This is a genomic window from Amycolatopsis thailandensis, assembly GCF_002234405.1.
In the GTDB taxonomy this organism is placed as follows: domain Bacteria; phylum Actinomycetota; class Actinomycetes; order Mycobacteriales; family Pseudonocardiaceae; genus Amycolatopsis; species Amycolatopsis thailandensis.
Map to the genome: position 1 here is coordinate 56,563 of NZ_NMQT01000015.1, position 56,090 is coordinate 112,652.

Genomic DNA, 56,090 nt, shown 5'->3' on the forward strand with positions numbered 1-56,090 from the left:
TTCGTCGCGAGCCAGGCCTACCTGTTCGTCGCGGGCGGCATCGGGATCACGCCGATCCTGCCGATGGTGCGGCAGGCGGCCGCCGCGGGCGCGGACTGGCGGCTGGTCTACACCGGCCGCGACGAGGCGTCGATGCCGTTCCTGGACGAATTGTCCGGATACGGCGACCGTGTCTGGATTCGCCCGGACACGGACTACGGGATCCCGGCTTCGGGCGCGGAGTTGCTCGAAGGGGCAGAAAAGAGTGCCCCGATTTACTGCTGCGGCCCGGTTCCGATGATCGTGGGCGTCCGGACGGACGCGGCGCTGCGCGGTTCGGGACCGGTGTTCTTCGAACGGTTCTCGACGCCGCCGATCGTCGGCGGCGTGCCGTTCCGCGTCGAACTGGCCCGCAGCGGCCGGACGCTGGACGTGCCCGCCGACCGCACGACCCTCGATATCCTGCGCGAAACCGTGCCGGGGATCGCTTATTCGTGCCGCCAAGGGTTCTGCGGGACATGCGAGCTGCCGACGGTGACCGGCGACCGCGTCCGGGTCTGCGTCGAACGCGGTCCGGTCACCCTCGATCTCTGAGCTGTCAGGCTTCTTTCGGCAGCCAGGCGCCGATCACCGGCTTGAACTCGCGGACGGACCGCTCGGCGACGACACCTTCGAGGTGGTACGGGTCCTGGTTGATGACGTCGAGCAACGCCGTCTCGTCTTCGGCCTGGTAGAGCGAGATGCCACCGGAGCCGTCGCCCAGCGGGCCGCCGAGCGCGACGACACCCTGTTCCGCCAGGTCGGAGAGGAATTTCCGGTGCCGGGGACGCACGTCCTCCAGCTTCTCCCGCACGTAAGTGATCTCCACCAGGAACCAGGCCATCGACATCTCCAAGGTCGTTCCGACAGACAGCGGCAGACGCTACCCAGCTTCTCAGGATCCGATCAGGCGGCACGTCCGCCCCACCCGATACGCTGACCGAGCACCATGCACAGGTTGTGCTTCAAAGGGGTAAATGAACAGGTAGGGGTACATGCTCGAGGGCAACGCGGAACGCAGTGTCGAGGCGACCCTCGGCCACTTGCGCACCATGGACGGACCGGTCACGCCACCGCCGCCTGCGGCACCGCTGACCCTTGAGGATCTCTATCGCCAGCACCGGATGCGGCTCGTCCGGCTGGCCATCCTGCTCGTGGACGAACCGGCCACGGCCGAAGACGTCGTCCAGGAGGCCTTCACCGGGCTGCACCGCAACTGGGGACGCCTGCGCGACGCCGCCGCGGCCGTCGGTTACCTGCGCACCGCCGTGGTCAACGGGTCACGCAGTGTGCTGCGCCGCCGCAAGACCGCGCGCGAGTACGTCGCGCCGCACGCCGTCAACGCGCGTTCGGCCGAAAGCCTCGCCATGCTGTCGAGTGAACATCAGGCCGTTGTGAGCGCTTTGTCCAAACTGCCCCCTCGCCAGCGCGAAGTTCTGGTGCTCCGTTACTACGGTGGGCTGAGTGAGGCCGAGATTTCCGAGGCCGCCGGTATTTCGAAAGGTACCGTGAAGTCAACCGCCAGCCGGGCACTCGAGGCGCTGCAGAAAGCGATGCAGTCACCGAACTGATGCCCGGCCTTCATCTCGACCGCTGGGTTGTGCCGCCATGCTTGGTCCAGACCAATATATGCTGGGGGGCGTGAGAGGCGCCGGAGATTTCGTGATCGTGGGCGGCCGGGTAGTCGCCCCGGACCGTGTACTCGACGACGGCTGGCTGGCTATCGCCGGCGGCAAGATCGTCCAAGTCGGTACCGGGACACCCCCGGACATCGACCGCGTAGACGTCGACGGGTGCCTGGTCGTACCCGGCTTCATCGACACCCACTGCCACGGCGGTGGGGGCGGGTCGTTCTCCAGCGGGAACCCCGAGGAGTTGTTCCGCGCGGTCCGCGCGCATCGGCGGCACGGGACCACGACCATGCTCGGCAGTCTGGTCTCGGACCCTATCCCGGTGCTCAGGGACCAGATCGCGGCACTCCGTGAGCTGGTCCAAGAGGGTGAACTTGCCGGAATTCACCTCGAAGGACCCTTCATCTCCAAGGCCCGTTGCGGAGCGCACGACCCGGCGACGCTGATCGAGCCGGACACGGCGACGGTCAACGCGCTTCTCGGCGCCGGCCGCGGCGACATCCGGATGGTCACCCTCGCCCCCGAACTGCACGGCGGGATCAAGGCGGTCCGGCAACTGGCCGAATCGGGCGTCATCGCCGCCATCGGCCACACCGACGGCGTCGAAGACCAGATCATCCCCGCGATCGACGCGGGCGCCTCCGTCGCGACGCACCTCTTCAACGCCATGCGGCCCCTCCATCACCGCGAGCCGGGCCCGATCGGCGCCCTCCTCGACGACGAGCGGATCACCGTCGAGCTGATCTGCGATCTCGTCCACGTGCACCCGACCGTGCTCAGGCTGGCCGCGCACCACGCGGGCAAGGGCCGGACGGTGCTCATCACCGACGCGATGTCGGCCACCGACGCCGCCGACGGCAGCTACATCCTCGGCCGCCTGGAGGTCGACGTCCGTGACGGCGTCGCCACCCTGGCCGGGAACGGTTCGCTGGCCGGCAGCACCCTGACCATGGACGCGGCCTTCCGCAACCTGGTCCGCGGCGCGGGCATCGACCTGCTCGACGCCGTCCGCGCGACCTCCGGACGGCCCGCCGAACTGCTCGGCATCGCGGACCGGACGGGCTCCCTGCGCGCCGGGCTCGCGGCGGACGTCGTCGTGCTCGACCGCGACCTGCGGCCGGCCAAGGTGCTTCGTCAGGGCGAATGGGTCAAGGACGAGGCTGCGGCTACATTGAGCGCCACGGCTCCGCTCAGTGGCGCGGTCGAAGGCGGTGTGTCGGTCAGCGACGGGTAGCGGCGAAGGGAGTCCCGGATGAGCGAGCCCAAGGACCCGGAGAAGCTCCTAGCCGACGCCCTGCGCGCTCAGGCCGTCTTCGCCCCTTCGGCGGAGCGGATCTCCGAGACTTCCACCGAGAAACCGGTCGAATCAGGCGATTCGGACACGGAGAGTGATTCGGACACGCCCGAGTCGCCTTCCGGGGAAAACGAGCTGCCGCTGCAGTACGGGCTGCTGTCCGGCGCCGGTGCCGACTCGCTCGAACGGGAGCGCGTCGCGCTGGAGGACGCGGAGACGGCCAGGCTGGCAGAGCGTCCGACGCCGCCTCCGGCTCCTTCGCCCGGCAGTGCCCCGTTGCCCGCGTACTGGGTGTTGCTGCTGGCCGTGCTCCTGGGACTGGCCGCCGGTTCGGTGATCGGGCTGCTCACGCTGATCTGAGCCGCGTCTCCCGCCGGGTCAAGGCACTCAGCGTCACCCTGTACCGTTTTGGTGTGATCCTGGCGCAGAACACCGTGACGACGATGGGCCTCCTGCCCGAGTGGCTGGACCCGAAGATCCTGCTGAGCGGGCTGACCGTCCCGGTCATCACAGTGCTCTGCCTGATCATCTTCATCGAAAGCAGCGTCTTCCCGGTGCTGCCCGGCGACTCCCTGCTGTTCACCGCGGGCCTGCTCATCGCCAACGGTTCGATCAAGGCCCCGCTCTGGCTGGTGTGCGTGCTGGTCACGCTCGCCGCCCTGATCGGCAACATGCTCGGCTACGGCCTCGGCTGGAAGATCGGGCCTTGGCTGTTCCGCAAGCCGGATTCGAAGTTCTTCAACAAGAAGTACGTCGATCAGACACACGCGTTCCTGGAAAAGCACGGGCCGAAGGCGGTCGTGCTGGCGCGGTTCGTGCCGTTCGTGCGGACGTTCATCACCTGGATCGCCGGCATCGGCAAGATGGACCCGAAGAAGTACTTCACCTACACCGTCATCGGCGGCATCCTGTGGGCCGCCGGGATCACCGCGCTCGGCCACCTGCTCGGCGGGGTCGCCTTCATCGAGAAGAACATCGACGCGATCTTCATCCTGATCGTGCTGGTGTCCGTGGTGCCGATCGCGATCGAGTACCTGAAGGCGCGGCGCGAAAAGAAGCACTCGGACACCGCCACCGGTCTCGTCGCCGACACCGCCGAGGACATCACTCAGCAGATCCCGCGCATCCGCGACTGACCCTTTCGCGACATCCAGCCCCGCGCGAAATAGCGAACTCGCGTGCTTGAACGGACGGCACGCGTGCTCAGACGGACGACACGCGTGCTCAGACGGACGACACGCGTGCAGGTCCGTGCCGTGGGCGTGTCGTCCGTCCAGTCACACGTGTCGTCCATCTAGTCACACGTGTCGTCCGTCCAGTCACGTGAGTTCCGCGCTCAAGCACGCGAGTCACGTCTCTGAGCACGCGAGTCCCGTGCCTGAGCACGCGAGTCCCGCCTCTGAGCACGCCGACCCGCCTAGCGGACGTTCCACACACCCTCCAGCGGACGTTTTCCGCGGCCCGGCAGACACCTGGCGGGAGAACGTCGGGCCGGACAAAACGGCGCGCCCGCGTGATCCGGCACGTAACTCGTGTGATCGAGCGCGGAACTCGCGTGCTTGAAGACGTGACTCGCGTGATTGGAGACGTGACTCGGAGCTAGAGGGAGAACATCGAGCCCGGGTTGAAGAGGTTCCCCGGGTCGAGGGCCTGCTTGATCTGGCGATGCACGCGGATGCCGACCTCACCGATCTCCTTGGCCAGCCACTCGCGCTTGATCCTGCCGATGCCGTGCTCGCCGGTGACCGTCCCGCCCAGTGACAGGGCGACCTCGAGAATCGCGTCGAAGGCCGTCCGCGCGCGGGCGAACTCCTCCTCGGAATCCGGCGCGTAGACGATCGTCGGGTGCATGTTGCCGTCACCGGCGTGGCCGACGACGGCGATCCGCAGCCCGACCTCCTCGCTGATCCGCTCGCAGCCGGCGATCAGCTCGGCGATCCGGGTGCGCGGCACGCAGACGTCGTCGGTCAGCCAGACGCCGTACATCTCCAGCGCGGTGAGCACGACCCGCCGCGCCTGGAGCAGCATCTTGCCCTCTTCGAGATCCTCGGTGGCGTAGGCCAGATCCGCGCCGCAGTCGACGCAGATCTGTTCCAGCACCGCGAGTTCCTTCCGCGCGACCTCGCCGCCGGCGTCGGATTGCGCGAGCAGCAAGGCTTTGCAGTCCGCGCTCGTGCCGAGGTCGGTCTTGAGGTAGGCCTCGGCGGCCTTGATGGACGTCGCGTCCATGATCTCCATCAGCGACGGCACCAGACCCTCGCGCACGACCCGCGCGACGGCCTCACCGGCGGCCTCCGTGCTGTTGAAGGCGGCGACGAGCGTGGAAGGCAGTTGTGGCAACGGTTTCAGCGCGACCGTCGCCTGCGTGATCACGCCGAGCGTGCCTTCACTTCCGACGAAGAGCCGCGCGAGGTCGTAGCCCGCGACGCCCTTCACCGTGCGGCGCCCGGTCTTCAGCACCGACCCGTCGGCGAGCACGACTTCCAGTCCCAGCACGGAATCCGTGGTGACGCCGTACTTCACGCAGCACAGCCCGCCGGCGTTGGTGGACAGGTTGCCGCCGATGGTGCACCAGTCGTAGCTGGAGGGGTCGGGCGGATAGAACAGGCCGTGCTTCTCCACCGCGTTGCGGAAGTCGAGGTTCACCACACCGGGCTGCACGACGGCCAGCCGGTTGCCCTCGTCGATCTCGACGATCTGATCGAGTTTGGTCAGCACCAGCACGACACAGCCGTCGATCGCGTTCGCGGCGCCGGACAGACCACTGCCGGCGCCGCGGGGCACGATCGGCACCTCGAACTCCGCGCAGGCCTTGACCACGGCCTGCACACCTTCCGTGTCGGACGGCAGCACCACAGCGAGCGGCTTGCCGCTGGCGGCCAGCGGCATCATGTCGCGCGAATAAGCGTCCGTGACGTCGGTGTCGGTGAGCACGGCGGCGGTGCCGAGATGCTCGCGGAGCCGGGTGACCAGGGCGTGGTTGCTGCTCATGCCCTCATCGTAAGCTCCATTAGATCCGCACTGTGGAACTCTTTTTCCGATCGAGCAGAACGAAGGCTTGAACACCTGTATAGACGAGCACGGCGACGCCCGCCCATGCGGTGACGTGCACCCCTTGGGTGAAGGCCTCACGAGCCGATTCCAGTAGTGCCTGCCCCGCGACGGGGTCGAGCTGCTGCGCGGTCGCGACGGCGCCGCCGAGCGTGTCCCGCGCGGACTCGGCCGTCCCCTCCGGCAGGCCGGACCGGTAGACCGCGGTCGCGACACTGCCCAGGATCGCGGTGCCGAGCGCGCCGCCCAGCTCGAACCCGGTCTCGGAGATCGCCGACGCGGCACCGGCACGCTCGGCCGGGGCGGCCGAGATGACCAGGTCGTTCGTCAGCGTCTCCGACAGGGCGACACCACCCCCGAGCAGCGTGAACGACACCACGACGTACGCGAGCCCGCCGCCGGACGACACCTGCGTCAGCGCCAGGAACCCGACCGCGGCGACCAGAAGACCACCACTGACCAGCACGGAGACCCGGATCCGCTTCGCGAGCCAGGCCGCGAGCAGCGCGCCGGCGATACCGGCGACCGTCGCCGGGAGCATCCACAGCGCGGCGACGACCGGAGTCAGCCCGAGCACCAGTTGCAGGTACTGCGGCACCAGGAACAGCAGGCCGACCATGGCGAACACGCCGAGCATGTTCGTCACGACGGAGCCGCTGAAGGCCCGGTTCGAGAACAGCTTCAGGTCGAGCATCGGCTCGTCGAGACGGTTCTGCCTGCGGACGAACAAGTAGCCGAGCGTGAGACCGATCAGCACGCTGATCACCGCCTTCAGCCCGAAGCCGTGTTCGGCGACCAGCTTGATGCCGTAGACCACCGGCAGCATCGCGGCCAGCGACAGCAGCGCCGACAACGGGTCGAACCGGCCCGGCTTCGGGTCACGCGCCTCCGGCAGCACGAACGGTCCGGCGACCAGCAGCACCAGCATCACCGGGACGTTGATGAGGAACACCGAACCCCACCAGAAGTGCTCCAGCAACCAGCCGCCGAGCACCGGCCCGAGCGCCATACCGCTGGAGAACCCGGCGCTCCACACCGCGATCGCGGTCCGGCGCTGCTTGGGGTCGAGGAAGATGCTGCGGATCAGCGACAGCGTCGACGGCATCAGCGTCGCGCCACCGACCCCGAGCAGCGCCCGGGCGATGATCAGCATGAACGCGCTGGTCGAGAAGGCCGCGAGCACCGACGCGGCACCGAACGCCGCGGCGCCCATGAGCAGCAGCTTGCGACGGCCGATGCGGTCGCCGAGCGTGCCCATCAGGACCAGCAGGCCCGCCAGCATGAACGAATAGATGTCGACGATCCACAACTGCTCCGCACCGGTGGGTGCCAGATCCTCGGACAGGAACGGCAGCGCGAACCCGAGCACGGTCATGTCCACGCTGATCAGCAGCACCGGAAGAACCAGTACCGCCAACGCCCACCACTGCTTGCGCCCCGCCATGGCGCACTCTCCTTCAGCTAAACCGTCTGGACGGTACAGTTACCGCCCGGGTTCGAAACTAAACCGTCCAGACGGTATAGTCAACTGATATGGCGAAGCCCACCGCGAAGGAACGCATCCTCGACTCGTACGAGGAGATCCTCATCGAGCAAGGCCCCGGCGGGGTCACCCTCGAGGCCGTCGCCGCGCACGCCGGGGTCTCGAAGGGCGGCCTGCTCTACCATTTCGGCTCCAAGGAAGCACTGGTCGACGGCCTGCTGGAGCGTCTCGCCACCTTGTCGGACGAGGATCTGGAGCAGGCGAAGAGCGCGCCGGAAGGCGTCGTTTCCTGGTACCTGCGCACCGCGATCACCGACGTGACCCAGCGCAAGCCGCTGCACCGCACGACCATGGCGACGATCCGGATCATGCTCAACGAACCGCGGGTCGCCGAGGTCGTGCAGGTCTACAACCAGAAGGTCCACGACCTGATCAGCGAACACGTCGGCGACCCGCTGACCGCCGAACTGGTCATCCTGGTCGGCGACGGTCTCTACCTGCGGGCGGCGCTCGGCCGGGACGACGCGAGCCCCCTGCTCGACCGGATCGACGAGATCAAGGCCCGCATCGCCCGCTGACGCATTTCGTCCTCTGAATGCGGTCCTTGCGTGTGCAAGTACCGCATTCAGAGGACGAAATGCGGGACGCCCTACATCTGCAGGCCGTAGACGCGTTCGATCGGGATGGTCAGCAGCACCCGCTGGTCGGCGACCATGGCGTCCCGGAACTCGTCCCAGTCCGGATGTTCGCCACGGGCCCGCCGGTAGTGGTCCACCAGCGCGTCGACGGTCGCGTCGTCACGCGAAGCGGCGGTCGGCGTGAGCACGGCCGGACCCTCGACGACGACGTAGCCGTCGCCGCTCTCGGTCGAGACATGGAACGTCGCCCGAGGGTCGCGCAGGAGGTTCTTGGTCTTGGCCCGCGGCGCGGTGATCGAGATCAGGAGCGCGGCGGCGTCCGCGTCGTAGAGGTAGTTGACGGTCGAAAGCTGGGGCCTGCCGTCACGCTTGATGGTGGCCAGCGTGCCGAAGTTGCGGCCGGCGAGGATCGCGTAGAGCGCGGAGTCGGTCATGACTCCATCAAAGCAAAAGTGCAGCTCAGGGCGAACCGGACAAACATGCACGAATAAATGTGCTTGCATGCGGCAACTAAAGTGTCATCAGACACACCCGGTCACTTTCTCCTTGCGAAGCTCCTCCAAGAGGAACATCCTTGCTCAAGGCAACTAGTTGCAGTGACCAAGCAACCGGCGAGAGAGACCATCATGACACCCACGACACCCGGCACCAGGTCGAAGGCCGACCTCGACCTGGCCGACACCCTCGGGCACGAGCTCGTGCGGCTCGTGCGCCTGGTCAACCGGGCCAAGTCCCAGGTGTCCAAGCAGGGACCCGACGGCATCGAGCGGGCCGCGTACGCGATCCTCTTCTGCCTCATCCACGTCGGGCCCCAGCGGACCAGCAAGCTCGCCGAGTTCCTGCACTCCGAGATCTCGACCATCAGCAGGCAGTCGAGCTCCCTCGTCCAGCACGGGCTGGTCGAACGCCTGGCCGACCCCGAAGACGGCCGCGCCTGCCTGCTCGCACCGACCGCCGAAGGACTCCGGGTCTTCGAGGAGAACCGCAAGCAGCGGAACCAGTGGCTCGCCGAGGTACTCGGCGATTGGACCGACGCCGACCGGGAAACCCTCAACTCGCTGTTCCGACGGCTGAACAACGACATCGAAAAAACATCTCCACAGTTCGCCGATCCCGCATCGGCGTCTAAGGCCAAGGGGGCCTGAACAATGAGTACCGCAGTGGAAAGTCCGCCATCCGTTCACGAAGAGGGGCCCCGGCTCAGTCACCGTCAGATCGTCACGATCCTGATCGGCCTGATGTCGGGCATGTTCCTGGCGGCGCTCGACCAGACGATCGTGGGTACCTCGATCGTCCGCATCGCGAATGACCTCAACGGGTTCGACCTGCAGGCCTGGATCACCACGGCCTACCTGATCACCTCGACGATCGTCACCCCGATCTACGGCAAGCTGTCCGACATCTACGGGCGCAAACCGTTCTACATCGCGGCGATTTCGATCTTCCTCGTCGGTTCGATCGCTTCGGCGTTCGCGACGTCGATGTACGAACTGGCCGCGTTCCGCGCGATCCAGGGTCTCGGCGCCGGTGGTCTGATGTCGCTGGCGATGACGATCATGGGCGACATCGTGCCGCCGCGGGAACGCGCCCGCTACCAGGGCTACTTCCTCGCCGTGTTCGGTATCTCCACCGTGCTCGGCCCGGTGCTCGGCGGGTTCTTCGCCGACTTCGACAAGCTCGGCAGCGTCTTCGGCTACGACATCGCCGGCTGGCGCTGGGTCTTCCTGATCAACGTGCCGATCGCGATCGTCGCGCTGTTCGTCGTCGCGAAGGTGCTCAATGTGCCGCACCAGCGCCACGACCACAAGATCGACTGGTGGGGCGGGCTCGCGCTCGTCGTCGCCGTGGTGCCGTTCCTGATCGTCGCCGAGCAGGGCAACAAGTGGGGCTGGGGCTCGCAGAACGCGATCATCTGCTACATCATCGGCGCCATCGGCGTGGTGGCCTTCATCTTCATCGAGAAGCTGATGAAGGACGCGGCGCTGATCCCGCTGCGGCTGTTCAAGAACTCGACCTTCACGGTCGCGATCGTCGGCGGCATCATCGTCGGTGTCGCGATGTTCGGCGCGATCATGATGATCCCGCAGTACATGCAGGTGGTGCAGGAGTTCTCGCCGACCGAGTCGGGCCTGCTGATGATCCCGCTGATGGCGGGCATCATGAGCGGATCGATCATCTCGGGCCAGATCACCAGCAAGACCGGTCGCTACAAGGTGTTCCCGGTGGTCGGCACGCTGCTGATCGCGGCGGGCGCGTTCTTCTTCGCGCAGGTCGAGTACAACAGCGCGCTGTGGCACCCGCTGGTCGCGGCCGCGATCATCGGCCTCGGCCTCGGTGCCTGCATGCAGACGCTGATCATCGCGGTGCAGAACGCGGGCCCGCGCAGCGACATGGGCGTCTCGACAGCGTCGGCGACGTTCTTCCGGCAGATCGGTGGTACCGCGGGTGTCGCGGTGTTCCTGACGATCCTGTTCAACGTCCTGCCGGGCAACATCACCAAGGCGTTCGGCGGCAACCCGCCGAGCGGCCCCGGTGCGGCGGCGCTGGGTGACATCCAGTCCAACACGAGCGGTATCGCGAGCCTGCCCGAGGCCATCAAGACCCCGGTGCTGATCGGCTTCACCGAGTCGATCACCACGGTGTTCTACGTGGCGGGCGCGGTCGCGCTGCTGGCGACGCTGGTCCTGATGTTCATGAAGGAGATCCCGCTGCTCGGGGGCTCGGCCCCTTCGGCGGCTTCGGCTCTCGAAGGCGGCGAAGCTCTTCTCGAAGAGGAGGCCGCGCCTGCCGAGACGGCTTCCGAGAAGACCGTCGTGACCGCGCCCGTCGCTCCCGTCGAACCCGGCAAGCACGCGCTGACCAACGGGAACGGCAACGGCGTCCATCGGGCGGGGTCCGCGCAGATCAGCGGGCATGTCCGCCGGGACGACGCGACCAACGTCGCGGGGGCGGCGCTGACCCTGATCGACCACAACGGCAACCAGGTGGCCAGGACGCACACGAACGAGAACGGCGTGTACTCCTTCGCCGGCATCGTGGGCGGGCGGTACACGATCGTCGCCAGCGGTCGCTGGTTCCGGCCGGTCGCGGCGACGCTGACCGCGAGCGGCGCCGGGGTGCTGCGCCACGACGTCGAACTGGTCAGCACGATCCTGCTGAGCGGGGTCGCCCGCACCGACGGCGAGCGGGTCGTGCCGGACGCGCGGATCACCGTGCTCGACTCCTCGGGCGGCGTCGCCGCCGTGGCGAGGACCGACGCGGAGGGCAACTACACGGTCAGTGACCTGCCCGCCGGGACCTACACGGTGATCGCCAGCGGCTACCCGCCGGCCACCAGCCGGGTGGAGCTGCTGGGCGGCGACCAGGCCGAGCACGACGTCCGGCTGAGCTACGACCAGGCGCTGGACGAACTCGTGGAGCACTAGGCGCGAGTGTCATAAGGGGTCCCCATAGGGCGAAATTCGTCCCATGGGGACCCCTCATGTCATCCGGCGGGCGGTCACCCGGGACCAGTCGAAATCGCAGGGAAGGTCCGTTCATTTCATGGTTCGGCCGCGTGGGGTTCGCGGAGTACACGTAGGCTCGCGTCGTGAGTGAGGTGTACACCGAGGCCGCGAGCATCGGCGTGAGCTGGCTCGACACCGCCGGGCCCGTGCTCGTCTGGGTGATCGTGCTGAGCTTCATCTTCGTGGAGTGCGCGCTGATCATCGGGCTGTTCCTGCCCGGCGACTCCCTGTTGTTCGCGGCCGGAGTCGTCCTCGCGCAGCACGGCTCCGACCTGAACGCGTGGCTGCTGTCGGCCGCCGCGCTGCTCGTCGCGATCGTCGGCAACCAGGTGGGTTATTACATCGGCCGGGGCACGGGCACGAAACTGATCGCGCGACGCGGCGGCAAGGTACTGAACAAGCACAACCTCGACCGCGCCAGGAGCTTCCTCGATCGCAGGGGTTTCTTCGCCATCGTCGCCGCGCGCTGGATCCCGTGGATCCGCACGCTGGCGCCGCTCATCGCGGGGGCCGCGCGGATGGATCCACGCCGGTTCGCGCTCGCGACAGCGCTCGGCGGGCTGCTCTGGGTGCCGACGCTGGTCCTGCTCGGCTACTACGGCGCCGGTCTGCTGGACCAGCTGCCGTGGGTCAAGACGGCGGCCTTGTGGATCAGCGTCGCGTTCTTCGTGGTGGGCACGGCTTACGGCGTGCTCCGCTACCGCCAGGAGATGCGGCGCCCCGCCGACGACGTCGAAGACCGCGCGACGACCTGAACCTCCGTGTCGTCCGTTCACACACGTGTGTCGTCCGTCTGATCACGCGTGTCGTCCATCGGCGACCAGCACCGGACGGCAGCCCCCGCGCTACCAGCGATTCACCGCTCGCCTCTCGTGATCAAACGGACGACACGCGTGATCAGACGGACGACACGTGTGATCAGGCGGCGAGCACGGCTTAAACCTCGGGATCGGCCCAGATCTCCAGCTGGATCCCGTCCGGGTCACGGAAGACGATGACCGACGAGCCTTCCAAGGTCCGCGATCCCTTCGACGGCGAGTAAACGACGCCGTACTCCGAGAGCCGCGCTTCCCACTCCGCCAGTTCCGACCGCGAAGAGACCTTGAACGCCACGTGGTCCAGACCTGTCCGCCGTTCGTCGAACCGCGGCCGCTCGGTGTCCTGGTGCTCGACGAGAACCACCGCGAAACCCTCGCTCGGCGACCGCAGCACGACCTTCCGCAGCCCCGTTTCCGGGTCTTCGCGACGCGTGAACTCCTCGAGTTCGAGGACGCGGGCGTACCAGGGCACGCTCCGGTCCACATCGGTCACCGTGAGTGCCAGGTGGTGCACAGACATGAGCTTGGACATCGGGGATGACCGTCCTGATCAAGAAGCTTGGGGGCGCCACCAGGGTGACACAGGCGCCTGGGGCCACGAGGTGATCCGCCGACTTCCCACATGAATCGTGATATCCGCCGGGAAAGGGTGTTAAAAAGTGGCTGAACCGCACGCGGACCCGATATCGCCTCGTGACCGCCTCGTGGCCCTGGGTGTCAACGCCCGCCGCCGACGGTCAGCACCGTCCCGGTGGTGTACGACGCGGCGGGGGAAAGAAGCCACAGCACGGCTTCCGCGACCTCACCGGGTTCGCCCGCCCGTCCCATCGGGATGGTCGGGGCGATCCGGTCCATGCGATCGGGCATCCCGGCCGCCGCGTGCAGTCCGGTGTGGATCATCCCCGGCGCGACCGCGTTGACCCGGACGGATTCCTTGGCGACTTCCTGTGCCACGCCGTAGGTCATCGTCTCGACGGCCGCCTTGGTGCCCGCGTAATGGACCCATTCCCCGGGCGAGCCGGTCCGCGCGGCGGTGGAGGACAACGTCACGATCGCGCCGCCCTCGCCGCCGTACCGGGTGGACATCCGGCGGATGCCCTCGCGGACGCACAGGAAGACGCCCGTGACGTTGACGTCCACCACCCGGCGGACGACGTCGACCTCGTATTCGTCGAAGCGGCCCGGGGTGTTGCCGGTGATGGCCGCGTTCGCGACCACCCCGGCGAGCGGGCCGAGCGCGACGGCGGTGTCGAACAGGGCCACCACGTCGTCTTCGGACGCGACGTCACCGCGCTGGGTGATCGCTTGGACGCCGTGCTCACGGACGCGCGAAGCGACGTTTTCGGCAGCTTCGGCGTCACCCGCGTAGTTGACGACGACGTCGTAACCGCGCGCGGCGGCCAGCTCGCAGACCGCCGCGCCGATGCCCTTGCTGCCGCCCGTGACGACGAGAACCCCACTCATATGGCGAAGTTAACCAGCGGAAGGTTTTCGAGGACCAGGTCGGCCCGGCCGCTGGTGGACGCGATCAGATCGGCGTTGCGCTGGTCGGAACCGAGGGCGCGGCGACGCGCGTCGACCAGCGAACGGCCGTAGCGGCGGTGCCGTGAGACGAGCCGCTCGATGCGCTCGGGCTCGTCCGGCGCGAGGAACCACGACTCGGCGAGGATCGGCTTCACCCCGCTCCACGGGTCGTCCTGCATGAGCAGGTAGTTACCCTCGGTGATCACCAGCGGGACGTCCGGCGTGACCGCGACGGCGCCGGCGATCGGCTCCTCGATCTCCCGGCGGAACTCGGGCGCGTAGACGGTCTCGCGGCCTTCGGCGAGTCTCCGCAGCAGGTGCACGTACCCGGCCGCGTCGAAGGTGTCCGGCGCGCCCTTGCGCTCCACCCGGCCGAGGCGCTGCAACTCCACCTGCGCCAGATGGAAGCCGTCCATCCCGACCACGGCCGCCCTCGTGCCCAGCGCCTTCGCGAGGCCCCAGGCCAGCGTGGTCTTGCCGGACGCGGGGGCGCCGACGATCCCGAGCACGCTGCGCTGTCCCGGCTTCGCCAGCGCCTGGGCCCTGCTCAACAGGTCCTCGAACACCGGAGGCATGGCGGTCATGACTGTCCTTCTCCCATCTTCGCGACCGCGGCCGTCCACGACCTCGGTCCTTCATGCCGCACCCGTTCGGCGGCCACCTCGTTGGCGAACGCGATCCAGCCCGGGACGTCCCCCGTGTCCCTGGCGACCGCGTACGCGAAAGCTCCGTGCCAGACGTCGCCCGCGCCCAGCGTGTCACGCGCCCGGGTGACGGGAACGGGGACTACACCGGATTTGTCCGCCGTCGACCAGCGCACCGGATCGGGGCCCGCGGTCGTGATGACCACCGGCACACCGTGCTCGCGCGGGTCGTCCCCGCGGTACAGCGAGGAGCACGCCGCGATGTCGACGAGCGGCAAGAGTTCGGGGAAGACCGGCTTCCAGCTCCCGGCGTCGAGCACCACCGGTACCTCGCGCTCCCGCGCCCAGCGCGCGACGGCCAGGGCGACCTCCGGATGGTGCCCGTCCAGGAGTACGCATCCGGGCATTTCGTCCTCTGAATGCGGTAGTTGCGCGTGCAAGGACCGCATCGAGAGGACGAAACGCGAGGAAGCGTGGGCGTTGCGCGAGACGACGGTGCGCTCGCCGTCGGAGTCACGGACGGTGATGGCGCTGATCGCGGGCGGATCGGGCCGTCCGGGATCGAGGTCGACCAGGTCGACGCCGTGCGCTTCGAGGTCGGCGCGGGCGAGTGCCGCCAGCGGATGCGCGCCGGCGACCGTCAGCAACGTCGCCCCGGCGCCGAGCGCGGCCACGGTCACCGCCGCGTTCGTCGCCGGCCCCCCGGCGGCGACGTCCATCGACAGCGAACGCACCTTCTCGCCCGGCGCCGGTATCTCGGCGACGCGCTGAACCTGGTCGACGGTGCACAGGCCCGCCAGCAGTACTTTCACTACAGTCCAGTGTGGACAGCCGAGGCGACTTCTTCGACTTCGCCGTTCTCACCGATCTTCAGCGCACCCGTGAGCAGGCCGACGACCTGGTTCATAGTGTGCGTCTTCGGCGAGACGACCGCGACTCGCTTTCCGAGGCGGTGCACGTGGATACGGTCGGCGATGTCGAACACGTGCGGCATGTTGTGGCTGATCAGCACCACCGGCAAGCCGCGTTCGCGGATCCGGTTGATCAGGTCCAGGACCTTGCCGGATTCGGCGACGCCGAGCGCGGCGGTGGGCTCGTCCATGATCACCGCCTTGGTGCCGAAAGCGGCCGCCCGCGCGACCGCGACACCCTGGCGCTGCCCGCCGGACAGTGTTTCCACCGGCTGCGTGATGGACTTGATGTTGATGCCGAGTTCGTCCAGGATCCGCTGCGCGTCGGCCCTCATGGTCGCGGTGTCCAGTTTCCTGAACAGCTGTCCGAAGAGGTCCTTTCGCCGCATTTCCCGGCCAAGGAACATGTTCGACGCGATGTCGAGCGCGGGCGCGACGGCGAGATCCTGGTACACCGTCTCGATCCCGTAGTGGCGAGCGTCCAAAGGGGACTTGAAGTGCACGGCCTGACCGTCCACTTTGATCTCACCGGCGTCCGGGATCACCGCTCCCGAAAGGGCTTTGATGAGGCTCGATTTCCCGGCGCCGTTGTCGCCGACGACGGCGAGCACTTCACCGGGGAACAGCTCGAAGTCGGCGCCGTCGATGGCGGTGACCCGGCCGTAGCGTTTGACCAGTCCCTGAGCGGACAACGTGGGTGTCGTCATGACTGCTGCCTCCTCGCGAACCGGTCGACGCAGACCGCGCCGATGAGCAGGGCGCCGGTGGCGACGTCCTGGTAGAGCGCGTCGACGCCGAGCTGGGTCAGACCGGACCGCAGGACCGCGACGACCAGCGCGCCCATCATCGTGCCGAGTACGGAACCCCGGCCCCCGAACAGGCTCGCGCCGCCGAGCACCACCGCGGTGATGGAGTCGAGGTTGCCGAGCTGGAACGCGTTCGGGTCGGCGTTCGGCACCCGGCCGAGCGCCTGCCAGGCGGCGATCCCGACGATCACGCCCGCGACGATGTACACCGAAAGAATCGTGCGGTTGACCTTGATCCCGGACAGCCGCGCGGATTCCGGCGCGTTGCCGACCGCGTAGACGTGCTTGCCCCACGGCGTCCGCGTGAGCGCGTACCAAAGTCCCAGATACATCAGCAAAGCGAGCGTCATGCCGTAGGTGATCGGGATGCCGCCGAACAGGTACCGCCGGGTGCCGAGCCACTTCAGCAGCGAGTCGGCGACCGGGACGGCCTGGCCGCTCGCGAACAGTTTCGCGGCCGCGGTGAGCACCGTGAGCAGGCCGAGCGTGACGATGAACGGCGGCAGTTTGATCCGGGTGACCAGGGAACCGGTGACCATGCCGATCACCACCGTCGCCACGATTCCCAGCAGCAGCGCCCAGATCCCGGAGACGCCGCCGACCACGAGCTTCGCCATGATCAGCGTGGCGAGGACCATCGCGGCCGCGTTGGCCAGGTCGATGCCCGCGGTCAGGATGATCAGCGTCTGCCCGAGCGCGAGCGTGCCGACCACCAGGGACTGTTGCACCACAAGGGAAAGGTTGTCGAGGTCTAGGAAGGTGTCCGTCGACAGTGAGAACACCACGATCGCGACGAGCAGGGCCAGCGCGGGCCCGACGGCGGGCGCGCGGAGGAAGAACTCACCGATCGTCGGCCGCTCGTTGCCTTTGAGGGTCGCCGTGCTCATTTCGTCCCCCAGCAGTTCTCGAGGCCCCACTTGGTGTCCTGGCTTTCCACGCCCGGGATCGGCTTGTCCGTGATCACCGCTGATCCGGTGTTCACGAACCCGCTCGGTTTCTTCCCGGTCTTGGCGTACTCGATGGCGGCGAGGACGCCCTGCTCGGCCATCTTCTTCGGGAACTGCATGACCGTGGCGGCGTACTGGCCGTCGCGCACGTTCTTGACGCCTTCGCAGCCGCCGTCGATCGAACCCATCACCAGCTGGTTCACCAGCCCGCGGGCCTGGAGCGCGGCGTAGGTGCCGCGGCCCATCGGCTCGTTCATCGTGTAGACGGCGTTGATGTCGGTGGTGCGCTGCAACAGGTTCTCCACGCCCTGCTGAGCCAGGCTCTGGTCGCCGTTCGCGGGCGTCTTGCCCTTGATCTCCGGCGACGCGTCGGTCAGCCCGATGCCCTTGAGGAACCCGGTGTGCCGCTGTGTGTCCACTGTGGATCCGGCGGTGCCGTCCACCATGAACAGCTTCGGCGGCTTGCCCGCGAGGGCGGCTTTGACGTACGCCCCCTGCTGACGTCCGGCCTCGAAATTGTCCGTGGCGAAGGTGGCGTCGACGGCGGTGTCCGGTTCGGTCGCCGTGTCGAGCGCGATGACCAGCACGCCTGCCTTGCGGGCGCGGTCGATGGCGTCGAGGACGCCGGTCGAGGAACTCGGCGTGATCAGGATGGTGTTCGCACCCTGCTGCATGAGGTTCTCGATGGCCCGGACCTGGCCGTCGTTGTCACCGTCGAACTGGCCGGCGAGCGCGCTGAACTCCGCGCCGTTCGCCTCGGCGGCGGCCTTGGCGGCCGCTCTCAGTTCGACGAAGTAGGGGTTGGTGTCGGTCTTGGTGACCAGGCCGACCTTGGCCTTGCCACCACCGCCTGCCTTCGATCCGCCACCCCAGTGGCGTTCGACGGTGCACCCGGCCGAGGTCACCGCTAACGCGGCGGCCATGGCGAGCGCGGCGAGACGTCGCTGTCTCATGGGGATGCCCTCCCATTCCAGGCTGTCCGTGATGGACCGGAAGGTAGACAGGGTTATGCTCACTCGCAAGCGTTTGCGCAAACGCTTGCCAGCTGACATTCACCGAGGAACGTTGATGCCGCCGTCTCGCTCGTCCCGCCCCACCCAACGCGACATCGCCGAGCTGGCGGGAGTCTCGATCACCACCGTGTCCCACGTGGTCAACGGGACGAGGGCGGTGGCCGAGGAGACCAAACTGGCGGTCCTCCGCGCGATCGAGCAGACCGGCTACACCGGCGACGCCATCGCCCGCTCGCTGGTCACCGGCGGGACGCGGTCGATCGGCGTCGCGATCTCCCTGATCGCGAACCCGTACTTCGCCGTGCTGATCCAGGCGATCGAGCGCGAAGCCGCGTTGGCCGGGTACACGGTCTTGCTGGCGGACACGCACAACACCGTCGACACGGAGCGTGAGACCGTCCGGACACTGCGTTCCCGCCGGGTCGACGGCCTGCTGATCACGCCGTCGCCTGGCGACGGTTCGGTGATCGGGGAGCTCGTCTCGCTCGACGTCCCGACCGTGCTCATCGACAGGCTGTCCACGCGTACCGACGTCGACCAGGTGGGCGCGGAGAACATCCAGTCGACGTCCGCGCTGACGGCGCATCTCGCGTCGCTCGGGCATCAGCGGATCGGCATGATCAGCGGCACCGCCGGGCTGAGCACCAGCGAGGAGCGGATCCTCGGCTACCGGCTCGGCCTCGGCCGCTCGGGGCTGACCTGGTCGGAGGACCTGGTCGCGTGCGGGCAGTCTTCGCAGGCAGGCGGGGCTCTCGCGCTCAGCACACTGCTCGCGCTGCCGTCGCCGCCGACGGCGCTGGTGGTCGCCAACGACACCATGATGGTCGGCGTCCTGCACGAGTTGCGGAAACGCGGTCTGCGCGCCGGGATCGACCTCCCGGTGGTGGTCTACGACGACGTCGAGTGGGCCGATCTCGTCGATCCGCCGCTGACCACGATGGCGCAGCCGATCGAGGAGATCGGCACACAGGCGGTGCGTCTGCTGCTGGCCCGGATCAAAGATCCCGCCCGCAAGGCCCAGACGATGCGGATTCCGCCTACGCTCCGCCACCGCGCGTCCTGCGGATGCGCTCTCGTTCACTCACATTGATGATTGTTGGGAGACTTTCCGGTCTCGCCGCCGGGCGACGCTCCGTCAGCCGTTACCGTCATTCAGGCTCGGATGAAGGCATGGAGCGATGACCGCATTGTCCCCGGCGTTACCCCTGTGGGATGACACCCCTGTCACCCACCGGTTCGGGGTGGCCATGGCGATGCACGCGAACCCCTACTCGGGGGAACTCGTCCGCGCCATCCGCCGCGCCGCGCGTCGTCACGGCTGCGAAATCACCCTCGCCGACACCGGCGACAGCGTCTCCGAGGAAGCCGCGGTCATCCGCGCGCTGCGGGCCGACCGCGTCGACGGTGTCCTGCTCGTCCCGGCGGCCGGCGACGAAGCGGTGATCAACGGGCTGGTCCGGATGGGTGTGCCGACCGTGCTCGTCGACCGGATGGCGGGGCGCAACGACGTCGACCAGGTCGGCTCCGAAAACATCCAGGCCGTGTGCGCGCTCGTGCGGCACCTCGCCGGGCTGCGGCACCGCAAGATCGGCTTCATCTCGGGCGAAGAGGACATGGCCACCCACGAGGAACGGGCGCTGGGCTACCGGCTCGGCCTCGGCCGCTCGGGGATCCGTTGGACGTCGCAGCTGGTCGCGTGCGGTCAGTCGACCCCGGGCGGGGCGGCCGCCGCGACCGCGAAACTGCTCGACAGCTGGCCGTCGCCGACGGCGCTCGTGGTGGCGAGCGAGGCGATGATGATCGGCGTCCAGTACGAGGCGCACCGGCTCGGCATCCGGATCGGGCGCGACCTCGCGATCGTCGGCTACGGCGACATGGAGTGGGCGGGCCAGGTGACCCCGGCGGTGACCACGATGGCGCAGCCGATCGAGGAGATCGGGCGCAAGGCCGTCGAACTCCTGCTGGCCCGGATCACCGACCCTGAGCGACGACCCGAATCCGTACGGCTCGCACCGCGCTTCATACACCGTCAGTCGTGCGGCTGCTGAGTCACAACCCGCTGGTCAGAACGCCGCCGCCGGGTGAAGATGGCGGAATGACCGACCTGTGGACCGTGCACACCGCCGACCTCGAAGCAGGCGTGCTCGCCGCGGCACGCGCTCTGCTGGACGACGCTTTCGAGGGCGATTTCAGTGACCACGACTGGGAGAACGCCCTCGGCGGCATGCACACGCTGGTGTGGGAGAGCGGCGAGCTGATCGGGCACGCGTCACTGGTCCAGCGACGGCTCGTGCACGACGGGCGGGCCCTCCGGACGGGTTATGTCGAGGCGGTCGCCGTCCGGTCGGATCACCGGCGGCGCGGGCATGGCGCCGCGATGATGGACGCGCTGGAGCGGGTCCTGCGGAAGGCGTACGACCTCGGGGCGCTCTCGGCGTCCGAGGACGCCCTGGAGTTCTACGCTTCGCGCGGCTGGCTGCTGTGGCGCGGTACTTCGTCGGCCATGACGCTTTCGGGCGTGCAGGCGACGAAGGAGGACGACGGGTCGATCCACGTGCTGCCGGTGGCGGTCACGCTGGACCTGGACGGAGAGATCACCGCTGATTGGCGCTCCGGCGACGTCTGGTGACCCGCATTCGGTCCTCTGGATGCGTGGATGTCATGAAAGGGTCGTTCAGGACGTTTTTCGTCTTGAACGACCCTTTCATGACATCCGGTGCTCCAGGGTGGCGGCGGCTTCGAGGAGCATCCACGCGCTCACCTGCACGGACAGGTCGCGTTCAGGGGCGTCCGGGGCGAGAGGCAGCGAAGGCGCCGGAGTCGCCCAGTCGGCGCTGAACAGCGGCCCGTGCGGCGTCTCGGTGGCACCGCTCCAGCACGCTTCGGCCGAATGCAGGACCAGGTCGCGCGCCACCCCGCTGGGCAGCGCGGGCGCCGCGAGCGCCAGGTAGCGCGCCAGGATCCCGGCGAACAGGCCGCCGTCGCCGTCGCCCTGTCCCCGGATCACGCCGTTCGGCGCGACATGCTCCGCGACCGCGTGGATCGTGTGCTCCACTCTGTCCATTTCGGACAATTCGAGGCAGGCGCCGAGGTAAACCCCTTGGCAGTACGTGAAGATGTGCTTGACCAGCTCACCGGAGCCGACGCGCAGGCCGTCCCAGACGAGTCCGCTCTCCGGGTCGACGAGCCGCTCGGTCATCCAGCCGGTCAAGCCCGCAGCGTGCTCCTCGGCGCCTTCGCGAGCGTGGAAGATCGCCGCCGGGCCGTTCGCGGGCGCGTTCTTGAAGTCGTCGCCGACGCGCCACCAGATCCCGCCGCCCGTGTCGTCGGTCCAGCCTTCGCGCAGCCGTGAGCTGATCGCCTCCAGCCCGCCGCGGACGTCCAGCCCGAGGTGCCCCACGCGTTGCAGCGCGAGGCCGAGCCAGGCGATGTCGTCGTAGTAGTCGTTGATCCACTTGCCGAAGTTGCGCAGCCGCAGTGACGCCACGAACCGGTCGATCAGCTTCAGCCGTTCCGGCGAAGGATCCCGCAACTGCGCGTCGACGAGGGTGTCCAGCAGGTGCGCCTGCCACCAGTAGTTCCAGTGCCAGTGGACGCGCTGGCTCACCGAAGGCGGCCAGCCGCTGCGGCCGAGCACGGTCCCGGGCAGCCCCCACACCCGGCGCAGATGCCTGTCCCGGACCGCGCGTTCGGCGGCCCCGGCCCGGTCGGCGAGTGCGGTCATCGCGTCATCATCCCTTGCCCGCTGACATACCGCTCAGTATGTTGAGACGGTCCCCGACCTCGCGAGGTGCTTCATGACCACGGCGCACGTGACCTGCCCGCTCTGCGAAGCCACCTGCGGCCTGGAGGTGACGATCGACGAGAAGAGCCTGGTCACCCGAGTCCAGGGCGACCGCGAGGACGTCTTCTCGCAGGGGTACATCTGCCCGAAGGGCGCGTCGCTCGGCGCGCTGCACCACGATCCGGACAGGCTCACCGCGCCGCTGGTCAAACGGGACGGCGAGTTCGTCGAGGTCACCTGGGACGAGGCCTTCGCCGAGATCGAGCGGCGCCTCCGGCCGATCATCGACGAGCACGGCAAGAACTCCGTCGCCGTCTACTCCGGCAATCCGACGGTGCACAACGCGGCGCTCGTGCTCTACGGCCGTGTGTTCTTCAAAGCCTTGGGCACCAAGAACTTCTACACCGCGACCACGGTCGACCAGATGCCGAAGCACTTCTCCTCCGGCTATCTCTTCGGCGACCCGCAGACCATCCCCGTCGCCGACCTCGACCGCACTGAGCACCTGCTCATCCTGGGCGCGAACCCGCTGGTGTCCAACGGAAGCCTGATGACCGCCGCCGACACCCGCGGCAGGCTGCGCGGGATCCAGAAGCGCGGCGGCAAGATCGTCGTCCTCGATCCGCGCCGCACCCGCACCGCGCAGCTCGCCGACGAACACCACGCGATCCGGCCCGGCACCGACGCTCTGTTCCTGTTCGCGCTGGTCAACGTGCTGTTCGCGGAGAATCGGGTCACGCCCGGTGAGCATGTCAACGGCGTCGACGAAGTCCGCGCGCTCGCGGAGCCGTTCACGCCCGAGGCTGTCGCGCCCGCGACCGGGATCGAAGCCGCCGAGATCCGCCGCATCGCCCTCGACCTCGCGGACGCCGAGCGCGCGGCGGTCTACGGCCGGATGGGGACGACGACCCAGTCCTACGGGACCATCGCGAGCTGGCTGGTCGACGTCGTCAACGCGCTCACCGGCAACCTCGACCGCGAAGGCGGCGTGATGTTCCCGTTGCCCGCCCTCTGGCGGCCGCGGCGGTCTTCGCCGTTCACCAGCGGCCGCTGGACGAGCCGGGTGCGCGGGTATCCCGAGGTGCTCGGCGAGCTGCCGGTGGCCACGCTCGCGGACGAGATCGAGACGCCCGGCGAGGGTCAGGTCCGGGCACTGGTGACCATCAGCGGCAATCCGGCGCTGAGCACGCCCAACTCCGCTCGACTCACGGAAGCGTTGCGGCAGCTGGACTTCATGGTCTCGCTCGACGTGTACCTCAACGAGACCACCCGGCACGCCGACGTCATCCTGCCCGGACCGTCACCGCTGGAGCGGCCGCACTACGACGTCGCGTTGTACGCGCTCGCCGTCCGGAACGTCGCGAACTGGACACCGCAGCCGCTCGAAACGGACCTGCCTCAGGAGTGGGTCACCCTGCTGCGGATGGCCGGGATCGCGGCGGGCCAGGGTCCGGACGTCGACGTCGCCGCCTTCGACACGATGGTCGCGGGCGAGACGGCGCGGCGCACCGGCGTCGACCTGTCGCTCACCGAAGGACGCACGGGGCCGGCGCGGATGATCGACCTGATGCTGCGCGGCGGACCGTACGGCCTGAAACTGGCCGACCTCGAAGCCGCCCCGCACGGTATCGACCTCGGCGCGCTGAAGCCGCGGCTGCCGGAGGTGCTCACCACCGCGAGCGGGAAGGTCGAGCTGGCGCCGGACGCGATCACGAAGGACGTCCCCCGGCTGCGCGCGGAGCTGGACAAGGCGCCCGACGCCCGCCTGCTGCTGATCGGACGGCGGCACCTGAGCTCGAACAACTCGTGGATGCACAACCTGACGCCGCTGGTGCGCGGCGGGAACCGGTGCACCGTCCAGGTGCATCCGGACGACGCCTCCCGCCTCGGGCTGACCGACGGCGGGCTCGCGGCGGTGACGTCGCGGGCCGGGAAGCTGGAGGCTCCGGTGGAGGTCACGGCCGACGTCCGGCCCGGCGTGGTGAGCATGCCGCACGGCTGGGGGCACGACCTCGACGGCACGCGCACGAAGGTCGCCACGGCGCACGCCGGGGTCAACTCGAACCTGGTCGCCGACGAGACCCTGCTCGACGTCCCGTCGGGGAACGCCGTCCTGAACGGGATCCCGGTCGAGGTCGTGCCGGCGTAGGCCGCGTTTCGTCCTCTGAATGCGGTACTTGCGTGTGCAACTACCGCATTCAGAGGACGAAACGCGAGGGGGTTACCAGGCCTTGGCGAGGTCGGCGTGCTGCCGGACCCAGGCGTGCATGACGATCCCGGCGGCGACACCGGCGTTGATCGAACGGGTCGTGCCGAACTGCGCGATCGAAACGACCAGCGACGCGGTCTTCTGCGCCTCGGCCGACAACCCAGGCCCCTCCTGACCGAACAGCAGGACACACTCGCGCGGCAGCTCCGCTGTCTCGACGGGCTGCGAGCCGGGAGTGTTGTCGACGGCGACGACGGCGAGGCCTTCCGCGGCGGCGAAGGTCAGCAGCCCGTTGACGTCCTCGTGGTGGAGAAGGTGCTGGTAGCGGTCGGTCACCATGGCGCCGCGCCGGTTCCAGCGCCGCCGTCCGACGATGTGCACGGCGGCCGCGGCGAACGCGTTCGCCGTCCGGACCACGGTGCCGATGTTGTGATCGTGCTGGAAGTTCTCGATCGCCACGTGGAACGGATGCCGCCGCGAGTCCACATCGGACACGATGGCCTCGCGCCGCCAGTAGCGATACGGGTCGACGACGTTGCGGCGGTCGCCATTGGCCAGGAGTTCCGGGTCGTAGCGCTCGTCCGCGGGCCACTCGCCTTCCCACGGGCCGACGCCGACCTCTTCCCGCGCCACCCATTCGGTGGGGCCGGCCTCTTCCGACTGAGTCACCGGGTGATTGTCACTCAGCCCATGCTGACGCGGTGCGCCGGTGCGTCCCCGTCCTGGTGGCGGTGACGCCAGCGCTGGTACGTGCCGACGTAGGAGATGATCACCGTCGCCATCGCGATCACGGCGACGAGCGGCAGCGACGAGCGCGGGAACACGGTGTCGTAGAGGTAGTAGGCGTTGAAGCCGCCGGGCAGATCGCCGAGGCCCTGCTGGTGCCGGAAGAAGTTCTCGGCGGCCGTCAGCGGGCACGGCCACGGGAAGACGTTGACGAGAACACCCCATGCGGCGAAGAACACATGCACGAAGATCACCTTCGGCCACCGCCACGCGAGAAAACCACCGAATCCGATGAACATCAGCGCGAAAATGTGCACCGCGACTGTCACGTTCGCCAGGAAACCCGCCACCTCAAGCCCCCTTTCACACCCCTACCAGCGACGTTACCCCTCTCACCTTGAGAAACGCTCACGAAAAAAAGGGGCATCCTCCGTTCGCACACGGAGGATGCCCCCTTTGGGCTGAGGTAATCAGGACAGAGAGCGGAGCTGAAAGATGTGCCCGAAATGGGGCCGAACGCGTGAACCCGCCCTGCCGACGTCGATCGCGGACGCGGGTTCACCACCAGGTGATCAGGACAGACCGAGGTCGTCCTTGTTCAGGATGTAACGGTATTCGAGGCCTTCCTTCTCGATGGCCTCGCGCGCTCCGGTGTCCCTGTCGACGACGGTCGCGACGCCGACCACGTTCGCGCCCGCCTCGCGCAGCGCCTCGACGGCGGTGAGCACGCTGCCGCCGGTGGTCGAGGTGTCCTCGACGGCCAGCACGCGCTGCCCGAGCACCTCGACGCCTTCGATCCGGCGCTGCATGCCGTGCGCCTTGGCGCCCTTGCGGACCACGAACGCGTCGAGCACGACACCGTCGGTCGCCGCGGAGTGCAGCATGGCCAGCGCCACCGGGTCCGCGCCGAGGGTCAGGCCGCCGGCGGCGACGTAGTCCCAGTCGTGGGTGAGCTGGCGGAGCAGCTTCCCGATCAGCGGGGCGGCCGCGTGATGCAGCGTCGCCCGCCGGAGATCGATGTAGTAGTCGGCTTCCTTGCCGGAAGACAAGGTCACCTTGCCGTGCACGACGGCGAGTTCGCCGACCAGTCTCGCCAGTTCGAGTTTCGCCGCTTGATCCAACCCGGGGTACGCCACGGCCGAGAGTCTTACACACGGCCTGTGGCGCACCGCCGGGGTGTTTCCCACGGAGCCGGACCCGGGGTGCTCAGTCACTGCCGGACGTCGCCGCGTCCACGGCCGGGCCCCGGGTCGCCAACCAGGCCGGGACCAGGGTCGCCACCAGCGCGAGCGCCGCGGCGAGCCCGATGATGGACAGGTAGATCAGCGGGGAGCCCATCGGCAGCAGGGAATCGGCCGCCACCAGGCAGAACGGGATGATGGAGCCCGCCGCGACGACGGTGCCGAGCACGATCCCGGTCAGCGCGACGAGTCCGCCTTCGAAACCGGCCATCCGCAGCACCTGCGCCCTGGTGGAGCCGGTGAGCCGCTGGAGGCCGAACTCGCGGCGCCGTCGCACGGTCGCCATCACCAGCGTGTTGGCGACCGAGATCACCGTGTAGGCGATGATCATCCCGACCAGCAGGTAGTTGACCCACGCGCCGACGGCCTGGTCCTTGTCGTGCGCCGCGATGAGCGCGCCCCGGTCGCCGACGAACACCGGCAACCCGGCCGTCGCCTCGCGAAGCCGTTCGGTGAGCGCCGCCGGATCGACGTCCGGGGCGGCCCGGACCAGCAGCTGCGGAGCAAGTCCGGCAGTGGTGTGCGGGGCGAGCAGATCGGCCGGGAACAGCAGGCTCTCGAAGCCGCGGCGCTGGCTGGTCACCGCGACGACCTCGACGTCGACCGGGGTGCCGTCACCGAGCCTCAGGCTCACCGTGTCGCCGACGCCGCGGTCGAAGTCCTTCGCGTAGACGTCGGGGAGCGCGACGGTCCTGCCGGTCAGCGCCTTCAGGTCGCCCTGGGTCACCTTGGTGTCGATCGTCGCGTTCGCGCCGGACGCGGTGAGGCCGATCGCCGGGCGTCCGTCGTCGGAGGAGTCGTACGGCGCTTCGAGGAACACGCTGCTGGTGACGTATTCGGACGCTCCGGCGACACCGGGGACGGCCTGGATCCGCTGGACGAGGTCCGGGGACAGCCCGCCCGCCGCGGATCCGATCACCGCGTCGGCGCGGACGTCCTCGGTGAAGGCCTGGTTGGCCAGCTCCTGCTGGGTGGTCTGGAGGTAGATGTTGGCGGTCGCGATCCCGACGGCGAGCATGATCGGGGTGACCGCGCCCGCCGCCCGGACGATCCCGGCCCGGGTGTTGAGCACGGCGAGCCGGGCGTCGATGCCGCCGAGCAGGCGCATCGGCCACTGGAGGATCGCGGTCGTCACCTTGGCGACGCCGGGGGTGATCATCGCGACGCCGATCGCCCAGAGGATCACCGCGGGTCCGGCGGTGCTGGCCGCGATCGGACCGGTCATCACCGCGACGGTCACGATGGCCAGCGCGGTGCCACCGCCGAAGCAGAGGGCCGCGACCACGAACCGCGTCGGGGTCAGCCAGCGGCGGGTGACCGCGGCCTCGGCGAGCGCCTCGGTCGGCCGGATCTTCCCGGCGCGGCGGCCGGCCACGAAGGCGGCGATGAACACCGCGAGCATCGCGGCGCCCGCGCCGACGACGGCGGGCAGCCAACCCTGGTAGAACCGCAGAACCGCTGGGGCGACGCCGTTTTCGACGAGCTGTCCGAAGAGCCATTCGCCGAGGAACGGGCCCAGTACGGCGGCGAGCGCGGTCGCGAGCAGGCCGACGACCAGCGCCTCGCCGAGCACCATGCGCCGGAGCTGACGCGGGGTCGTGCCGATCGCCCGCATCAGGGCGAGTTCACGGGAACGCTGCTGGGTGGACAGGCTCAGCGTGCTCGCGACGACGAACATCGCGACCATCACCGAAAGCCCGCCCGCCACTCCGGCGATGACGATCAGGTTGGTCCCGCTCGTATCGGCCTCGGGGAACTCCGCGACACCGCGGTCGATCCCGGTCAGGACGTTCGCGCCGGTCGCGACCCCGGCGACCTTCGCCTGCACCGCTTCGACGTCGGCGCCCGGCACGGTGAAGACACCGATGGCGTCGGCCTTGCCGGGATACCCGGAGAGCCGGGCGGCGTCGGTGGCGGAGAAGAACACGGCGGCCCGCGTGATCGAACGCGGCGAACCGGCCACGCCGGCGACCCGGAACGATTCGACCTTGCCGCGCGCGGCGACGTCGACCCGGTCACCGGGCTTCAAGCCCGACGCTGACTCGACGACGACCTCGCCCGCGGCGGGGGCGGTGCCCGTGACCAGTGCGTACGGGGTCAGCGCGGCGGAATCCCAGGCGTGCCCCAAGGCGGGCTGATCGCCTGTCGTGAGCGGAAAGCTCACTTCGCTGACGACGTCCGAAACGCCGGGGACGGTGCGAAGACGGGAGACGAGCCCGTCGTCGAGCCGGACGCGCTCGGGAAGCCGCGCGTCCTCGAACTTGCGTTTGTCGTCGGCGTCGAGGGAGGCCGGGTCTTCCTTGGGCATTTCGAAGGTCTGACCGCCGGTGACGACGATCGGGGCGGCGGCGAGGCGCTGCGGTTCCGCGTTGCCGCGGATTCCGGTCTCCATCAGGCCACCGCAGGAGGCGACGATCAGCGCGCCGAAGAAGACGGCGATGAAGGTTCCGATGAACCCGCCCTTGCGCAGGCGCAGGGTCCGGAAGGCGAGTCGCAGCATCACGCACCCACCCGCGAAGGGCTGCCCCAGGCACCCAGGTGGGTCATGCGCTCGGCGACGACGTCCGCCGTCGGCGCGTGCAGTTCGTCCGCGATCCGGCCGTCGGCGAGGAAGATGACGCGGTCGGCGTAGGAGGCGGCCATCGGGTCGTGGGTCACCATGATCACCGTCTGGCCGGTGCTGCGGACGGAATCGCGCAGCAGCCCGAGGACCTCGGCGGCGGTGCGGGTGTCGAGCGCTCCGGTCGGCTCGTCGGCGAAGACCACGGCGGGCCGGGTGACGAGCGCCCGGGCGATCGCGACGCGCTGCGCCTGCCCGCCGGAAAGCTCGCCGGGAAGGTGCTTGCGGCGGCCGGAAAGCCCGACGCGGTTCAGCATCTCCTCGACGAGGCGGCGATCCGGCTTGGCGCCGGCGAGCTGCTGCGGGAGCGTGACGTTCTGCTCGACGGTCAGCGCCGGGAGCAGGTTGAAGGCCTGGAAGATGAAGCCGACCCGGTCGCGGCGCAGCTTCGTCAGCTTCGTCTCGCTCATCCCGGCCAGCTCCTGCCCGTCCAGCATGACGGACCCCGATGTCGGCCGGTCCAGCCCGGCCGCGCAGTGCAGGAAGGTGCTCTTGCCCGAGCCCGAAGGGCCCATCACCGCGGTGAAGCCGCCACGCGGAAAGGCCAGCGACACCCCGTCCAGGGCGACGACGCCCTTGCCGTATTCCTTGCGGACGCCGTCGAGCCGGACCGCGTCGCCGTTCCACCCACTGTTCATGGGGAAAACCCTAGGAATCCCAGGTCGAAAGCACCCTGGGGCGAGCGTGCGTCTCCTGGGTAGGGCGGGCCCTACCGCACCGTGCCGGTCTTGGCGTCCACGTCGACGTCGTGCTCGATCCCCTTGCCGTCGCGGAGCCCGACCTCCCAGACGAGGGCGCCGTCGGTCGCGCGGTCGATCTCCATCTCGTCGAGCTCACCGGGCTGACTCTGCTGCGCGGCCTGAAGCGCCTTGACCGCGTCGACACTCGCTTGCTCGACCTTCGCCATGTCGTCGCTCGGCTTGGCGGTCTGCTGATCGCCGAGGACCTGACCACCGTCCCGGCTCACCCGGACCTTGTGTTCCTGCCCCTGCGACGCGACCTTGATCTCCCACCCGTCGGGCCCGGGCTCCACATCGAAGACCCGCCCGCCGGGCACGGCACCGGCCGCCGCTTGGATCGCCTTGACCGGCTGGGCGCGGCCCGCGCTCTGCCCTGGTGCCGCCGGTCCGGGCTCGGTGGAACAACCGGCCAAGACCAGCGTCAGCACCCCGGCCGCGACAAGACGTGGTGACCTCATGATCCGCGGGTACCCGCCCGGTGCGGCCCCGAATCGTCGCCGGCGGGATGGCACTGTGGGGTGATGGTTTCCGACGGACAGGGCTGGCTCCAGGTCGGTGAACTGACGATGGCGTTCGCGCTGTCGGCGGCGATCGGGCTGGAACGGCAGATAAGGGGCAAAAGCGCCGGATTGCGAACCCAGACCATCGTGGGTACGGCGTCCGCGCTGATCCTTTTGGTCAGTAAATACGGTTTCGGCGACATCCTCGCGACCGGGCAGGTGGTCCTCGACCCGTCCCGGATCGCCGCGCAGATCGTCTCCGGTGTCGGCTTCCTCGGCGCCGGACTGATCATCACCAGGCAGGGCGCGATCCGGGGACTCACCACGGCCGCCGCCGTCTGGGAGACCGCGGCCATCGGCATGGCTGCGGGCGCCGGACTGTTCTTGCTGGCGATGGTGGTGACAGCCATGCACTTCGTGGTGGTGCTCGGTTTCACTTGGCTGACCAAGCACTTGCCGGGTGGCACGGGCACGACCAGGCTTCGCGTGAGTTACGCGGACGGGAAGGGAGTGCTGCGCGACCTGCTGGAGCTGTGCACGAAGCGCCGGTGGTCGGTCACGTCCCTGCGGATCGCCGGCGACCGGGACGGCGAGGTGACGGTGACGCTCGATCTCACCGGACCCGATCACGCCAACGCCGTCACCGTGCTGGCCGCGGCCGACGGGGTGCGGTCGATCGAAACCACGGACGACGATTAGCTCGGTGCCGGCGGGCGTGCCCGCGTGATCGGAGACGGATCTCGCGTGTTTGGAGACGGATCTCGCGTGATCAGAGGCGGATCTCGCGTGATCGAGGGCGGATCTCGCGTGATCGGAGACGGAACACGCGAGCGCGACGTCGATCAGGTGCGGCCCTTGCCGCCGAACCCGCCACCGAGTTTGCGCAGCACCGCGCGCGGCAGCAGGCCACCGACCGCGACGATCGCCTTGTACTGCAGGCTCGGCACCGAGATCACCTTGCCGCGCCGCAGATCCGCGAGCGCCTCGTCGACGACCTGGTCCACGCCGAGCCAGAACGCCTTCGGGCCGGGCCTGTCCAGTCCCGCCCGCTCGTGGAACTCCGTGGTGGTGAACCCGGGGCAGAGCGCCATCATGCGGATGTTCTTCGGCAGCGAGGCGGCGATGCCCTCGGTGAACGAGGTGACCCAGTTCTTGCTGGCCGTGTACGTCGAGCCGCGGCCGCTGAAGAAACCGGCGACCGAACTGACGTTGATGATCGCGCCATGGCCGCGTTCGATCATCCCCGGCAGCGCGGCGCGGGTCAGCCGCAGGACCGCGGTGACGTTGACGTCGAGCTGACGCTGGAGCGCGTCCGGCGGGATGGTCCAGAAATCGCCGTTGAGGCCGAAGCCCGCGTTGTTCACCAGGAGGTCCACCGGCGCTTCGGCCAGGCGGTTCTCGACCAGCTCACGTCCGTCCACTTCGGACAGATCGGCGGGCAGGACGACGACGTCGACGCCGTGCGCCTCGACCAGTTCCGCGGCGAAGCCCTCCAGCCTGTCGACGTCGCGGGCGACAAGCACGAGGTCGTACGCCTCGCCGGCCAGCCTGCGCGCGAACTGCGCGCCGATGCCGGCGGTGGCGCCGGTGATCAGGGCGGTTTGAGTCATATCGGGAACCTACTCCTCGGTCGGGTTCCGGAAAGGGCCCGGACGCGCCGGTGTGAGGGTCACCCACCGTGGGGGTTTGACGTGCAATGGCGAAAGTCGGGAAGTATCGTCCCGCCCCATGGGGAAGCACAGCAGGCGCAAGCCGAGCTACCTGCCCAAAGTCGCGGCCGGCGCGGCGCCGCTGGCGTTGCTGCTCGCCGGTCCGGGAACCGCGCTCGCCACCCAGACGGACCCGGCGATCCCGCTCCCTCTCGACCACCAGCGCGAAGGCACCCTCGAACGCGGTGTCGGCTTCAGCAGCGAAGGGGACACGTCCGTCTTTCGCGGCTTCCTGACCAGCACTGAACGGAACGTCTACAGCAAGGACCTCGGCGACGCGAAGGTCGTCGCGGACGTCCGTCGCTCGGTGAGCGAGACCGTCGAAACCCGCGACGGCGTCACGGCCCGCCCGGACAAGGTCGGCGCGCTCGCCGCGGCGAAGACCTCCGAAGCCGCCGTGCAGGGCCAGCGGGAGACGGTGAAGCTCGACCGCTACGGCAGTGTCGTGTCCGGGAACGAGACCCAGCTCGAGAGGACCGGCGCACGGCTGACCGAGGCGGCGCTCGACCCGCGCACCGGCGCCCCCACTCTCGTCTCCGAGGACAGCCGCGGGCTTCGCGCGGCCGAGGGGACCTATCACGCCGTCCGCCCGCTGCCCGGGGTCGGCGTGATCAACGAGACCCAGCAGCACACCGGCGGGGAACTCGGCCGGGGCCTGCGGCTCGACGGCGGGTTCTCCGGCGTCCTCGGCGGCGCGCTGGAAGCGGGCCGGTCTTCCGGGCACGGGGTCGACGTCGGCGATTTCGCCGCCATCGGGGCGACGTCGGCGCAGCACGGGATCGGCCGGTTCAAGGGTGTCCTGCCGATGGACGCCGGCTCGGGCCTCGGCTACGGCCAAGAGCACGCTTTCGGCGGCACGATCGGGCCGGGAACCGGGTTGGTGACCACCGGGCAGGACGCGGACCTGGCGCAGAACGGCGCCGGACTCACCGGGTCCGGTTCGAACAGGATCAGCGGCGATCTCGGCATCGGTGAGGTCGCGTCCGCTCGCGGCAGCACGACGACGTCACTTCGCGGGGTCCTGCCCACCGCAGATCCCGCGCAGGCTGGACGGGTGACGCAGTCCGGGACGCTCGACCTGACGCTGCTCGGTCAGCCGTCGCACACCGGCTTCACCGCCGGCGCGCTCCCGCTGGAGATCAAGCGGTCCTAGCTCTGGGGCTCGACGTCCTCAGGAGCATCGGCCTGCCAGTGACGGCCCGGGGTCGAGGCGTTGTCGTACTCCTCGTCGAACGGGTCCACGATGTCGGCGATCTCGCCGAGGTCGCGCAGCAGCCGCTCCAGCCGCGACGGCCCGGCGTTCGGGGCGACGCTCGCGAGCACCCACTCGTTTTCCAGCCACGCCACGCCGACGTCGCCGCCGAGTGAGTCGGCCGCGTCGACGAGTTCCTGCGTGATCACCTTGCGGGCACCCTCGGAATCGTCCGCGAAGGCGTAGCGCTGGCCGATCGGGCCGAGCATCTCGGGCATGTCCTGGCGCTGGAACGGCACGCTGGACAGCCACATCTCCAGCGGCGTCTCGTGCACGCGGTTGCAGCGCACGGCGACGACGACCGCCGGGATCTGCCCCTCGGACTCGATGTCGAAGATGAAGACGGGACGCCGCCCGTCGGAGGTGAAGGTGGACCCGGCCACGACGTTGACCGCCATCTGGGCGCCGAAGTACCCGATCGCGCCCTTGGACCACTGCTTCGGCAGCCGTTCGTCCTCTTCGACGAACTGCCAGCCGCGCAACTCGGCCCAGCGCATGCGCTCGCGATTGCGCGAGCCCTCCTTCGCCCGGTCGGCCGCGAGCAGCGCCAGCCCCGCCACCAAGGCGACGGCGGCGATGACGAACCAGATCCACGCCGGAATACCCACGACGGTCAGGGTATCCCCCTGCCCTCACCGGATGTGATCGCCGGGCGCCGTGTCGCGCACCCCTTTCGGTGCCGGGCCCGGGAAAGACCACGAAAGACGCGGTGAAAGGTCGACAAATCGCTGTGTCGCCAAGGGCTTCAGGGTGTTTGCCGCGACGCTGCAATTGCGGACCCGCGTGACCAGACGGACGACACGTGGTGGGGGTCAGGTCGGGCGTTTGGTCGTGAGTGGCAAGGACGGTTCCGACGGACTCGTATTTGCCTACCCACTGATGTGGCTGGCGAGTGTGGAGGATTTGGGACGTTGAGTGTCCCGGATCTTCCACGCTCGACTGGTGCTGGATAGTGGAGTGTGGTCGACCTCGTCTGCCATCGGTCCTGACCGATACGACCTTGATCAACGGAGGATCGGGGACGTTGAGTGTCCCGGATCATCCGTTGATCAAGGTCCGAGGCTGGGCGCTCCTGGCGATTCCTCGTGAGTGGCAGAGACGGTTCTAACCGTCCTTGCCACTCACGAGGACCGGACCGATGGCCCACCGCGACCTCACTCCACCCGAGTGACCGTGAGGACCTCCGAAGCCTCCTGGGACGGGATGTCGACCCGCACCGTGTCACCGTCCCGGATCTCACCGGCCAGCAGCTGTTTCGCCAGCTTGTCGCCGATCGCCGACTGCACGAGCCGCCGCAGCGGCCGCGCGCCGTAGATCGGGTCGAAGCCGTTCAGCGCGAGCCACTCGCGGGCCCCGGCGGTGACCTCCAGCGTCAGGCGGCGCCGCGACAGCCGGGCGGCGAGCCGCTCGATCTGGATGTCCACAATGGACGTCAGTTCGTCGGTGCCGAGCGCGTGGAAGACCACGATGTCGTCCAGCCGGTTCAGGAACTCCGGTTTGAACTGCCGCTGCACCACCGACATCACCGCGTCGTTGCGCTGACGCTCGTCGAGCGCCGGGTCGGCGATGGCCTGCGAACCGAGGTTCGAGGTCAGCACCAGGATGGTGTTGCGGAAGTCCACCGTCCGGCCCTGGCCGTCGGTGAGCCGTCCGTCGTCGAGCACCTGGAGGAGCACGTCGAACACGTCCGGGTGCGCCTTCTCGACCTCGTCGAGCAGCACCACCGAATACGGCCGCCTGCGCACCGACTCGGTCAGCTGCCCGCCCTGGTCGTAGCCGACGTAGCCCGGAGGCGCCCCGACCAGGCGCGCCACCGAGTGCTTCTCGGCGTACTCGCTCATGTCGATCCGCAGCATCGCGCGCTCGTCGTCGAACAGGAACTCGGCGAGGGCCTTCGCCAGCTCGGTCTTGCCGACGCCGGTCGGGCCGAGGAACAGGAACGAACCGGTCGGCCGGTCGGGGTCCGCGACGCCGGCCCGGGTGCGGCGCACCGCGTCCGAGACGACCTGCACGGCCTCCTTCTGCCCGATGACGCGCCTGCCGAGCTCCTCCTCCATCCGGAGCAGCTTCCCCGTCTCTCCCTCCAGCAGCCGTCCCGCCGGGATGCCGGTCCACGCGCTGACCACGTCGGCGACGTCGTCCGCGCTGACCTCTTCCTTGAGCATGACGTTCTGCTGGCTGACCTCACTGGCGGCCGTCGCGGCTTCGAACTCCTTCTCCAGCGCGGGAATCCGGCCGTAGCGGAGTTCGGCGGCCTTGCCGAGGTCGCCGTCGCGTTCGGCGCGCTCGGACTCGCCGCGCAGCTGCTCCAGCTGCTCCTTGAGTTCGCGGACGCGCTCGATCGAGCCCTTCTCGTTCTGCCAGCGCGCCGTCAGCGCCGTCAGCGTCTCCCGCTTCTCGGCCAGCTCCGACCGAAGCGCGGCGAGCCGCTCCTTCGAGGCGGCGTCGTCCTCTTTGGACAGCGCCATCTCTTCGATCTCCATACGCCGCACGGCGCGTTCGACCTCGTCGATCTCGACCGGCCGGGAGTCGATCTCCATGCGGAGCTTCGACGCGGCCTCGTCGACCAGGTCGATCGCCTTGTCCGGCAGGAACCGGGCGGTGATGTAGCGGTCGGACAGCGTCGCGGCGGCGACCAGCGCGGCGTCGGTGATGCGCACGCCATGGTGCACCTCGTACCGCTCCTTGAGCCCGCGCAGGATGCCGATGGTGTCCTCTGTGGACGGTTCGCCGACCAGCACCTGCTGGAAGCGCCGCTCCAGCGCGGCGTCCTTCTCGATGTGCTGGCGGTACTCGTCGAGCGTGGTCGCGCCGACCATCCGCAGCTCGCCGCGGGCGAGCATCGGCTTGATCATGTTGCCCGCGTCCATCGCGCCCTCGCCGGTCGCGCCCGCGCCGACGATGGTGTGCAGCTCGTCGATGAAGGTGACGACCTCGCCCGCGGAGTCGGTGATCTCCTTGAGCACGGCCTTCAGCCGCTCTTCGAACTCGCCGCGGAACTTGGCGCCCGCGACCATCGAGCCGAGGTCCAGCGCCACCACGCGCTTGCCGCGCAGCGATTCCGGCACGTCACCGGCGATGATGCGCTGGGCGAGCCCTTCGACGATGGCCGTCTTGCCGACGCCGGGCTCGCCGATGAGCACCGGGTTGTTCTTGGTGCGGCGCGAGAGCACCTGCACCACGCGGCGGATCTCGGTGTCGCGGCCGATCACCGGGTCCAGCTCGCCGGCGCGGGCTCGCGCTGTCAGGTCGACGCCGTACTTCTCCAGCGCCTTGAACGTGCTTTCCGGATCCGCGCTGGTGATCCGCGCCGAGCCGCGCACCTTGGCGAACGCCTCGCGCAGCGCGTCCGGGGTGGCGCCGTGCCGTTTGAGCAGGTCGGCGACCGGGCCGCCCTCGGTGGCGAGGCCGACGAGGAGGTGCTCCGTCGAGACGTACTCGTCGCCGAGTTCGGTCGCGAGCTTCTGCGCGTGCGTCAGCGCCTTGACCGCGTTCGTGTCGAACTGCGGGCTCGACACGGTGGCCCCGGTCGCCGACGGCAGCGCCGCGATCAGCGGCTCCAGCTCCTTGTGCACCTGCTCCGGATCGGCCCCGACCGCGGTCAGCAGCGGTGCGGTGAGCCCCTCACCCTGCGCCAGCAGGGCGCCGAGCAGATGCGCGGCCGCCACGTGCGGGTTGCCCGCCATCGTGGCCGCCTGCGCCGCCGACGAGATCGCCTGCTGGGTCTTCGTGGTCGGGTTGAAAGCGTCCATCCCTCACCTCGTACTAGGTCTTGCGAAGTTCTTGTCGACTCGTACAACGTCAGAAAAGTTGAGTCTGTTCCGCTCAAGTCTGAAAAGTTCAGCCGCCCGTCGGCGAGACGGCCTCCGCGGGCAGGCGCGGGCCCACCCGGCCGAGCCCGACGACGGCCGCGCAGGCACACGCGGCCACGAGCACCCACGGGATCCACACTGCCACGGAGAACAGCCCGACGACGGCCGGAGCGATCACCGCGGCGAGCGTGAACGCGTATTGGAAGGCCGCCAGATAGCGGCCACGGGCCTCCGGCGGCGCCGCGGCTTCGGCCAGCGCCCCGGACCGCGGACCGAACGCGAGATCGCCCGCCGCGAGCACGAGGGTCGCGCAGAGCAGGTAGATCGGCTGCAAGACCTTCGGCACGAACACCACCAGGAGGCACGCCAGGCACCACACGGCGAACAACGCCGAGCCCGCGCGCATGGCGGAGATCCGGGTCAGCCGCCGGGTGAGCCGCAGCCCGACGACTCCACCCAGACTGGTGACGACGGTGAGCAGCGCGATGATCGCGCCGGGCAGCCACCGGGGCCCCTGCAGGGCGTTGAAGACGTACACCGGCATCCCGATGAGGAAGAAGTCCATCGTGAGCGCGAAGAGCCCGCTGAACACGATCAGCGCCAGGTACGGGCGGTTCCGCCAGACCCGCGCGGGCCCCGTAAGCCGCCTCGGCCGCCGCCGGACCGGCGGCACCAGCGTCGAGAGGATGGCCGCGGCGACGACGAAAGTGGCGACGTCGATCATCACGGCGACGTACAGGCCCTCGCGCCCGATCCACATCAGCAGCCCGGCCGCCGCGAGCCCGCCCAGCCCGAAGCCCGCGGAGCGGACCATCGCGGCTTCGGCGAACGGCCGGTCCTTCGGCCCTTCGCCCGCCACGTCGGCGATGAGCGAGAACTGCGAGCTGTAGAACAACTGCTGCCCGGACGCGAGCATGACCGACGCGCCGACGACGCCGGCGAAACCACCGGCGAGCAGGAAAGCGCCCACTCCGGCGGCTTGCAGGACGTGGGCGCAGATCATCACCGTCCGCGGGCCGATCAGGTCGACGAGCCGTCCGGCGAACGCGGGGACGAGCAGCCCGGCCAGCGCACCGAGCGTGACCGCCGCCCCCGCCTGGGCGAGCGGCAGACCCACCACACGGATGACGAAGACGAGGCCCAGCGGGAGAAAGAGTCCCGAGCCGAAGTTGTCGATTCCCAACGCGACCAGCAACGCGACCCGGCTCCGCACCACTTCGACGCTACCGGCGTGACAGCGCTACGAAAGGTCCGTTCAGTCAAGACCGGCGGGTAGCAACAAAACCCCTCAGACGGGGCATGTGCGGCCGCCGAGGACCGCGCGGACATCGGCGTTCATCTCCGCCAGGCGAGTGGTCAACTCGATGACCTTTTCGTCGTCCCAGTCACCGAGCGCGCGCTCCATGAACTCCAGATAACCGGCCCGCCGCCGTCCCAATTCCTCGCGGCCCCGTTCGGAGATGCTGATGATCGACGCGCGGCCGTCCTCGGGGGCGGGACGGCGGTCGACCATCCCCGCCGCGGACAGCTGGGAGATTTGACGGCTCACGACCGAAAGGTCCACGAAACGTCGTTTGGCGAGTTCCGAGGGACGCGCCTCGCCGTGCTTCGCCAGATCGGAAAGCAGCATCGCGGCCGCCGGATGCAGACCGGGGTCGTCCTGCCAGGCCTGCATTATCCAGGCGTGCTGCAGTTGGGAGGCGGCCTTCAGCTCACGCATCAGTTCGACCCTGGCGTCGTCTGCGGAGCTCATCCGTGCCTCCCGGCTACTTGTACAGTACAACTTTATTCGGCGACGCTTGCGTAAGACAACTATTTACCTCGTGAGATCGCCCACTGCCACGCGGATTCGAGTACACCCGTCCGGAGCAACGATGCGGGCAAAAGGGCTCCCGGCAGCTAGTCTCGCGAACGAGGCCGGAACCAGCCGACCGGCCGACAGCCACTGACCGGAGAGGTGAATGGTCCGTGAATTCTTCTCCAGTGGTCCCTCGTCCGTGAACCTGGGAAACTCTCTTCCGGTATGCGCTTCCCGATCAGCGACTCCCAGCCCGTGACGGCCGACGCGGTCAGCCCGGTACCCCGGTCGTCGGCGCCACGCGAAGCCCCGCCCGCGGTCACCGCGATGGTGCGGCTCATCCGTGACACCTGGGCGAAGTCGGAACCGTTCATCCCGGAGATCTCACAGTTCTTCTACGGGATGCTGTTCACCCTCGCGCCCGCCACCCGCGACTTCTTCCCGATCAACATGGAGGTCCAGCGCGGCAGGCTGGTGCGCGCGCTGGTCCACATCGTGCAGATGGTCGACCGGCCGGACGACCTCGTGCCGTTCCTGACCCAGCTGGGCCGCGACCACCGCAAGTTCGGTGTCATCCCGCGGCACTACGAGGCCGTCGGCACCGCGCTGCTCGCCTCGCTCAAGAACCACCTCGGTCCGGACTGGACACCCGAGGTCGAACGGGCCTGGGCCGAGGCGTTCACCATCGTCGCCCGCGCGATGCAGGAGGCCGCCGCGGCCGACGTCAACCCGGCGTCGTGGTCGGCCACCGTGCTCGAACACCGGCGGCTCACCTGGGATCTCGCCCTGGTCCGCGTCCAGCCCGAATTCCCGGTGCCGTACCAACCGGGTCAGTACATGAGCGTCGAAGTCCCGCAGCGGCCGAGGCTCTGGCGCTACCTGTCCCCGGCGAACGCGCCGCGCGAGGACGGCGGGATCGAGTTCCACGTGCGCGCCGTCGACGGCGGCTGGGTGTCCCGCGCCATCGTCAGCCACACGCAGCCGGGCGACGTCTGGCGGCTGGGGCCGCCGCTCGGCAGGCTCGCCGTCGACCGGACCGACGGCCGCGACGTGCTGATGATCGCGGGCGGCACCGGCGTCGCGCCGCTGCGCGCCATTCTGGACGACCTCGCGCAATGGGGCGAGAACCCGAAGGTCCAGCTGTTCTACGGCGGACCGTCGCGTGAGGACCTTTACGACCTCGACGAGCTGCGCGCCCTCGCGGCCACGAACCCGTGGCTCACCGTGACCCCGGTGGTCGAGCACGGCGAGGAAGCACCCGGCTGCGTCCAGGGCACGTTGGCGGAAGCCGTTACACAGCAAGGATCCTGGCCGGGGCATCGCATCCTCGTCGCCGGCTCGCCCGCGATGATCCGGGCGACGGTGTCCCGGATGCTGGTCGCGGGCAGCGCGCTCGACCAGATCGCGTACGACCCCTTCACCATCGACTAGCCGCCTGAATTCGATTCCACAATGGTGATCAGTCGACGGCCGCATACCGTTACGTGACACCCGAATCACGGGGAAAACGCCACCCGATCGGGGGATCACACTTTCTCCGAGAACTGGCGAAAAACACTGTTGGACAAGGGAAATCCTGTCCTGCGTGATCACCTTCACTTAGTGCCAGAGGGGGTTGACGGCGCGTATATCGTTTGCTCCGTTCGAGCGGGAAACAACCATTCGTGGATCCTTTTGCGACTTTCGGGCCTACAGTCGAGATCCCTCGGGGGAAACAAGCACGATGACATCGGGTCTGGAGAATATGCCCGATCCAACTGGAGAAAATCGTTCACCCATGACTGCCGAAACAGTGAAGTACGAGCATCCACCCAGATCGTCCAGATCTTCACCGATTCCCGTTCCGCCGTTGATCGAGACACCCTCGGTGGACAAGACCGTCCAGATGGCGAAGCTCGTCCGGACGAGTTTCGCCGCTGTCGAAACGAAGGCCGACGAGCTCTCCCAGTACTTCTACGGTGCGCTTTTCTCCGTTTCGCCGGATACCAGGGCGTTGTTCCCGATCAACATGGCCACCCAACGAAATCGTTTACTGCGCGCGCTCGTCTACGTCGTGCAGATGGTGGACCGGCCCGAAGAACTCACCACCTTCCTCAGCCAGCTCGGCCGCGATCACCGGAAGTTCGACGTCCTCGGCCGGCATTACGACGCGGTCGGCGTCGCGCTGATCGCCACGTTGAAAAGGTTCTTGAAAGACGACTGGACGCCCGAAGTCGAGGAGGCCTGGGTCACCGCGTACGGCGTCATTTCGAAGACCATGCGCGACGCCGCGAGCAAGGAGATCGGGCCCGCGTGGTGGAAGGCGCCCGTCGTCGAGCACCGGCTCGTGTCCCCCGACGTCGCCATCGTCAAGGTGCGCACCGATCAGCCGCTCCCGTACCGGGCCGGCGGCTACGTCAGCGTCGAAGTCCCGCAGCGGCCCCGGATGTGGCGGTACCTCTCGCCCGCCACCGCGCCGCACGACAACGGGTTGATCGAGTTCCACGTGCACGCCGTGCGCGGCGGCTGGGTCTCCCGCACGATCGTCCACCACACCCGCTTCGGCGACGTCTGGCGCCTCGGTCCGTCGCTCGGCGCGCTTTCGGTGCACCACACCGAAAGCCGTCCGCTGCTGATGATCGGCGGCGGCACCGGCGTCGCGCCGCTGCTCGCCCTGCTCGACGAGATGGCGCGCTGGAAGAACAACCCGCCGGTGCACCTGTTCTTCGGCGGCCACCGGCCGGACGACCTGTACGCGCTCGACCACCTCCGCGTGCTGGCCGTCACCTGCCCTTGGCTGACGGTGACCCCGGTGACCGAGGAAGGCACCATCGCCGGTGGCGACCGCGGCACGCTGGCCACCGCGGTCACGCAGCGCGGCGCCTGGAAGGAGCGTGACGTGTTCGTCGCCGGTTCGCCGTCGATGATCCGCGCGACGATCGCGAAACTGCTCGCCGCCGGGACCGACCTGGCCCGGATCAAATACGACCCCTTCACCCTGGACTGAGCCCATACTTCGTTCGTATTAGGCCGATCGGCTGTTCTACCTGGGCCTGACGCAGCAGTAGGTCTGCGAATCATTGACCGCGGTCACCGGCGGATTTATGGTCTAGACCACATTGCTCCCCCTCGCGGGAACACCGTCGTTCCATCCCCAGGAGCCGGCATGACCGTCAAACGCAAGCTCGTGGCAGCCGCCGCCGGTGCGATCCTCGCCCCGATCGCCATCGTCGCCATCCCCCAGGTGGCCAGCGCCCATGGCTACGTGCTGTCCCCGCCCAGCCGCCAGGCGAACTGCGCCCAGGGCAAGGTTTCCGGCTGTGGCGCCATCGTCTACGAACCGCAGAGCGTCGAAGGCCCCAAGGGGCTCCGCAGCTGCAACGGCGGTCTTCCGGGATTCGCCGAGCTCAACGACGAGTCGAAGTCGTGGCCCGCCGCGTCGGTCGGCAACAGCGTGACCTTCAACTGGAAGTTCACCGCCTACCACCGGACCACGAACTACGAGTACTACATCGGCGGCACCAAGATCGCCGACATCAGCGGGAACAACTCCGCGCCCAAGGACCCGACGTCCCACACGGTCAGCCTGAACGGCTTCAGCGGACGGCAGAAGGTCCTCGCCATCTGGAACATCGCGGACACACCGATGGCCTTCTACAGCTGCATCGACCTGCAGATCGGCGGCGGCAACCCGCCCACCAGCAACCCGCCGACCACCAGCAACCCGCCCTCGACGTCGAACCCGCCGAGCAGCACCACCAACCCGCCCACCGGCGGCACGTGGGCGGCCGGGACGGCCTACACGGTCGGCAGCACGGTGACCTACGGCGGCGCGACCTACCGCTGCCAGCTGGCCCACACGGCCATCCAGGGCTGGGAACCGCCGAACACCCCCGCGCTCTGGACCCGGCAGTGAAGCTGGCCCTCGTTCTCGTCGCCGGTCTCGTGGCCCTCGCGGGCTGCGGGGCCGGTGATGGCTCACCTCCCAACGCCGGTGCCCCGATCTCCCCGGTCCCTCAATCGGCCGCGCCGGCGTCCGCCGACTACAACGACGCCGACGTGATGTTCCTGCAGATGATGCTCGCCCACAACGACCAGGGCGTGGAGATCGTCAAGCTGGTGAAGACCAAGCAGGCGCAGAAGCAGGAGCTCAAGGATCTCGCGGCCGCCATCGAGGCGACGCAGCTGACCGAGAGCACCGACATGCGGAACTGGCTGAAGAACTGGGGCAAACCCGAGACGGGCTCCATGGACCCGAACGCGCACCATCATCACGGTGGCGACGGGCTCACGGACAAGGGTCTGCTCGAAGCGCTGTCCAAAAAGGATGGTGCGGAGTTCACCCTCGACTTCGCCGACATCTTCGTGGCGCACCAGCACAACGGGGTCGCGCTGGCGAGGACCGAACTGAAGGACGGCAAGGACCCGGGGTCGAAGGCCCTGGCCCAGCGGATCATGGACTCGCGCACCGGCGAGGTCCAGCAGATCCGGACCCTGGTCCCCGGCCAGTAACGCGTTTAGTCCTCTAAATGCCCAGGACGCCTTCCGGCGCCAGACCACGGTCAGGGCATTTAGAGGACTAATTGCGTTTTTTGGGCTTCCAGACGACGAGCGCGGTCTGCTGCCGCAGCGGAACGAGATCCTTGCGGTAGGAGGCGTGCACGGCAGCGGCCGTCTGTTCGGCGGTGAGGTACGCCGCCGTGAGCTCCTCGGTCAGTTCGGCGATCCGGGCGCGGAGCGCGTCGACCTGGTTTTCCAGCTCGATGATCCGCTTGATGCCCGCGAGGTTGACACCGTCCTCTTGGGACAGTCGCTGCACTTCGCGGAGCAGCGCGATGTCCCGCATGGAGTACCGGCGGCCACCCCCGGACGTCCGGCCCGGCGACACGAGCCCCTGGCGGTCGTAGGACCGCAGGGTCTGCGCGTGCAGGCCGGACAGCTGTGCCGCCACCGAGATGACGAACACCGGGGTGTCCTCGTCCGCACCGTGCGGCAGCCCGCCGAACATCGTGCTCACCTGCCTTCGAGAAGTTCGGTGATCTCCGGTCGCGGGTCGTGATCGGACATGGCCTCCGCGTAGGCCTCCAGCGCTTCACGGGCCTTGTCGTCCAATTTGGACGGAATGGCCGCCTGCAGGGTGACCAGCAGGTCGCCCTGCGAGCCGTCCCGCTTCGCGATCCCCTTGCCGCGCACGCGAAGCACGCGGCCGCTCGCCGTGCCTTGCGGCACCTTCAGCGAGACCTTGCCCTCCAGCGTCGGCACGGTGATCGTGCCGCCGAGGGCCAGTTCCGCGAAGGACACCGGCACGGAGATCGTCAGGTCGAGGCCCTGGCGCCCGAACACCGCGTGCGGCGCGACGTGCACGCGGACGTACAGGTCGCCCGGCTGCGCGCCGCCCTTGCCCGGTTCGCCCTGACCGGCCAGCCGGATCCGCTGGTCGTCGGCGACGCCCGGCGGGATCCGCACGGTCAGCGTGCGGGTGCGGGTGCTGACGCCCTCGCCCGCGCATTCCGGGCAGGGGTCGTCGATGATCGTGCCGCGGCCGCGGCAGTCGCGGCACGGCTCGGAGAACGCGAACGCGCCCTGGCTCCGGCTGACCAGCCCGCTGCCCTGACAGGTCGAACACGTCCTCGGGGAGGTCCCCGGCTTCGCGCCGTTCCCGCCGCAGGTGGAACAGGTCGCCGGGCTCGACAGCCGCAGCGGCAGGGTCGCGCCCTTGACCGCCTCGGTGAAGTCGATCCGGACGTCGGTCTCCACGTCCGCGCCGCGCTGCGGCCGGTTCGCCGTGGCACCGGCCGCGGCGCCGCGGCGGCCGAAGAGACCGCCGAGGATGTCGCCGAGACCGCCGAAGCCGCCCTGCTGCTGGCCCGCCTGGCCGAAGATGTCGCCGACGTCGAAGCCGCCGCTCCCGCCGCCACCGCCCGGGAAGCCGAAGCCACCCGGACCGCCGGAGCCGAAGAGGCGGCGAGCCTCGTCGTACTCCTTGCGCTTGGACGCGTCGGAAAGAACGCCGTACGCCTCGGAAACCGCCTTGAACTTCTTCTCGGCCTCCGCGTTGCCCGCGTTGGCGTCGGGGTGGTTCTCCTTGGCCAGCTTGCGATAGGCCTTCTTGATCTCGTCCGCGGTGGCGTCGGAGGAGACGCCCAGCTCACGGTAGAAGTCCTTACCGATCCATTCCCGTGCACTCACCGAACGTCTCCTCCTTTCACGCCGTATCGCCGATCAGCGGTTGTTCTCATCGAAAAGTTCGCCCTCGAGCGGCAGCTCGCCGCCGACGGGCGGGTCCACCGGGGCGTCCTGCGCCGCCGGCGCGGGAGCGGCTCCCGGCTCGTGGTCGGTGACCCCGACCAGCGCCGCGCGCAGCACGCGCTCGCCGAAGCGGTAACCGCGGCGCATGACCGTGGTGACCGTCGGGCCGGCGACGTCCGGCGAGGTGCTGTGCTGGACGGCTTCGTGCACGCTCGGGTCGAAGGCTTCGCCCTCGGCGCCGAACGGTTCGAGCCCCGACCGCTGCAGGCTCCCGACCAGCTTCTCGCCGACCGCCTTGAAGGCACCGGTCAGATCGCCGTGCTGCTCCGCGCGCTCGAGGTCGTCGAGCAGCGGGAGCAGGTCGTTGACGACCGACGCCTTCGCACCGGTGACGACCTGTTCGCGGTCGCGGTCCACGCGCTTGCGGTAGTTGGCGTACTCCGCCTGGAGACGCTGGAGGTCGGCGGTGCGTTCCGCCAGCTCCTTCTCCAGATCGGTGGCCACCGACACCGCCTCGCCCATGATGGAGTCCCCGAGGCCGGGGCCCGCGTGCGTCGCGGGCTCCGGCGCTTCGGTCACTACCGGTTCTTCGGCCGGAGCGGCGTGCTTCGGACCGTCCTGAGGTTCGGCCGGGGCGGCCGGACGGACCTCACCGGTCAGCGGGTCGATCCGCCTACGGTCCCGCACGACCACCGGTTCCTCCGGGCCACGGCCCTCGGTCTCGTCGTAGCGTCCCGTCACTTCTTGTCCTTCTCGTCCTCTTCGACGATCTCGGCGTCGACGACGTCGTCCGCCTTGGCCTGGGAACCGGTGCCCTCGCCGGCCGCACCGGCGGCGCCTTCACCGGCGGCACCTTCGGCGCCCGGGGTGGCGTTGGCGTAGAGCGCGGTGCCCAGCTCCTGCGAAGCGGTGTTCAGCTTCTCGATGGACTCGCGGATCTTCGCCGAGTCGGTGCCCTTGAGCGCCTCGTTGGCCTCGTCGATCGCGGACTTCACCTTGCCCTTGAGCTCGTCGGGCAGCTTGTCCTCGTTGTCCTTGACGAACTTCTCGGTCTGGTAGACCAGCGTCTCCGCCTGGTTGCGGGTCTCCGCCTCCTCGCGGCGCTGCTTGTCCTCCTCGGCGTGCGCCTCGGCGTCCTTGACCATGCGCTCGATGTCGTCCTTCGGCAGCGCGGAGCCACCGGTGATCGTCATCGACTGCTCCTTGTTCGTGCCGAGGTCCTTCGCGAGGACGTGCACGATGCCGTTGGCGTCGATGTCGAAGGTGACCTCGATCTGCGGCACGCCACGCGGGGCGGGCGGGAGACCGGTCAGCTCGAACATGCCGAGCTTCTTGTTGTGCGCGGCGATCTCGCGCTCACCCTGGAACACCTGGATCTGCACCGACGGCTGGTTGTCGTCCGCGGTGGAGAAGATCTCCGAACGCTTGGTCGGGATCGTGGTGTTGCGCTCGATGAGCTTCGTGAACACGCCGCCCTTGGTCTCGATGCCCAGCGAAAGCGGGGTCACGTCGAGCAGCAGGACGTCCTTGACCTCGCCCTTGAGCACACCGGCCTGCAGCGCGGCGCCGACGGCGACGACCTCGTCCGGGTTCACGCCCTTGTTCGGCTCGCGGCCGCCGGTCAGCTCCTTGACCAGGTCCGACACGGCCGGCATGCGGGTGGAACCACCCACGAGCACGACGTGGTCGATGTCGCCGACGGCGACACCCGCGTCACGGATGACGTTGTTGAACGGCTTGCGGGTGCGCTCGAGCAGGTCCGAAGTGATCTTCTGGAACTCGGCGCGGGAGAGCTGCTCGTCGAGGAACAGCGGGTTCTTGTCCGAGTCCACGGTGATGTAGGGCAGGTTGATGCCCGCGGAGTTCGAGCTGGACAGCTCGATCTTCGCCTTCTCGGCCGCCTCACGGATGCGCTGGAGCGCCATCTTGTCCTTGGTGAGGTCGATGCCGTTGGAGGCCTTGAACTTGTCGACCAGCCAGGTGACGATGCGCTCGTCCCAGTCGTCACCGCCGAGGTGGTTGTCACCGGAGGTCGCGCGGACCTCGACGACACCCTCGCCGATCTCCAGCAGCGAGACGTCGAACGTACCGCCACCGAGGTCGAAGACCAGGATGGTCTGTTCCTTCTCGCCCTTGTCGAGGCCGTACGCCAGCGCGGCCGCGGTGGGCTCGTTGACGATGCGGAGCACGTTCAGGCCGGCGATCTGCCCGGCCTCCTTGGTGGCCTGCCGCTGCGCGTCCTCGAAGTAGGCGGGGACGGTGATGACCGCGTCGGTGATGGTCTCGCCCAGGTACGCCTCGGCGTCGCGCTTGAGCTTCATCAGCACGCGGGCGCTGATCTCCTGCGAGGTGTAGGCCTTGCCGTCGATCTCGGTCTTCCAGTCGGTCCCGACGTGCCGCTTCACCGACCGGATGGTCCGGTCGACGTTCGTCACGGCCTGGTTCTTCGCCGGCTGACCGGTCAGCACTTCGCCGTTCTTGGCGAAGGCGACGATCGACGGGGTGGTGCGTGAACCTTCCGAGTTGGCGATGACCGTCGGCTCGCCGCCCTCAAGGACAGCGACGACCGAGTTGGTCGTGCCGAGGTCGATGCCGACCGCTCGCGCCATGGTGTGATCCTCCTGCTAGTTCGTGACCTGCACGTTCGACCCCACCTTGAGTGGGTGTCACGCAAGTTCTATCGGGATGAAGCGGTCTCCGTCAAGCCGGACTTGAGCCGACTGCACTCAACCTTGTACCCGGCTCAACGTGCGACCCGGGTGTCTTGTTCCCGGGCTACCGGCAGACCGTGCCCGGAGCGGGTGTGAGCCCGCTCACCAGGTACTTCACCTCTTCGGTGCGCACGCAGGCCGAGTTGAGCAGCCCCGTGTGCCCGTACCCGGCGTCGACCAGCAACGCCGAGTTCTCGATGTTCCGCGCGAGCCCCTTCGCCCAGACGAGCGGCGTCGCCGGATCGTGTTCGCCGCCGACCACGAGGATCGGCGCCGCGCCCTTCACCCGCTGCGGTCGCGGGAGGTACGCCGAGGGCACGGGCCAGCCCGCGCAGCCGCTCGCCATGTCCCAGAACTCCGAGTACCGCCAGCTGTGCGGCGCGAGGGTCTTCACCAGACCCTGCATCGCCCGCATGTCGGCGTAGGAGGTGAACGGCGAGCCGAAGTCGTGGCAGCCGATCGAGCGATACGCGCCGTAGGACGGGTCCAGCTGCGAGTACGGCAGCAGTCCGTCCGCGTTCCCCGCCGTCGCGTCGGCGATCCCCTTCGCGATCTCGGGCCAGAACGCGGGAAGGATCAGCGAGCCGTAGAGACCGGACGCCATTTCCTCGGCGGTCACAGTGCGGCCGAGCTGTTTCGACGGCACGCCGCCGGGCGTGGCCATCAGCTTGTCGTAGGTGGCGAGGACGTCCTTGCCGCGAAGGACGCAGTCCGCCGAAGTCGTGCACCACTTCGCGAAGTCCTTGAGCGCGCTCTCGGTCGCGATGGCCTCGTCGAGGACGGCCAGCCGCGTCGGCCGCGAATGGTCGACGGCGCCGTCGAGCACCATCGCGCGGACGCGCTTCGGGTATTTCTCCGCGTACACGGCACCGAGTTCGGAGCCGTAAGAGACGCCGAGCCAGTTCACCTTCGGCTCGCCCAACGCGACCCGGATCGCTTCGACGTCGTCCGCGGCATGCCAAGTGTCCACAGAGGACAACTCGGGTCCTGTCCTCTTGAGACACTCGGCGCCCGAGGAACGGTTGTGCGCGATGAGCTTGTCGTAGTCGGGGCGGCTCTTCGGGAAGCGGCTGATGGCGGGATCGTGCAGATCCGGCCCGCAGGTGATCGCGGGCCTGCTGTCGCCGACGCCACGCGGGTCGAACCCGATGACGTCGAACCGCTGCCGCACCTCGGCCATTTCCGGTTTGTCCAGCGCGAAGCCGCGGCCGCCGTACTTGAGCACGGTGACCCCGGCGCCGCCGGGCCCGCCCGGGTTCGTCAGCAGCGAGCCGACGCGGCGCGCGGGATCGGTCGCGGGCAGTTTCGCCAGCGCGATCGAGACGGTGCCGCTCACCTGGAGGTTCGCGCATTCCAGCGTCGGCGCGTACTCGGTCGCGCAGGGCTTCCAGTCGAGCCGCGGCGCGGCCGACGCGGGCAGCGCGGAAAGCGGCAGCAAAGTCAGCGCGGTGACCACCGCGAGGGTCTTCATACGGGCTTCACCGTGACAGAGCCGGTGCCGGACTTGAGGTCGAGGACGTTCGCCGAAGCCTGATCCTGGCGCACACCGGCTGTCTCGACCCCGCCGACCTCCGAACGGGCCTCGATGCGATACGCGCCATCGGGAACGGAGACGATCACCTTGCCGACACTGGCGTTCGCGGTGACGGCGCCGGGCTTCGCGAGCCCCACCTCGATGTCCCCGGTGCCGGTGGTCAGTCGCACCGGGCCCGACGAACTCCCGATCTTCAGGTCCCCGACGTCGCCGCGCAGGTCGACCGAGGCCACGCGGGCGAGGGAGATCTTGCCGGTGCCGATGCCGCCGGTGACGGCCAGTTCACGCGGGACGACGACCTCGTAGTCCACGCCGCACTGGCTGCAGCCGCCGAGGACCAGCGTGCCGTTCTCGACGCTGTGCGTCTTGCCGGGATTCCGCCCGGTGTAAGTCACTTCGCGGCGCAGCGAGACCGGTGCGCCGTCCTCGACCCGGAGCGTGACCCCGCCGACCGGGACGTCCACCCGGATCGCGGTGATCTGTTCGGTGACGGGTGCGCCGTCGCTCAGCGTCTGGCGGCTTTCGGTCGTGCAGCCGACGATGCCGAAGGCCGTCAGCGCGCCGAGAGCGAGCGCGCCGAGGACGCGCTTTTCGATGGTGCCCATGAGAAAGTGTTCCCCCGATAAAGTCCGTCAGGCCGCGTTGACCTTGACGCTTCCGCTGTCGGTGTTGAGATCGAGCTTGTACTGCGCCGAACCGGACTGGTTGACGTCGATGTCGCGACGGCCGCTGTCGGTGGTGCCGGTGACGTTGTAGTCCCCGGAAGGCACCGTGACCGAGATCGAACCGCTGTCGGCCTTCGCCGTGATGTTCGCGGCCTTGACCAGTTCGAGGTCGATGCGGCCGCTGTCGGCCCGCGCCTGGACGTTGCCGCCGAGCCGTTCCCCCTTGATGGCGCCGGAATCCGCGTGGACGTCGACGTCCTGGCCGATGTTCTTCAGTTCGACGCGGCCGGAGTCGGCCTTGACCTTCACCGTGCCCGGCACGTCGCTCACCTCGACCCGGCCGGAGTTGACCGTGATGTCCACAGTGGACACTCCCGCGATCTGCACAGCGCCGGAGTCGACCTTGCCCGTCACCGGAATCCCCGCCGGGACGGTGACGTCGTAGCCGACCTCGCAGCTGGTGCCGCAACCGGCGAGGACCAGGGTGTCCCCTTCGACGCGGAAGGCGTCACCCGGCTTGTTCCAGCGATACTCGAACGACTGATGGACCTTCACCGGTCCGTTGCCCGTGCGGACCTTGAGGGCACCCGAGTCGTTGTCGACGCGGACGCTCTTGATCTGCTGGGTGAGCTCGCTGGTCGCCTCCGCGTCGGACGGCCACCACCAGCCGAGACCGGTGAGCACACCGACGCCGATCAACGCGATGCCTCCGAAGGCGAGGAGTGGGCGCGCCATGGTCTTGAGTCCCTCCAGAGCAGGTTTTCGTGTACCTCGACGCTAAGGGCAGCGCGGCGGGTTGGACATAGGGGTAACCCCCGGATTCGTCCCTGAACCCGCGCCAGGGTCCTCGGGGTCATAACCTGGCTTCGTCATCTGATCCACGACCAGGAGGACGCATGCCGCAGGCACCCGATCCGTACGACTTCCTGCCCGATCTGCCTGCCTTCACCTTGAGCAGCATCGACATCGAAGAAGGCGGCTTCCTGCCGACACCCCAGCTTTCCGGGATCTTCGGCGCGGGCGGCGAAGACCGCTCCCCGCAGCTGTCCTGGGAGGGCTTTCCCGAGGGGACCAAGAGTTTCGCCGTGACCTGCTACGACCCCGACGCCCCGACGGCGAGCGGGTTCTGGCACTGGGCGGTGTTCGACATCCCCGTGTCGGTGACCGCGCTGGCCGCGAACGCGGGCGACGAAGCGGGCTCCGGTCTGCCGAAGGGCGCTGTCACCCTGAAGGGGGACGGTGGCGTGAAGCAGTTCCTCGGCGCCGCCCCGCCGCCCGGGCACGGGCCGCACCGGTACATCTTCGCGGTGCACGCTGTCGACGTCGAAAAGCTGGACGTCGGCGAGGACGCCACCCCGGCGCTGCTGGGCTTCAACCTCTTCAGCCACGCCATCGGCCGGGCGACCCTGACGGCCCTGTACGAGAACAAGGGCTGAGGGTTCTCTTCGCTCGCGTGTCATGAGGGGTCCCCATCGGACAGAATTCGTCCCATGGGGACCCCTCATGACATCCGGCGGCCGGTCACCCTTCGCACCCTCACGCCCGACGACTGGACCGACTGGACCGACTGGCGCGACCTGCGCCTGGCGGCGCTGCGTCACGACCCCGGGGTGTTCGGCGCGACGCCCGCCCACTGGGAGAACGCACCGGAAGAGCGTTGGCGCGCGAGACTCACCGATGTCCCCTTCAACGTCCTCGCGACCCCGGCGGGCATGGTCTCCGCCACGGCTCCCCAGGACGGCGCTGTCGAACTCCTGTCGCTCTGGGTCGCCCCTGCCGGCCGCGGCCGCGGCGTCGGGGACGCGCTGGTCGGCGCGGTCGTGGACTGGGCCCGTTCCGTGGGCGCCGAAACCGTACGGCTCCGGGTCTACGACCACAACGCGAGAGCAAGGGACCTTTACTACCGCCACGGCTTCGCTGAGACCGGCGAACCCGAGATCCTCAGCAGGAGCTTGGGGGTCGTGAGTGGTGAGGACGGTTCTAACGGACTCGTATTTACCTACCCACTGGTGTGATTGGCGGTCGAGTGAAGCCGGTGTGGTCGCGCCTGGCGCGACCTTGATCAACGGAGGATCCGGGGCGTTGAGTGTCCCGGATCCTCCGTTGATCAAGGTCCAGGACCGGGCGTCGCGGGCGACGATGAAGGATTTGGGACGTTCAACGTCCCAAATCCTTCATCGTCGTGCCCTGCCAGCCGCGGAACCGCCACTCTCGCCCAGCAAGGCGTGGGTAGGTAAATACCGGTCCGTTCTAACCGTCCTCACCACTCACGACCTCCCTAGGCCTGCCCGTTCGCCCGAGCCCGCTCCATGTACTGCCCCTCCGGCGGATCTCCGAAGCCGAACCGCCGGTACAGCCCGTGCGCGTCCGCGGTGTGCAGCATCCACCGGAACTCCGCACCCGGCCCGTTGTCGATCATCTCCCGCACCAGCTCCTCGCCGAGCCCCGCGCCGCGCGCCTCGTCGACGACGAAGACGTCCGCGAGGTACGCGCTGCCGATGGTGTCCGAGAACGCCCGCGCGAAGCCGACGAGACGTCCGCTGGAAGTCTCGTACGCGCCCACGACGCGCCAGGCGTTCCTGAAGACCTTCTCGACCAGTTCGCGGTCACGCCACTTGCCCCAGTAGACGTCGGCGGACAGGCACTTCCACACCACGTCGAGGTCCACCCGTGCCGGGTCGTCATCCAGTTCGTATGCGCCGACAGTCCTCATGATCCGCACGTTACCCAGCAGGTCAACGAGGTTTCAGCAGGTAGTCCACCACCGGCCGCAGCTCTTCGGCGGACGGCGGCTCGTCGTCGATGAGGCCCTGGATCAGCAGGCCGTCGATGCCGGCCAGGAACACCCGGAACGCGACCTCGTCGTCGTGCCGGACCATCGAGGTCAGCACGTCCAGCCAGCGCCGCGCGGCGGGCCGCAGCTCGGGTTTGCGCGCGGCCAGCAGGTACAGCTCGTACTCCGCCATCGTCCGCCCGCGCCGCGGGCCCAGCGCCTCCGCGAGCAGCCCGGCGACCTCTTCCGCGCCGCGGCTGCCGCGCGACCGGGCGCGGTCGATCATCCAGTAGACCTCGGTCGCCATGTCCCGGGCGCACGAGATGAGGGTCGCGATCAGCAGGTCGTCGAGGCTGGAGAAGTGATACGTCGTCGAAGCCGTCGGCACGCCCGCCTCGGTGGCGACCGTCCGATGGGTGACACCGGCGACGCCGTCCCGTTCGATCACCCGCAGCGCGGCCGCGATGATCTCGTCGCGCCGCTTCTCGCCCCTGGCCTTCCGGCCGTCGACCTGGATCTTCACTTAGTGCGCGCTCCCTGCCTCGATCAACACGACCCCGCCGACCACCAGTACCAGCCCGGCGATGACGGAGAGGTTGACCGGCTCCTTGAAGAACACCATGCCGACGGCCGCCACCAGCGCGACGCCTGCCGCGGCCCAGATCGCGTAGGCGACGCTCACCGGCACGCCGGCCTTCAGAACGTACGCGAGCGCGACGAACGCGAAGGCGTATCCGACCACCACGACGATGGACGGTCCCACCTTGGAGAAGCCCTCGGAAAGTTTCAACGAGACCGTGGCGGTTACCTCAGCGGCGATGGCGAAAGCGAGGAGAAGGTACGCACCCATGTCACAAAAACTACCTGGACGATCGTCTTAAAACAAAGAGAGGTGTACACCACATCGGTGGGACTTGGGCGCGGTCAGTGGGTTACCCATCAGTAAGAAGCATTAGTCTGCCCGAACCACCACACAGCTTCACTCGGACGAAAGGCACCCGACGATGGGCGCTGTACAGCTGACGCTCGGCGGGATCGCGGTCCTGCTCGGCGTCGTCGCCTGGGGAATGTTCTTCGCGACCATCGCCCGCTTCGTGCGGGTGATCCGCCTCGGTCAGCCGGACTCGACCCGCAACGGCCCGTTCATCCCGCGCATGAAGACCCTGATCAAGGAATTCGCCGCGCACACCCGGATGAACAAGGTCAAGAGCGTCGGCCCGGCGCACTGGCTGGTCATGTGGGGCTTCCTGCTCGGGTCGCTCGCCCTGTTCGAGGCGTACGGCGAGGTCTTCGTCCCGACGTGGGGCTGGCCGATCCTCGACGACTGGTCGCTGTTCCAGCTACTCATGGAGCTGCTCGGGGTCGGCACCATCGTGGGCATCCTGGTGCTGATCTGGATCCGGCAGAAGAACCACCCCCGCCGCGCGGACCGGCAGTCCCGCTTCCAGGGTTCCAACTTCAAGTGGGCGTACTTCATCGAAGCCGTCGTGCTCATCGAGGGCATCGGCATCATCGGTGTCCGCGCCGCGAAGTCGGCGCTGAACGTCCACGAGACCCCGGTCTGGGCCGCGTTCGTCTCGCACCCGATCGGTGAGCTGCTGCCCGCCAGCCCGAACCTGGTGTCGGTGTTCGCGTTCGTCAAGCTGATGAGCGCCACGATCTGGCTGTTCGTCATCGCGCGCACGATGACCATGGGCATCGCGTGGCACCGCTTCAGCGCCTTCTTCAACATCTACTTCAAGCGCGAGGCCGACGGCGGAGTCGCGTTGGGCGCACTCAAGCCGATGATGAGCAACGGCAAAGTGCTCGACCTCGAAGAGGCGGACCCGGACGAGGACACCTTCGGCGTCGGCAAGATCGAGGACTTCAGCTGGAAGGGCTGGCTGGACTTCTCCACCTGCACCGAATGCGGCCGCTGCCAGTCGCAGTGCCCCGCGTGGAACACCGGCAAGCCGCTTTCGCCGAAGCTGCTCATCACGCAGCTTCGCGACCACGCCTACGCGAAGGCGCCGTACCTGCTCGCGGGCGGTAAGCGCGACATGGCCGGCGACGAGGTCGGCCTCTCCGGGGACAACATGTACGCGGGCATCGACGTCCTCGCGATCGCCGAGTCCCAGAAGGCGCTCATCGGCGACGACGGCGGCGTCATCGACCCCGAGGTGCTGTGGTCCTGCACCTCTTGCGGCGCGTGCGTCGAGCAGTGCCCGGTGGACATCGAGCACGTCGACCACATCGTCGACATGCGCCGCTACCAGGTGATGATCGAGTCCGCGTTCCCCAGCGAGCTCAACGGGATGTTCAAGAACCTGGAGAACAAGGGCAACCCGTGGGGCCAGAACGCCAAGGACCGGCTCGCCTGGACCGAGGACCTGGACTTCGAGGTGCCGGTGTTCGACGGCGACCTCGGCGACACCGAGTACCTCTTCTGGGTCGGTTGCGCGGGCGCGTTCGAAGACCGCGCGAAGAAGACCACGCGGGCCGTCGCGGAGCTGCTGCACATCGCGGGCGTCAAGTACACCGTGCTCGGCTCGGAGGAGTCCTGCACCGGTGACCCGGCCCGCCGCGCGGGCAACGAGTTCCTGTTCCAGATGCTGGCGCAGCAGAACGTCGAGATCCTGAACTCGGTGTTCGAGGGCCGCGAACGCAAGGCGCGCAAGGTGGTCGTCACCTGTGCCCACTGCTTCAACACCCTCGCGAACGAGTACCCGGAACTGGGCGGCCAGTTCGACGTCGTGCACCACACGCAGCTGCTCAACCGCCTGGTGCGGGAGAAGCACCTGACCCCGGTGGCCCCGGTCGCCGAGGACGTCACCTACCACGACCCGTGCTACCTGGGCCGCCACAACAAGGTCTATGACGCTCCGCGTGAGCTCGTCGGCGCTTCGGGCGCACAGCTGCGCGAAATGCCGCGGCACGGCGACCGGTCGATGTGCTGTGGCGCCGGCGGCGCGCGGATGTGGATGGAAGAGAAGATCGGCAAGCGGATCAACGTCGAACGCGTGGACGAGGCGCTCGGCACCGCGCCGTCGAAGATCGCGACCGGCTGCCCGTTCTGCCGCGTCATGCTCACCGACGGTGTCACCGCCCGCCAGAGCGACGGACAGGCGAGCGAGAAGGTCGAGGTCGTCGACGTCGCGCAGCTGCTGCTGACCGCCGTCAAGCGCAAGCCGGAGCCGCAGCTGGTCCCGGCGGGAGCGCCGTCCCTGGACGGTGTCTCAGATGCTGAACTCGACGGGAAGGCCGACGTGCCCACCGACGAAACGGCCACCGGGACGCCGCTCCCGGAGGAAGACAAGTAGAACATCGAGGTCGGAGGGAACATTCTCTCGCACATAATGCGAGAGAATGTTCCCTCTTGTTTTATCCCGGACTTGACCATTCCGTTCCCATTACCCGTTCGGCGGTACACCGTGGCGATAGGCTGCAGCGGATCCGAAAAAAGGGGCGAGGAAAATCAATGGGCAACCGTCACGAACTCCGTCCGGGCAAGGGACACCGCCTCGC

56 protein-coding genes (2 of these 56 only partly in view) are annotated in these 56,090 nt (G+C 68.6%); 23 read left to right on the plus strand and 33 right to left on the minus strand.

What is annotated here, in order from left to right:
* A protein-coding gene (locus tag CFP71_RS04010) for a PDR/VanB family oxidoreductase (protein WP_093932470.1) crosses the window boundary here: on the plus strand, positions 1-573 show its 3' portion. Its footprint begins 432 nt before the window's first position; the window shows 573 of its 1,005 coding nt (coding positions 433-1,005); its start codon lies beyond the left edge, outside the window; it ends in the stop codon at positions 571-573.
* A 4-nt stretch (positions 574-577) separates the two neighbouring features.
* On the opposite strand, the gene CFP71_RS04015 is transcribed toward CFP71_RS04010, so the two are convergent.
* Positions 578-862, minus strand: a complete 285-nt coding sequence (locus tag CFP71_RS04015) for a YciI family protein (protein ID WP_093932550.1) — start codon at positions 860-862, stop codon at positions 578-580.
* A 151-nt stretch (positions 863-1,013) separates the two neighbouring features.
* Between CFP71_RS04015 and CFP71_RS04020 the strand changes: the two genes are divergently transcribed.
* The 4 genes from CFP71_RS04020 (at position 1,014) to CFP71_RS04035 (ending at position 4,079) form a co-directional block, all read left to right on the plus strand.
* Entirely contained in the window at positions 1,014-1,589 is a 576-nt protein-coding gene (locus CFP71_RS04020) for a SigE family RNA polymerase sigma factor (RefSeq protein ID WP_007032484.1), read from the plus strand.
* Positions 1,590-1,680: 91 nt separating this feature from the next.
* The gene (gene nagA, locus CFP71_RS04025) at positions 1,681-2,883 is read left to right on the plus strand and encodes an N-acetylglucosamine-6-phosphate deacetylase (protein ID WP_093932471.1); all 1,203 of its coding nucleotides are present in this window, start codon (positions 1,681-1,683) and stop codon (positions 2,881-2,883) included.
* Between the two features lie 18 nt (positions 2,884-2,901).
* A complete protein-coding gene (locus tag CFP71_RS04030; RefSeq protein WP_093932472.1) occupies positions 2,902-3,303 on the plus strand; it encodes a hypothetical protein in 402 nt (133 codons plus the stop codon).
* A 53-nt stretch (positions 3,304-3,356) separates the two neighbouring features.
* A complete protein-coding gene (locus CFP71_RS04035; RefSeq protein WP_093932473.1) occupies positions 3,357-4,079 on the plus strand; it encodes a DedA family protein in 723 nt (240 codons plus the stop codon).
* A 463-nt stretch (positions 4,080-4,542) separates the two neighbouring features.
* Here the strand turns inward: CFP71_RS04035 and CFP71_RS04040 are convergent, their stop codons facing one another.
* Both CFP71_RS04040 and CFP71_RS04045 read right to left on the minus strand, forming a co-directional pair.
* The gene (locus CFP71_RS04040; RefSeq protein ID WP_093932474.1) at positions 4,543-5,934 is read right to left on the minus strand and encodes an FAD-binding oxidoreductase; all 1,392 of its coding nucleotides are present in this window, start codon (positions 5,932-5,934) and stop codon (positions 4,543-4,545) included.
* Between the two features lie 19 nt (positions 5,935-5,953).
* Positions 5,954-7,438 carry an MFS transporter gene (locus tag CFP71_RS04045; RefSeq protein WP_093932475.1) on the minus strand — a complete coding sequence of 495 codons (1,485 nt, stop codon included), beginning with the start codon at positions 7,436-7,438 and terminating at the stop codon, positions 5,954-5,956.
* A gap of 89 nt (positions 7,439-7,527) precedes the next feature.
* Between CFP71_RS04045 and CFP71_RS04050 the strand changes: the two genes are divergently transcribed.
* Positions 7,528-8,055, plus strand: coding sequence for a TetR/AcrR family transcriptional regulator (locus CFP71_RS04050; protein ID WP_093932476.1), 528 nt, complete (start codon positions 7,528-7,530; stop codon positions 8,053-8,055).
* Between the two features lie 71 nt (positions 8,056-8,126).
* On the opposite strand, the gene CFP71_RS04055 is transcribed toward CFP71_RS04050, so the two are convergent.
* Positions 8,127-8,549: a PPOX class F420-dependent oxidoreductase gene (locus tag CFP71_RS04055; RefSeq protein WP_093932477.1), complete on the minus strand. Its 423-nt coding sequence runs from the start codon at positions 8,547-8,549 to the stop codon at positions 8,127-8,129.
* Positions 8,550-8,741: 192 nt separating this feature from the next.
* On the opposite strand from CFP71_RS04055, the gene CFP71_RS04060 reads away from it, so the two are divergent.
* The 3 genes from CFP71_RS04060 to CFP71_RS04070 all read left to right on the plus strand — a co-directional run bounded on the left by CFP71_RS04060 (position 8,742) and on the right by CFP71_RS04070 (position 12,376).
* The gene (locus CFP71_RS04060; protein ID WP_093932551.1) at positions 8,742-9,260 is read left to right on the plus strand and encodes a MarR family winged helix-turn-helix transcriptional regulator; all 519 of its coding nucleotides are present in this window, start codon (positions 8,742-8,744) and stop codon (positions 9,258-9,260) included.
* Between the two features lie 3 nt (positions 9,261-9,263).
* The gene (locus tag CFP71_RS04065; RefSeq protein ID WP_093932478.1) at positions 9,264-11,540 is read left to right on the plus strand and encodes an MFS transporter; all 2,277 of its coding nucleotides are present in this window, start codon (positions 9,264-9,266) and stop codon (positions 11,538-11,540) included.
* A gap of 164 nt (positions 11,541-11,704) precedes the next feature.
* Positions 11,705-12,376, plus strand: coding sequence for a DedA family protein (locus CFP71_RS04070; protein WP_093932479.1), 672 nt, complete (start codon positions 11,705-11,707; stop codon positions 12,374-12,376).
* A 181-nt stretch (positions 12,377-12,557) separates the two neighbouring features.
* Here CFP71_RS04070 and CFP71_RS04075 read toward each other — a convergent pair whose 3' ends face one another.
* The 7 genes from CFP71_RS04075 to CFP71_RS04105 form a co-directional block, all read right to left on the minus strand.
* The gene (locus tag CFP71_RS04075; protein WP_005160702.1) at positions 12,558-12,971 is read right to left on the minus strand and encodes a VOC family protein; all 414 of its coding nucleotides are present in this window, start codon (positions 12,969-12,971) and stop codon (positions 12,558-12,560) included.
* A gap of 185 nt (positions 12,972-13,156) precedes the next feature.
* The gene (locus CFP71_RS04080) at positions 13,157-13,903 is read right to left on the minus strand and encodes an SDR family oxidoreductase (RefSeq protein ID WP_093932480.1); all 747 of its coding nucleotides are present in this window, start codon (positions 13,901-13,903) and stop codon (positions 13,157-13,159) included.
* Complete coding sequence (locus CFP71_RS04085) at positions 13,900-14,547, minus strand: nucleoside/nucleotide kinase family protein (protein WP_093932481.1); 648 nt, start codon at positions 14,545-14,547, stop codon at positions 13,900-13,902. Before CFP71_RS04085 ends, CFP71_RS04080 begins: the two co-directional genes overlap by 4 nt.
* The gene (locus CFP71_RS04090; protein WP_093932482.1) at positions 14,544-15,419 is read right to left on the minus strand and encodes a PfkB family carbohydrate kinase; all 876 of its coding nucleotides are present in this window, start codon (positions 15,417-15,419) and stop codon (positions 14,544-14,546) included. The genes CFP71_RS04085 and CFP71_RS04090 overlap by 4 nt, the downstream gene beginning before the upstream one ends.
* Positions 15,419-16,225 (minus strand): ATP-binding cassette domain-containing protein, encoded by an 807-nt coding sequence (locus tag CFP71_RS04095; RefSeq protein ID WP_093932483.1) that lies wholly within the window; start codon positions 16,223-16,225, stop codon positions 15,419-15,421. The genes CFP71_RS04090 and CFP71_RS04095 overlap by 1 nt, the downstream gene beginning before the upstream one ends.
* On the minus strand, positions 16,222-17,211 hold the full coding sequence (locus CFP71_RS04100; protein WP_093932484.1) for an ABC transporter permease: 990 nt from the start codon (positions 17,209-17,211) through the stop codon (positions 16,222-16,224). Before CFP71_RS04100 ends, CFP71_RS04095 begins: the two co-directional genes overlap by 4 nt.
* Complete coding sequence (locus CFP71_RS04105) at positions 17,208-18,224, minus strand: substrate-binding domain-containing protein (RefSeq protein WP_093932485.1); 1,017 nt, start codon at positions 18,222-18,224, stop codon at positions 17,208-17,210. The genes CFP71_RS04100 and CFP71_RS04105 overlap by 4 nt, the downstream gene beginning before the upstream one ends.
* Positions 18,225-18,339: 115 nt before the next feature.
* On the opposite strand from CFP71_RS04105, the gene CFP71_RS04110 reads away from it, so the two are divergent.
* From CFP71_RS04110 to CFP71_RS04120, 3 genes are all read left to right on the plus strand, one after another.
* The gene (locus tag CFP71_RS04110; RefSeq protein ID WP_093932486.1) at positions 18,340-19,374 is read left to right on the plus strand and encodes a LacI family DNA-binding transcriptional regulator; all 1,035 of its coding nucleotides are present in this window, start codon (positions 18,340-18,342) and stop codon (positions 19,372-19,374) included.
* 88 nt (positions 19,375-19,462) lie between these two features.
* Positions 19,463-20,332, plus strand: coding sequence for a LacI family DNA-binding transcriptional regulator (locus CFP71_RS04115; RefSeq protein ID WP_167405991.1), 870 nt, complete (start codon positions 19,463-19,465; stop codon positions 20,330-20,332).
* 47 nt (positions 20,333-20,379) lie between these two features.
* Positions 20,380-20,913, plus strand: a complete 534-nt coding sequence (locus CFP71_RS04120) for a GNAT family N-acetyltransferase (RefSeq protein WP_093932488.1) — start codon at positions 20,380-20,382, stop codon at positions 20,911-20,913.
* A 75-nt stretch (positions 20,914-20,988) separates the two neighbouring features.
* On the opposite strand, the gene CFP71_RS04125 is transcribed toward CFP71_RS04120, so the two are convergent.
* Positions 20,989-22,008 carry a glycoside hydrolase family 76 protein gene (locus CFP71_RS04125; protein WP_093932489.1) on the minus strand — a complete coding sequence of 340 codons (1,020 nt, stop codon included), beginning with the start codon at positions 22,006-22,008 and terminating at the stop codon, positions 20,989-20,991.
* Between the two features lie 73 nt (positions 22,009-22,081).
* On the opposite strand from CFP71_RS04125, the gene CFP71_RS04130 reads away from it, so the two are divergent.
* Complete coding sequence (locus CFP71_RS04130) at positions 22,082-24,217, plus strand: molybdopterin-dependent oxidoreductase (RefSeq protein WP_093932490.1); 2,136 nt, start codon at positions 22,082-22,084, stop codon at positions 24,215-24,217.
* Positions 24,218-24,289: 72 nt separating this feature from the next.
* Here CFP71_RS04130 and CFP71_RS04135 read toward each other — a convergent pair whose 3' ends face one another.
* From CFP71_RS04135 to CFP71_RS04160, 6 genes are all read right to left on the minus strand, one after another.
* Positions 24,290-24,946, minus strand: coding sequence for a TrmH family RNA methyltransferase (locus CFP71_RS04135; RefSeq protein WP_093932491.1), 657 nt, complete (start codon positions 24,944-24,946; stop codon positions 24,290-24,292).
* 14 nt (positions 24,947-24,960) lie between these two features.
* Positions 24,961-25,353, minus strand: coding sequence for a DUF2784 domain-containing protein (locus CFP71_RS04140; RefSeq protein WP_093932492.1), 393 nt, complete (start codon positions 25,351-25,353; stop codon positions 24,961-24,963).
* Positions 25,354-25,575: 222 nt separating this feature from the next.
* On the minus strand, positions 25,576-26,139 hold the full coding sequence (pyrE, locus tag CFP71_RS04145) for an orotate phosphoribosyltransferase (RefSeq protein ID WP_093932493.1): 564 nt from the start codon (positions 26,137-26,139) through the stop codon (positions 25,576-25,578).
* A gap of 70 nt (positions 26,140-26,209) precedes the next feature.
* On the minus strand, positions 26,210-28,744 hold the full coding sequence (locus CFP71_RS04150) for an FtsX-like permease family protein (protein WP_093932494.1): 2,535 nt from the start codon (positions 28,742-28,744) through the stop codon (positions 26,210-26,212).
* Entirely contained in the window at positions 28,744-29,502 is a 759-nt protein-coding gene (locus CFP71_RS04155) for an ABC transporter ATP-binding protein (protein WP_093932495.1), read from the minus strand. Before CFP71_RS04155 ends, CFP71_RS04150 begins: the two co-directional genes overlap by 1 nt.
* A gap of 71 nt (positions 29,503-29,573) precedes the next feature.
* A complete protein-coding gene (locus CFP71_RS04160) occupies positions 29,574-30,062 on the minus strand; it encodes a PepSY domain-containing protein (RefSeq protein ID WP_093932496.1) in 489 nt (162 codons plus the stop codon).
* 63 nt (positions 30,063-30,125) lie between these two features.
* On the opposite strand from CFP71_RS04160, the gene CFP71_RS04165 reads away from it, so the two are divergent.
* Entirely contained in the window at positions 30,126-30,803 is a 678-nt protein-coding gene (locus tag CFP71_RS04165) for an MgtC/SapB family protein (RefSeq protein ID WP_244199547.1), read from the plus strand.
* Positions 30,804-30,946: 143 nt separating this feature from the next.
* Here the strand turns inward: CFP71_RS04165 and CFP71_RS04170 are convergent, their stop codons facing one another.
* The gene (locus CFP71_RS04170) at positions 30,947-31,714 is read right to left on the minus strand and encodes an SDR family NAD(P)-dependent oxidoreductase (protein WP_093932498.1); all 768 of its coding nucleotides are present in this window, start codon (positions 31,712-31,714) and stop codon (positions 30,947-30,949) included.
* A 118-nt stretch (positions 31,715-31,832) separates the two neighbouring features.
* Here CFP71_RS04170 and CFP71_RS04175 point away from each other — a divergent pair, with 118 nt between their 5' ends.
* Positions 31,833-32,966 carry a hypothetical protein gene (locus CFP71_RS04175; protein WP_093932499.1) on the plus strand — a complete coding sequence of 378 codons (1,134 nt, stop codon included), beginning with the start codon at positions 31,833-31,835 and terminating at the stop codon, positions 32,964-32,966.
* On the opposite strand, the gene CFP71_RS04180 is transcribed toward CFP71_RS04175, so the two are convergent.
* The 4 genes from CFP71_RS04180 to CFP71_RS04195 all read right to left on the minus strand — a co-directional run bounded on the left by CFP71_RS04180 (position 32,963) and on the right by CFP71_RS04195 (position 38,630).
* Entirely contained in the window at positions 32,963-33,673 is a 711-nt protein-coding gene (locus tag CFP71_RS04180; protein ID WP_093932500.1) for a type III secretion system chaperone family protein, read from the minus strand. The two genes, CFP71_RS04175 and CFP71_RS04180, sit on opposite strands and share 4 nt — an antisense overlap.
* A 546-nt stretch (positions 33,674-34,219) precedes the next feature.
* Positions 34,220-36,817 (minus strand): ATP-dependent chaperone ClpB, encoded by a 2,598-nt coding sequence (gene clpB / locus CFP71_RS04185; RefSeq protein ID WP_093932501.1) that lies wholly within the window; start codon positions 36,815-36,817, stop codon positions 34,220-34,222.
* 88 nt (positions 36,818-36,905) lie between these two features.
* Positions 36,906-38,090: an MFS transporter gene (locus tag CFP71_RS04190; RefSeq protein WP_093932502.1), complete on the minus strand. Its 1,185-nt coding sequence runs from the start codon at positions 38,088-38,090 to the stop codon at positions 36,906-36,908.
* Positions 38,091-38,165: 75 nt separating this feature from the next.
* Positions 38,166-38,630, minus strand: a complete 465-nt coding sequence (locus CFP71_RS04195) for a MarR family winged helix-turn-helix transcriptional regulator (protein ID WP_093932503.1) — start codon at positions 38,628-38,630, stop codon at positions 38,166-38,168.
* A gap of 270 nt (positions 38,631-38,900) precedes the next feature.
* Between CFP71_RS04195 and CFP71_RS04200 the strand changes: the two genes are divergently transcribed.
* From CFP71_RS04200 to CFP71_RS04215, 4 genes are all read left to right on the plus strand, one after another.
* On the plus strand, positions 38,901-40,106 hold the full coding sequence (locus tag CFP71_RS04200; protein ID WP_208635878.1) for a globin domain-containing protein: 1,206 nt from the start codon (positions 38,901-38,903) through the stop codon (positions 40,104-40,106).
* 454 nt (positions 40,107-40,560) lie between these two features.
* On the plus strand, positions 40,561-41,661 hold the full coding sequence (locus CFP71_RS04205) for a globin domain-containing protein (RefSeq protein ID WP_167405994.1): 1,101 nt from the start codon (positions 40,561-40,563) through the stop codon (positions 41,659-41,661).
* A gap of 159 nt (positions 41,662-41,820) precedes the next feature.
* Positions 41,821-42,570, plus strand: coding sequence for a lytic polysaccharide monooxygenase (locus CFP71_RS04210; protein WP_093932505.1), 750 nt, complete (start codon positions 41,821-41,823; stop codon positions 42,568-42,570).
* Entirely contained in the window at positions 42,567-43,166 is a 600-nt protein-coding gene (locus CFP71_RS04215; protein WP_093932506.1) for a DUF305 domain-containing protein, read from the plus strand. The genes CFP71_RS04210 and CFP71_RS04215 overlap by 4 nt, the downstream gene beginning before the upstream one ends.
* Before the next feature lie 67 nt (positions 43,167-43,233).
* On the opposite strand, the gene CFP71_RS04220 is transcribed toward CFP71_RS04215, so the two are convergent.
* The 7 genes from CFP71_RS04220 to CFP71_RS04250 form a co-directional block, all read right to left on the minus strand.
* Positions 43,234-43,662 (minus strand): heat shock protein transcriptional repressor HspR, encoded by a 429-nt coding sequence (locus CFP71_RS04220; RefSeq protein ID WP_038524831.1) that lies wholly within the window; start codon positions 43,660-43,662, stop codon positions 43,234-43,236.
* Positions 43,663-43,667: 5 nt separating this feature from the next.
* Complete coding sequence (dnaJ, locus tag CFP71_RS04225; protein WP_093932507.1) at positions 43,668-44,843, minus strand: molecular chaperone DnaJ; 1,176 nt, start codon at positions 44,841-44,843, stop codon at positions 43,668-43,670.
* A gap of 33 nt (positions 44,844-44,876) precedes the next feature.
* Entirely contained in the window at positions 44,877-45,644 is a 768-nt protein-coding gene (gene grpE, locus CFP71_RS04230; RefSeq protein ID WP_093932508.1) for a nucleotide exchange factor GrpE, read from the minus strand.
* Entirely contained in the window at positions 45,641-47,512 is a 1,872-nt protein-coding gene (gene dnaK / locus CFP71_RS04235; RefSeq protein WP_093932509.1) for a molecular chaperone DnaK, read from the minus strand. The genes grpE and dnaK overlap by 4 nt, the downstream gene beginning before the upstream one ends.
* Before the next feature lie 166 nt (positions 47,513-47,678).
* On the minus strand, positions 47,679-49,085 hold the full coding sequence (locus CFP71_RS04240; protein WP_093932510.1) for an alpha/beta hydrolase: 1,407 nt from the start codon (positions 49,083-49,085) through the stop codon (positions 47,679-47,681).
* On the minus strand, positions 49,082-49,753 hold the full coding sequence (locus CFP71_RS04245; protein WP_093932511.1) for a DUF4097 family beta strand repeat-containing protein: 672 nt from the start codon (positions 49,751-49,753) through the stop codon (positions 49,082-49,084). Before CFP71_RS04245 ends, CFP71_RS04240 begins: the two co-directional genes overlap by 4 nt.
* Before the next feature lie 27 nt (positions 49,754-49,780).
* Positions 49,781-50,548 (minus strand): DUF4097 family beta strand repeat-containing protein, encoded by a 768-nt coding sequence (locus CFP71_RS04250; RefSeq protein WP_093932512.1) that lies wholly within the window; start codon positions 50,546-50,548, stop codon positions 49,781-49,783.
* A gap of 161 nt (positions 50,549-50,709) precedes the next feature.
* Here CFP71_RS04250 and CFP71_RS04255 point away from each other — a divergent pair, with 161 nt between their 5' ends.
* The gene (locus tag CFP71_RS04255) at positions 50,710-51,249 is read left to right on the plus strand and encodes a YbhB/YbcL family Raf kinase inhibitor-like protein (RefSeq protein ID WP_093932513.1); all 540 of its coding nucleotides are present in this window, start codon (positions 50,710-50,712) and stop codon (positions 51,247-51,249) included.
* Between the two features lie 54 nt (positions 51,250-51,303).
* Entirely contained in the window at positions 51,304-51,828 is a 525-nt protein-coding gene (locus tag CFP71_RS04260) for a GNAT family N-acetyltransferase (RefSeq protein ID WP_093932514.1), read from the plus strand.
* 263 nt (positions 51,829-52,091) lie between these two features.
* On the opposite strand, the gene CFP71_RS04265 is transcribed toward CFP71_RS04260, so the two are convergent.
* Genes CFP71_RS04265 through CFP71_RS04275 form a run of 3 tightly spaced genes read right to left on the minus strand, consistent with a single transcriptional unit; the run spans position 52,092 to position 53,436 of the window.
* On the minus strand, positions 52,092-52,526 hold the full coding sequence (locus tag CFP71_RS04265; RefSeq protein WP_093932553.1) for a GNAT family N-acetyltransferase: 435 nt from the start codon (positions 52,524-52,526) through the stop codon (positions 52,092-52,094).
* Between the two features lie 22 nt (positions 52,527-52,548).
* Positions 52,549-53,109, minus strand: coding sequence for a TetR/AcrR family transcriptional regulator (locus tag CFP71_RS04270; RefSeq protein ID WP_093932515.1), 561 nt, complete (start codon positions 53,107-53,109; stop codon positions 52,549-52,551).
* The gene (locus CFP71_RS04275) at positions 53,110-53,436 is read right to left on the minus strand and encodes a DMT family transporter (RefSeq protein WP_093932516.1); all 327 of its coding nucleotides are present in this window, start codon (positions 53,434-53,436) and stop codon (positions 53,110-53,112) included. It abuts the gene before it with no gap.
* Between the two features lie 154 nt (positions 53,437-53,590).
* Between CFP71_RS04275 and CFP71_RS04280 the strand changes: the two genes are divergently transcribed.
* The gene (locus CFP71_RS04280) at positions 53,591-55,885 is read left to right on the plus strand and encodes a (Fe-S)-binding protein (protein WP_093932517.1); all 2,295 of its coding nucleotides are present in this window, start codon (positions 53,591-53,593) and stop codon (positions 55,883-55,885) included.
* A 158-nt stretch (positions 55,886-56,043) separates the two neighbouring features.
* Positions 56,044-56,090: the beginning of a DUF742 domain-containing protein gene (locus CFP71_RS04285; RefSeq protein WP_093932518.1), read on the plus strand. 466 nt of this gene lie beyond the right edge of the window; only the first 47 of its 513 coding nucleotides appear in the window; it begins with the start codon at positions 56,044-56,046; its stop codon lies beyond the right edge, outside the window.

Coding starts and splice junctions, on each gene's coding strand:
- CFP71_RS04260 (WP_093932514.1), top strand. CDS start 51,304: ATGGGGACCCCTCATGACATCCGGCGGCCGGTCACCCTTCGCACCCTC.
- dnaK (WP_093932509.1), bottom strand. CDS start 47,512: ATGGCGCGAGCGGTCGGCATCGACCTCGGCACGACCAACTCGGTCGTC.
- CFP71_RS04205 (WP_167405994.1), top strand. CDS start 40,561: ATGGCGAAGCTCGTCCGGACGAGTTTCGCCGCTGTCGAAACGAAGGCC.
- CFP71_RS04130 (WP_093932490.1), top strand. CDS start 22,082: ATGACCACGGCGCACGTGACCTGCCCGCTCTGCGAAGCCACCTGCGGC.
- clpB (WP_093932501.1), bottom strand. CDS start 36,817: ATGGACGCTTTCAACCCGACCACGAAGACCCAGCAGGCGATCTCGTCG.
- CFP71_RS04265 (WP_093932553.1), bottom strand. CDS start 52,526: ATGAGGACTGTCGGCGCATACGAACTGGATGACGACCCGGCACGGGTG.
- CFP71_RS04060 (WP_093932551.1), top strand. CDS start 8,742: ATGACACCCACGACACCCGGCACCAGGTCGAAGGCCGACCTCGACCTG.
- CFP71_RS04200 (WP_208635878.1), top strand. CDS start 38,901: ATGCGCTTCCCGATCAGCGACTCCCAGCCCGTGACGGCCGACGCGGTC.
- CFP71_RS04080 (WP_093932480.1), bottom strand. CDS start 13,903: ATGAGTGGGGTTCTCGTCGTCACGGGCGGCAGCAAGGGCATCGGCGCG.
- CFP71_RS04160 (WP_093932496.1), bottom strand. CDS start 30,062: ATGAGGTCACCACGTCTTGTCGCGGCCGGGGTGCTGACGCTGGTCTTG.
- CFP71_RS04250 (WP_093932512.1), bottom strand. CDS start 50,548: ATGGCGCGCCCACTCCTCGCCTTCGGAGGCATCGCGTTGATCGGCGTC.
- CFP71_RS04245 (WP_093932511.1), bottom strand. CDS start 49,753: ATGGGCACCATCGAAAAGCGCGTCCTCGGCGCGCTCGCTCTCGGCGCG.
- CFP71_RS04085 (WP_093932481.1), bottom strand. CDS start 14,547: ATGACCGCCATGCCTCCGGTGTTCGAGGACCTGTTGAGCAGGGCCCAG.
- CFP71_RS04280 (WP_093932517.1), top strand. CDS start 53,591: ATGGGCGCTGTACAGCTGACGCTCGGCGGGATCGCGGTCCTGCTCGGC.
- CFP71_RS04120 (WP_093932488.1), top strand. CDS start 20,380: ATGACCGACCTGTGGACCGTGCACACCGCCGACCTCGAAGCAGGCGTG.
- CFP71_RS04030 (WP_093932472.1), top strand. CDS start 2,902: ATGAGCGAGCCCAAGGACCCGGAGAAGCTCCTAGCCGACGCCCTGCGC.
- CFP71_RS04110 (WP_093932486.1), top strand. CDS start 18,340: ATGCCGCCGTCTCGCTCGTCCCGCCCCACCCAACGCGACATCGCCGAG.
- CFP71_RS04075 (WP_005160702.1), bottom strand. CDS start 12,971: ATGTCCAAGCTCATGTCTGTGCACCACCTGGCACTCACGGTGACCGAT.
- CFP71_RS04170 (WP_093932498.1), bottom strand. CDS start 31,714: ATGACTCAAACCGCCCTGATCACCGGCGCCACCGCCGGCATCGGCGCG.
- CFP71_RS04210 (WP_093932505.1), top strand. CDS start 41,821: ATGACCGTCAAACGCAAGCTCGTGGCAGCCGCCGCCGGTGCGATCCTC.
- CFP71_RS04020 (WP_007032484.1), top strand. CDS start 1,014: ATGCTCGAGGGCAACGCGGAACGCAGTGTCGAGGCGACCCTCGGCCAC.
- CFP71_RS04175 (WP_093932499.1), top strand. CDS start 31,833: ATGGGGAAGCACAGCAGGCGCAAGCCGAGCTACCTGCCCAAAGTCGCG.
- CFP71_RS04165 (WP_244199547.1), top strand. CDS start 30,126: ATGGTTTCCGACGGACAGGGCTGGCTCCAGGTCGGTGAACTGACGATG.
- CFP71_RS04125 (WP_093932489.1), bottom strand. CDS start 22,008: ATGACCGCACTCGCCGACCGGGCCGGGGCCGCCGAACGCGCGGTCCGG.
- CFP71_RS04015 (WP_093932550.1), bottom strand. CDS start 862: ATGGCCTGGTTCCTGGTGGAGATCACTTACGTGCGGGAGAAGCTGGAG.
- CFP71_RS04255 (WP_093932513.1), top strand. CDS start 50,710: ATGCCGCAGGCACCCGATCCGTACGACTTCCTGCCCGATCTGCCTGCC.
- CFP71_RS04240 (WP_093932510.1), bottom strand. CDS start 49,085: ATGAAGACCCTCGCGGTGGTCACCGCGCTGACTTTGCTGCCGCTTTCC.
- CFP71_RS04105 (WP_093932485.1), bottom strand. CDS start 18,224: ATGAGACAGCGACGTCTCGCCGCGCTCGCCATGGCCGCCGCGTTAGCG.
- CFP71_RS04150 (WP_093932494.1), bottom strand. CDS start 28,744: ATGCTGCGACTCGCCTTCCGGACCCTGCGCCTGCGCAAGGGCGGGTTC.
- CFP71_RS04065 (WP_093932478.1), top strand. CDS start 9,264: ATGAGTACCGCAGTGGAAAGTCCGCCATCCGTTCACGAAGAGGGGCCC.
- CFP71_RS04095 (WP_093932483.1), bottom strand. CDS start 16,225: ATGACGACACCCACGTTGTCCGCTCAGGGACTGGTCAAACGCTACGGC.
- CFP71_RS04050 (WP_093932476.1), top strand. CDS start 7,528: ATGGCGAAGCCCACCGCGAAGGAACGCATCCTCGACTCGTACGAGGAG.
- CFP71_RS04195 (WP_093932503.1), bottom strand. CDS start 38,630: ATGAGCTCCGCAGACGACGCCAGGGTCGAACTGATGCGTGAGCTGAAG.
- CFP71_RS04045 (WP_093932475.1), bottom strand. CDS start 7,438: ATGGCGGGGCGCAAGCAGTGGTGGGCGTTGGCGGTACTGGTTCTTCCG.
- CFP71_RS04100 (WP_093932484.1), bottom strand. CDS start 17,211: ATGAGCACGGCGACCCTCAAAGGCAACGAGCGGCCGACGATCGGTGAG.
- CFP71_RS04055 (WP_093932477.1), bottom strand. CDS start 8,549: ATGACCGACTCCGCGCTCTACGCGATCCTCGCCGGCCGCAACTTCGGC.
- CFP71_RS04275 (WP_093932516.1), bottom strand. CDS start 53,436: ATGGGTGCGTACCTTCTCCTCGCTTTCGCCATCGCCGCTGAGGTAACC.
- CFP71_RS04040 (WP_093932474.1), bottom strand. CDS start 5,934: ATGAGCAGCAACCACGCCCTGGTCACCCGGCTCCGCGAGCATCTCGGC.
- CFP71_RS04220 (WP_038524831.1), bottom strand. CDS start 43,662: ATGTTCGGCGGGCTGCCGCACGGTGCGGACGAGGACACCCCGGTGTTC.
- CFP71_RS04155 (WP_093932495.1), bottom strand. CDS start 29,502: ATGAACAGTGGGTGGAACGGCGACGCGGTCCGGCTCGACGGCGTCCGC.
- CFP71_RS04115 (WP_167405991.1), top strand. CDS start 19,463: ATGACCGCATTGTCCCCGGCGTTACCCCTGTGGGATGACACCCCTGTC.